This window comes from Flagellimonas oceani (genome assembly GCF_011068285.1).
GTDB lineage: Bacteria > Bacteroidota > Bacteroidia > Flavobacteriales > Flavobacteriaceae > Flagellimonas > Flagellimonas oceani.
In genome coordinates this window covers 230,686-288,356 of record NZ_CP049616.1, presented here as the reverse complement: position 1 = coordinate 288,356, position 57,671 = coordinate 230,686, and the positions used below count along the sequence as shown (strand labels likewise).

General features: G+C 43.5%; 58 protein-coding genes (2 of these 58 only partly in view). 31 read left to right on the top strand and 27 right to left on the bottom strand.

The annotated features are described in order from the left end of the window. Together GVT53_RS20905 and GVT53_RS20900 are read left to right on the top strand one after the other, a co-directional pair. Window positions 1-75: the 3' portion of a DASH family cryptochrome gene (locus tag GVT53_RS20905; RefSeq protein WP_205791842.1), read on the top strand. Its footprint begins 1,224 nt before the window's first position; only the last 75 of its 1,299 coding nucleotides appear in the window; its start codon lies off the left edge, out of view; the stop codon is at window positions 73-75. A 3-nt stretch (window positions 76-78) separates the two neighbouring features. Continuing rightward, window positions 79-1,611 carry a cryptochrome/photolyase family protein gene (locus tag GVT53_RS20900; RefSeq protein ID WP_205791834.1) on the top strand — a complete coding sequence of 511 codons (1,533 nt, stop codon included), beginning with the start codon at window positions 79-81 and terminating at the stop codon, window positions 1,609-1,611. Window positions 1,612-1,750: 139 nt separating this feature from the next. On the opposite strand, the gene GVT53_RS01310 is transcribed toward GVT53_RS20900, so the two are convergent. The 4 genes from GVT53_RS01310 to GVT53_RS01295 form a co-directional block, all read right to left on the bottom strand. Beyond that, a complete protein-coding gene (locus GVT53_RS01310) occupies window positions 1,751-2,299 on the bottom strand; it encodes a ClpP family protease (RefSeq protein WP_166247066.1) in 549 nt (182 codons plus the stop codon). Window positions 2,300-2,375: 76 nt separating this feature from the next. Then, window positions 2,376-3,203, bottom strand: a complete 828-nt coding sequence (locus tag GVT53_RS01305) for a mechanosensitive ion channel family protein (protein ID WP_166247065.1) — start codon at window positions 3,201-3,203, stop codon at window positions 2,376-2,378. 35 nt (window positions 3,204-3,238) lie between these two features. Continuing rightward, complete coding sequence (locus GVT53_RS01300) at window positions 3,239-3,427, bottom strand: hypothetical protein (protein ID WP_166247064.1); 189 nt, start codon at window positions 3,425-3,427, stop codon at window positions 3,239-3,241. After that, window positions 3,428-4,057: an RNA polymerase sigma factor gene (locus GVT53_RS01295; RefSeq protein WP_166247063.1), complete on the bottom strand. Its 630-nt coding sequence runs from the start codon at window positions 4,055-4,057 to the stop codon at window positions 3,428-3,430. It lies immediately after the preceding gene. 87 nt (window positions 4,058-4,144) lie between these two features. Here GVT53_RS01295 and GVT53_RS01290 point away from each other — a divergent pair, with 87 nt between their 5' ends. Both GVT53_RS01290 and GVT53_RS01285 read left to right on the top strand, forming a co-directional pair. Then, window positions 4,145-4,834 (top strand): hypothetical protein, encoded by a 690-nt coding sequence (locus tag GVT53_RS01290; protein WP_166247062.1) that lies wholly within the window; start codon window positions 4,145-4,147, stop codon window positions 4,832-4,834. Window positions 4,835-4,969: 135 nt separating this feature from the next. After that, the gene (locus GVT53_RS01285) at window positions 4,970-6,478 is read left to right on the top strand and encodes a S41 family peptidase (protein ID WP_166247061.1); all 1,509 of its coding nucleotides are present in this window, start codon (window positions 4,970-4,972) and stop codon (window positions 6,476-6,478) included. A 131-nt stretch (window positions 6,479-6,609) separates the two neighbouring features. On the opposite strand, the gene GVT53_RS01280 is transcribed toward GVT53_RS01285, so the two are convergent. From GVT53_RS01280 to GVT53_RS01270, 3 genes are read right to left on the bottom strand one after another with little or no spacing between them, the layout of a single operon-like run. Next, window positions 6,610-7,758: an MFS transporter gene (locus tag GVT53_RS01280; protein ID WP_166247060.1), complete on the bottom strand. Its 1,149-nt coding sequence runs from the start codon at window positions 7,756-7,758 to the stop codon at window positions 6,610-6,612. A 41-nt stretch (window positions 7,759-7,799) separates the two neighbouring features. After that, window positions 7,800-9,068: a kynureninase gene (gene kynU, locus GVT53_RS01275; protein WP_166250386.1), complete on the bottom strand. Its 1,269-nt coding sequence runs from the start codon at window positions 9,066-9,068 to the stop codon at window positions 7,800-7,802. 57 nt (window positions 9,069-9,125) lie between these two features. Then, window positions 9,126-9,590, bottom strand: a complete 465-nt coding sequence (locus GVT53_RS01270) for a GNAT family N-acetyltransferase (protein WP_166247059.1) — start codon at window positions 9,588-9,590, stop codon at window positions 9,126-9,128. 66 nt (window positions 9,591-9,656) lie between these two features. On the opposite strand from GVT53_RS01270, the gene GVT53_RS01265 reads away from it, so the two are divergent. After that, on the top strand, window positions 9,657-10,298 hold the full coding sequence (locus GVT53_RS01265; protein ID WP_166247058.1) for an O-methyltransferase: 642 nt from the start codon (window positions 9,657-9,659) through the stop codon (window positions 10,296-10,298). Here GVT53_RS01265 and GVT53_RS01260 read toward each other — a convergent pair. The 6 genes from GVT53_RS01260 to GVT53_RS01235 all read right to left on the bottom strand — a co-directional run bounded on the left by GVT53_RS01260 (window position 10,264) and on the right by GVT53_RS01235 (window position 15,780). After that, complete coding sequence (locus tag GVT53_RS01260; protein WP_166247057.1) at window positions 10,264-10,836, bottom strand: phosphatase PAP2 family protein; 573 nt, start codon at window positions 10,834-10,836, stop codon at window positions 10,264-10,266. The two genes, GVT53_RS01265 and GVT53_RS01260, sit on opposite strands and share 35 nt — an antisense overlap. A gap of 6 nt (window positions 10,837-10,842) precedes the next feature. Continuing rightward, window positions 10,843-11,121 carry a Sec-independent protein translocase subunit TatA/TatB gene (locus tag GVT53_RS01255; RefSeq protein WP_166247056.1) on the bottom strand — a complete coding sequence of 93 codons (279 nt, stop codon included), beginning with the start codon at window positions 11,119-11,121 and terminating at the stop codon, window positions 10,843-10,845. Window positions 11,122-11,200: 79 nt separating this feature from the next. Next, complete coding sequence (locus GVT53_RS01250) at window positions 11,201-13,519, bottom strand: M1 family metallopeptidase (protein ID WP_166247055.1); 2,319 nt, start codon at window positions 13,517-13,519, stop codon at window positions 11,201-11,203. Window positions 13,520-13,580: 61 nt separating this feature from the next. After that, the gene (locus tag GVT53_RS01245) at window positions 13,581-14,099 is read right to left on the bottom strand and encodes a DUF6702 family protein (protein WP_166247054.1); all 519 of its coding nucleotides are present in this window, start codon (window positions 14,097-14,099) and stop codon (window positions 13,581-13,583) included. Between the two features lie 149 nt (window positions 14,100-14,248). Next, complete coding sequence (locus GVT53_RS01240; protein ID WP_166247053.1) at window positions 14,249-15,043, bottom strand: carboxypeptidase-like regulatory domain-containing protein; 795 nt, start codon at window positions 15,041-15,043, stop codon at window positions 14,249-14,251. Next, window positions 15,040-15,780, bottom strand: coding sequence for a carboxypeptidase-like regulatory domain-containing protein (locus GVT53_RS01235; RefSeq protein WP_166247052.1), 741 nt, complete (start codon window positions 15,778-15,780; stop codon window positions 15,040-15,042). Before GVT53_RS01235 ends, GVT53_RS01240 begins: the two co-directional genes overlap by 4 nt. A gap of 216 nt (window positions 15,781-15,996) precedes the next feature. On the opposite strand from GVT53_RS01235, the gene GVT53_RS01230 reads away from it, so the two are divergent. From GVT53_RS01230 to GVT53_RS01210, 5 genes are all read left to right on the top strand, one after another. Then, the gene (locus GVT53_RS01230; protein ID WP_166247051.1) at window positions 15,997-18,402 is read left to right on the top strand and encodes a beta strand repeat-containing protein; all 2,406 of its coding nucleotides are present in this window, start codon (window positions 15,997-15,999) and stop codon (window positions 18,400-18,402) included. A 3-nt stretch (window positions 18,403-18,405) separates the two neighbouring features. Next, complete coding sequence (locus tag GVT53_RS01225; RefSeq protein ID WP_166247050.1) at window positions 18,406-19,572, top strand: gliding motility-associated C-terminal domain-containing protein; 1,167 nt, start codon at window positions 18,406-18,408, stop codon at window positions 19,570-19,572. A 75-nt stretch (window positions 19,573-19,647) separates the two neighbouring features. Further along, window positions 19,648-20,382, top strand: a complete 735-nt coding sequence (locus tag GVT53_RS01220; RefSeq protein ID WP_166247049.1) for a M15 family metallopeptidase — start codon at window positions 19,648-19,650, stop codon at window positions 20,380-20,382. Window positions 20,383-20,421: 39 nt separating this feature from the next. Then, window positions 20,422-21,186, top strand: a complete 765-nt coding sequence (locus GVT53_RS01215) for a M48 family metalloprotease (RefSeq protein WP_166247048.1) — start codon at window positions 20,422-20,424, stop codon at window positions 21,184-21,186. A gap of 113 nt (window positions 21,187-21,299) precedes the next feature. Further along, window positions 21,300-21,467: a DUF6747 family protein gene (locus GVT53_RS01210; protein ID WP_166247047.1), complete on the top strand. Its 168-nt coding sequence runs from the start codon at window positions 21,300-21,302 to the stop codon at window positions 21,465-21,467. Window positions 21,468-21,570: 103 nt separating this feature from the next. Here GVT53_RS01210 and GVT53_RS01205 read toward each other — a convergent pair whose 3' ends face one another. Further along, window positions 21,571-21,963 (bottom strand): ankyrin repeat domain-containing protein, encoded by a 393-nt coding sequence (locus tag GVT53_RS01205; protein ID WP_166247046.1) that lies wholly within the window; start codon window positions 21,961-21,963, stop codon window positions 21,571-21,573. Between the two features lie 207 nt (window positions 21,964-22,170). Between GVT53_RS01205 and gpmI the strand changes: the two genes are divergently transcribed. The 3 genes from gpmI to GVT53_RS01190 all read left to right on the top strand — a co-directional run bounded on the left by gpmI (window position 22,171) and on the right by GVT53_RS01190 (window position 25,529). Then, complete coding sequence (gene gpmI / locus GVT53_RS01200) at window positions 22,171-23,688, top strand: 2,3-bisphosphoglycerate-independent phosphoglycerate mutase (protein ID WP_166247045.1); 1,518 nt, start codon at window positions 22,171-22,173, stop codon at window positions 23,686-23,688. 45 nt (window positions 23,689-23,733) lie between these two features. Then, window positions 23,734-24,552 (top strand): type I methionyl aminopeptidase, encoded by an 819-nt coding sequence (gene map / locus GVT53_RS01195; protein ID WP_166247044.1) that lies wholly within the window; start codon window positions 23,734-23,736, stop codon window positions 24,550-24,552. Window positions 24,553-24,761: 209 nt separating this feature from the next. Next, window positions 24,762-25,529: a class I SAM-dependent methyltransferase gene (locus GVT53_RS01190; RefSeq protein ID WP_166247043.1), complete on the top strand. Its 768-nt coding sequence runs from the start codon at window positions 24,762-24,764 to the stop codon at window positions 25,527-25,529. On the opposite strand, the gene GVT53_RS01185 is transcribed toward GVT53_RS01190, so the two are convergent. Continuing rightward, complete coding sequence (locus tag GVT53_RS01185) at window positions 25,526-26,932, bottom strand: hypothetical protein (RefSeq protein WP_166247042.1); 1,407 nt, start codon at window positions 26,930-26,932, stop codon at window positions 25,526-25,528. The two genes, GVT53_RS01190 and GVT53_RS01185, sit on opposite strands and share 4 nt — an antisense overlap. 52 nt (window positions 26,933-26,984) lie before the next feature. On the opposite strand from GVT53_RS01185, the gene GVT53_RS01180 reads away from it, so the two are divergent. Further along, window positions 26,985-28,241 (top strand): hypothetical protein, encoded by a 1,257-nt coding sequence (locus GVT53_RS01180; RefSeq protein ID WP_166247041.1) that lies wholly within the window; start codon window positions 26,985-26,987, stop codon window positions 28,239-28,241. Window positions 28,242-28,256: 15 nt separating this feature from the next. Here the strand turns inward: GVT53_RS01180 and GVT53_RS01175 are convergent, their stop codons facing one another. The 8 genes from GVT53_RS01175 to GVT53_RS01140 all read right to left on the bottom strand — a co-directional run bounded on the left by GVT53_RS01175 (window position 28,257) and on the right by GVT53_RS01140 (window position 35,783). Then, window positions 28,257-29,264, bottom strand: a complete 1,008-nt coding sequence (locus GVT53_RS01175) for an FAD:protein FMN transferase (RefSeq protein WP_166247040.1) — start codon at window positions 29,262-29,264, stop codon at window positions 28,257-28,259. Then, entirely contained in the window at window positions 29,265-29,624 is a 360-nt protein-coding gene (locus tag GVT53_RS01170; protein WP_166247039.1) for a Na(+)-translocating NADH-quinone reductase subunit F, read from the bottom strand. A gap of 90 nt (window positions 29,625-29,714) precedes the next feature. Continuing rightward, window positions 29,715-31,022 (bottom strand): NADH:ubiquinone reductase (Na(+)-transporting) subunit F, encoded by a 1,308-nt coding sequence (gene nqrF / locus GVT53_RS01165; protein ID WP_166247038.1) that lies wholly within the window; start codon window positions 31,020-31,022, stop codon window positions 29,715-29,717. Between the two features lie 3 nt (window positions 31,023-31,025). Beyond that, a complete protein-coding gene (nqrE, locus tag GVT53_RS01160) occupies window positions 31,026-31,766 on the bottom strand; it encodes an NADH:ubiquinone reductase (Na(+)-transporting) subunit E (protein ID WP_166247037.1) in 741 nt (246 codons plus the stop codon). Window positions 31,767-31,777: 11 nt separating this feature from the next. Beyond that, window positions 31,778-32,425, bottom strand: a complete 648-nt coding sequence (locus tag GVT53_RS01155) for an NADH:ubiquinone reductase (Na(+)-transporting) subunit D (RefSeq protein WP_166247036.1) — start codon at window positions 32,423-32,425, stop codon at window positions 31,778-31,780. Window position 32,426: 1 nt separating this feature from the next. Next, window positions 32,427-33,176 (bottom strand): Na(+)-translocating NADH-quinone reductase subunit C, encoded by a 750-nt coding sequence (locus tag GVT53_RS01150; RefSeq protein ID WP_166247035.1) that lies wholly within the window; start codon window positions 33,174-33,176, stop codon window positions 32,427-32,429. Between the two features lie 2 nt (window positions 33,177-33,178). Next, complete coding sequence (locus GVT53_RS01145; protein WP_166247034.1) at window positions 33,179-34,429, bottom strand: NADH:ubiquinone reductase (Na(+)-transporting) subunit B; 1,251 nt, start codon at window positions 34,427-34,429, stop codon at window positions 33,179-33,181. Window position 34,430: 1 nt separating this feature from the next. Then, window positions 34,431-35,783, bottom strand: a complete 1,353-nt coding sequence (locus tag GVT53_RS01140) for a Na(+)-translocating NADH-quinone reductase subunit A (protein WP_166247033.1) — start codon at window positions 35,781-35,783, stop codon at window positions 34,431-34,433. A gap of 150 nt (window positions 35,784-35,933) precedes the next feature. Here GVT53_RS01140 and GVT53_RS01135 point away from each other — a divergent pair, with 150 nt between their 5' ends. The 8 genes from GVT53_RS01135 to GVT53_RS21120 all read left to right on the top strand — a co-directional run bounded on the left by GVT53_RS01135 (window position 35,934) and on the right by GVT53_RS21120 (window position 43,764). Next, the gene (locus GVT53_RS01135) at window positions 35,934-37,178 is read left to right on the top strand and encodes a type IX secretion system plug protein (RefSeq protein WP_240905213.1); all 1,245 of its coding nucleotides are present in this window, start codon (window positions 35,934-35,936) and stop codon (window positions 37,176-37,178) included. Between the two features lie 32 nt (window positions 37,179-37,210). Next, on the top strand, window positions 37,211-38,464 hold the full coding sequence (locus tag GVT53_RS01130) for a DUF3667 domain-containing protein (protein WP_166247031.1): 1,254 nt from the start codon (window positions 37,211-37,213) through the stop codon (window positions 38,462-38,464). A gap of 5 nt (window positions 38,465-38,469) precedes the next feature. Continuing rightward, complete coding sequence (gene apaG, locus GVT53_RS01125; RefSeq protein ID WP_166247030.1) at window positions 38,470-38,856, top strand: Co2+/Mg2+ efflux protein ApaG; 387 nt, start codon at window positions 38,470-38,472, stop codon at window positions 38,854-38,856. A 75-nt stretch (window positions 38,857-38,931) separates the two neighbouring features. Continuing rightward, entirely contained in the window at window positions 38,932-40,560 is a 1,629-nt protein-coding gene (gene pruA / locus GVT53_RS01120; RefSeq protein WP_166247029.1) for an L-glutamate gamma-semialdehyde dehydrogenase, read from the top strand. 75 nt (window positions 40,561-40,635) lie between these two features. Next, window positions 40,636-41,406 (top strand): creatininase family protein, encoded by a 771-nt coding sequence (locus tag GVT53_RS01115; protein ID WP_166247028.1) that lies wholly within the window; start codon window positions 40,636-40,638, stop codon window positions 41,404-41,406. Then, window positions 41,403-42,347 (top strand): GlxA family transcriptional regulator, encoded by a 945-nt coding sequence (locus tag GVT53_RS01110; protein WP_166247027.1) that lies wholly within the window; start codon window positions 41,403-41,405, stop codon window positions 42,345-42,347. Before GVT53_RS01115 ends, GVT53_RS01110 begins: the two co-directional genes overlap by 4 nt. A gap of 102 nt (window positions 42,348-42,449) precedes the next feature. After that, a complete protein-coding gene (locus GVT53_RS01105) occupies window positions 42,450-43,487 on the top strand; it encodes a DJ-1/PfpI family protein (RefSeq protein ID WP_205791832.1) in 1,038 nt (345 codons plus the stop codon). Window positions 43,488-43,641: 154 nt separating this feature from the next. Further along, complete coding sequence (locus GVT53_RS21120) at window positions 43,642-43,764, top strand: hypothetical protein (RefSeq protein WP_258537771.1); 123 nt, start codon at window positions 43,642-43,644, stop codon at window positions 43,762-43,764. Window position 43,765: 1 nt separating this feature from the next. Here the strand turns inward: GVT53_RS21120 and rsmG are convergent, their stop codons facing one another. Beyond that, the gene (rsmG, locus tag GVT53_RS01100) at window positions 43,766-44,401 is read right to left on the bottom strand and encodes a 16S rRNA (guanine(527)-N(7))-methyltransferase RsmG (protein ID WP_166247026.1); all 636 of its coding nucleotides are present in this window, start codon (window positions 44,399-44,401) and stop codon (window positions 43,766-43,768) included. Between the two features lie 114 nt (window positions 44,402-44,515). Here rsmG and GVT53_RS01095 point away from each other — a divergent pair, with 114 nt between their 5' ends. Together GVT53_RS01095 and GVT53_RS01090 are read left to right on the top strand one after the other, a co-directional pair. After that, the gene (locus tag GVT53_RS01095; RefSeq protein WP_166247025.1) at window positions 44,516-45,619 is read left to right on the top strand and encodes a fatty acid desaturase family protein; all 1,104 of its coding nucleotides are present in this window, start codon (window positions 44,516-44,518) and stop codon (window positions 45,617-45,619) included. Between the two features lie 14 nt (window positions 45,620-45,633). After that, window positions 45,634-46,821 carry a pyridoxal phosphate-dependent aminotransferase gene (locus GVT53_RS01090; RefSeq protein ID WP_166247024.1) on the top strand — a complete coding sequence of 396 codons (1,188 nt, stop codon included), beginning with the start codon at window positions 45,634-45,636 and terminating at the stop codon, window positions 46,819-46,821. An 85-nt stretch (window positions 46,822-46,906) separates the two neighbouring features. Here GVT53_RS01090 and GVT53_RS01085 read toward each other — a convergent pair whose 3' ends face one another. After that, window positions 46,907-48,397, bottom strand: a complete 1,491-nt coding sequence (locus GVT53_RS01085) for a TrkH family potassium uptake protein (RefSeq protein ID WP_166247023.1) — start codon at window positions 48,395-48,397, stop codon at window positions 46,907-46,909. After that, window positions 48,397-49,746: a Trk system potassium transporter TrkA gene (trkA, locus tag GVT53_RS01080; protein ID WP_166247022.1), complete on the bottom strand. Its 1,350-nt coding sequence runs from the start codon at window positions 49,744-49,746 to the stop codon at window positions 48,397-48,399. The genes GVT53_RS01085 and trkA overlap by 1 nt, the downstream gene beginning before the upstream one ends. 194 nt (window positions 49,747-49,940) lie before the next feature. On the opposite strand from trkA, the gene ubiE reads away from it, so the two are divergent. Then, entirely contained in the window at window positions 49,941-50,669 is a 729-nt protein-coding gene (ubiE, locus tag GVT53_RS01075; RefSeq protein WP_166247021.1) for a bifunctional demethylmenaquinone methyltransferase/2-methoxy-6-polyprenyl-1,4-benzoquinol methylase UbiE, read from the top strand. A 4-nt stretch (window positions 50,670-50,673) separates the two neighbouring features. Continuing rightward, entirely contained in the window at window positions 50,674-51,372 is a 699-nt protein-coding gene (gene porT, locus GVT53_RS01070; protein WP_166247020.1) for a type IX secretion/gliding motility protein PorT/SprT, read from the top strand. Here porT and GVT53_RS01065 read toward each other — a convergent pair whose 3' ends face one another. Continuing rightward, window positions 51,373-52,092 (bottom strand): TrmH family RNA methyltransferase, encoded by a 720-nt coding sequence (locus GVT53_RS01065; RefSeq protein ID WP_166247019.1) that lies wholly within the window; start codon window positions 52,090-52,092, stop codon window positions 51,373-51,375. A gap of 24 nt (window positions 52,093-52,116) precedes the next feature. On the opposite strand from GVT53_RS01065, the gene tamL reads away from it, so the two are divergent. The 5 genes from tamL to GVT53_RS01040 all read left to right on the top strand — a co-directional run. Beyond that, entirely contained in the window at window positions 52,117-54,705 is a 2,589-nt protein-coding gene (gene tamL, locus GVT53_RS01060) for a translocation and assembly module lipoprotein TamL (RefSeq protein ID WP_166247018.1), read from the top strand. A gap of 52 nt (window positions 54,706-54,757) precedes the next feature. Beyond that, on the top strand, window positions 54,758-55,825 hold the full coding sequence (gene fbaA / locus GVT53_RS01055; RefSeq protein ID WP_166247017.1) for a class II fructose-bisphosphate aldolase: 1,068 nt from the start codon (window positions 54,758-54,760) through the stop codon (window positions 55,823-55,825). A 27-nt stretch (window positions 55,826-55,852) separates the two neighbouring features. Then, complete coding sequence (gene accD, locus GVT53_RS01050; protein ID WP_166247016.1) at window positions 55,853-56,713, top strand: acetyl-CoA carboxylase, carboxyltransferase subunit beta; 861 nt, start codon at window positions 55,853-55,855, stop codon at window positions 56,711-56,713. Window positions 56,714-56,879: 166 nt separating this feature from the next. Then, on the top strand, window positions 56,880-57,149 hold the full coding sequence (gene rpsO, locus GVT53_RS01045) for a 30S ribosomal protein S15 (protein WP_163625172.1): 270 nt from the start codon (window positions 56,880-56,882) through the stop codon (window positions 57,147-57,149). A 214-nt stretch (window positions 57,150-57,363) separates the two neighbouring features. Further along, a protein-coding gene (locus GVT53_RS01040; protein WP_166247015.1) for a polyribonucleotide nucleotidyltransferase crosses the window boundary here: on the top strand, window positions 57,364-57,671 show its 5' portion. 1,927 nt of this gene lie beyond the right edge of the window; the window shows 308 of its 2,235 coding nt (coding positions 1-308); its start codon is at window positions 57,364-57,366; its stop codon lies beyond the right edge, outside the window.

Sequence of the window (57,671 nt, the reverse complement as noted above, 5' to 3'; positions counted from 1 at the left end):
ACCAAAAGGCAGGCGGAGATGTACGACCCGAACAAAAAGTTCCAACGCCTTTGGCTGCAACCGACTTTATTTTGATTCATGAAAACACTTAGACTTATCCTTGGCGATCAGCTCAATCTTTCCCATAGCTGGTTAGATCAAGTGAATGACGACCATTTATACCTTATGGCCGAAATGCGGCAGGAAACGGATTATGTAAAACATCACATTCAAAAAGTAGTGGGGTTTTTCCAAGCCATGCGGAATTTTGCGAGTGAACTCGAAGACGAGGGGCATTATATAATCTACTTCAAAATTGGAGATAAAAACAATCCCCAGAAGTTACCCGAGCTTATAAAACAGACCATATCCGAGCACAAGATCAAAAAGTTTGAATACCAATTGCCGGACGAATACCGATTGGACCAACAGCTCCAAGAAATCTGCAGATCCATAGCCATTCCTTCCGAAGCTTTTGACACGGAACACTTTTACACCAGCAGGGATGAGCTGAAAAATCACTTTAAGGGCAAGAAACAACTATTGATGGAAAGTTTCTATAGGATGATGCGGAAGAAACACCATATTTTGATGGCAAACGACCAGCCCGAAGGCGGAAAATGGAACTTTGACCAGAGTAATCGAAAAAAATGGGACGGTTCTCCAAAAATTCCAAAGGAACTTTCCTTTAATAAAGATGTCAGTGACCTTTTGGAAGAAATCAAAAATGCGAAGGTGGTCACTTTTGGCAACATTGATGCAAACAATTTTCCCTGGCCCACAACATACGAAGAGTGCAAAGAGTTGTTGGACTTTTTCTGCTCCGATTTATTGAAACATTTTGGAGATTACCAAGATGCCTTGCATACCCGGGAAAAATACCTGTTCCATTCCCGATTGTCCTTCGGAATGAACAGTAAAATGCTTTCGCCCAAAGAAGTTATTGATACGGTGGTAGATTATTACCACGCCCATAAAGATGAAATAGACATTTCTCAGGTCGAGGGCTTTGTTCGTCAAATTCTGGGTTGGCGCGAATACATGCGCGGAGTGTATTGGAAAGAAATGCCCGGCTATGCCAAATTGAACAAATTGGACAACCACAACCCTCTCCCCGATTTCTTTTGGACGGGAAAAACAAAAATGAACTGTCTGCACAAAGCCATTACGCAAAGCTTGGACAATGCCTATGCCCATCACATCCAGCGATTAATGGTGATCGGTAATTATGCCCTGCTCTCCCAAATCGACCCCGACGAGGTGGATGCCTGGTATTTGGGCGTGTACATTGATGCCCTTGAATGGGTAGAGATTACCAACACCCGTGGTATGAGCCAATTTGCGGATGGGGGACTCGTAGCCACCAAACCCTATGTGAGCAGCGCGAATTACATCAATAAAATGGGCAATTATTGTAAGGAATGTGTTTATAGCCATACTGTGAAGTCAGGAGAGAACTCCTGTCCGTTCAATTCGCTGTACTGGAACTTTTTAGAAGCGAAGAAAGCGCATTTTAAGAACAACCAGCGCATGTCGATGATGTTGAGCTTGCTGGAAAAGAAAAACAAAGGGGAGCTGACCGAGTTGCAGGAAAGGGCAGAAAAAATCATACAAAATCCCGATGATTTTTGATTTTAACAATCCTTTAATATCCAGCGAAATCTTCGCCACCGTATATATCTTAAAATATCCCGCTTCGGCGTCTATATATAAAAAGTCCTTCACAATACGTTGCGAAGGACTTTTCACTTTTTAAAATGTTCTTGTTGCTCTATTTGAGGATCTCATCAACAATACCGTATTCCACCGATTCTTCGGCACTCATCCAGTAATCACGATCAAAATCTTTCATGACCTTATCATAGGACTGTCCGCAATTTTCCGATAGAATTTTAGCTCCCAGTTCCTTGGTCTTGATAATTTCCCTTGCCTGTATCTCAATGTTTGAAGCCTGTCCCCTTGCTCCGCCACTTGGTTGGTGGATCATGACACGGGCGTGAGGCTGGATAAACCTCCTACCTTTTTCCCCTACGGATAAAAGTATGGAACCCATAGAGGCCGCCAGACCGGAGCATACCGTGCTCACAGGGCTTTTTATCTGTTTAATGGTATCGTAAATGGCAAAACCGGAGGTTACGTAGCCTCCCGGGCTATTGATGATCAATTGAATCTCTTTGTTGTTCAACATATCCAAATACAGCAATCTGTCGATTACGTGCTTTGCAGAATCATCATCTACTTGGCCCCAAAGGAAGACTTTACGGTCTTCTAACAGTTTTTCTTGGATCAATTCCTGAACTTTTCCTTTTTTTGAACTCATTTTTTACGTGTTGTAAGACTTCAAAAATAATCAAATTCCAAGGAAGTTTCCCCACTTGTTCACCACAATGCCAAGATTACGATTTAATCTCCACTTTTTGCGACATTACATCTTTGATAGGAATCACATACTTACCGGTCCTTGTCTCCAACGTTAAACTATTGTTTTCTATGGATTTAATGGTTCCCTCATCACCGCCAATTACGATCCTATCCCCCACTACATAGGTTTTCCGGATATAAAATGCCCGAAGAATATCGGCCACTATCTCGCGAGAGCCCAGTCCAACACCCAAGGCAAAGGCCAAAAGAAAGGAGCCGAAAATCAAAGTAATATTATTGGTTATGATGGTGGTATCCACCCCTGCCTGGTTCAATGCGGTAATGGACATGAAAATGACTATTACATAAAAAAACAGGTTGCTCACAAGGTTGGACCCACCGAATTCGAACGAATCGAACAATCGTTTAATGGTTCTCTTCACAAAATTGCCAATGTAAAAACCAAGCATCAATAGGGCCAATGCACTAAAGAATCGAGGTAAATAGTGCAACAGATTGCCTATTTCCTGAGAAATGATCTTCCAATCCAGGATATCGGCGGCCACAATCAAAAAGACCAATATCAAAAACCACCGGACAAAGCCCAATATAATTTTTATAACATCCACTTCAAGATCACCCTTACCGGTCACATCCATGCCATTTATCTTATCGTTGAGCATATCCACCTTGGCCAATTTTAGGATTTTTCTCAAAAGAAATAGCAATATTTTTATGGTAATCCAACCTAATAATAAAATTACGATGGCCCCAAATATTTTGGGAAATGCCAATGCCATTTCTCTACCCATGCCCGAGAGTGAGTCAAGGGTCACGTTTTTCCATTCATTAATAGTCTCCATAGTTGTTGTTTTATTTATTGTGTTCAGTTTGTTGATTAGTTATCCCCAAGGGTTCGGAAAAGTTTACGCAAAGCATCTCCCAAATTGATAGAGAACAAAGAAGCCATGTCCATGATCAACTTTGCCGCGGCAATGTCGTTCATCACTTTTTGTTTCATTTCGGGCGGGGCCTCGTGCAAGGAGGCTTCCAGCTCTTTAAATGGGTTTTTGTGTTTCTTTGCCATCTATTCGAGGGTATTATAGATTTCCAATAGTCTTTCCTTGGCTCTTTTAAGCCGCATTTTGACCGCGCTCTCCCCTATATCCATTAAGTTCACAAGATCTTTGATACTGGCCCCATCTTGATATTTGAGCAACAAAATGGACCTGTCTTCTGCCGAGATGATCTCCAAACATTTTTTGAGCTTGTCGGCTTTCATCTCGAACAAGCTCTCATCGGGCACCTCTTCGGTAAGCTTATGTTCGGTTTTTTCAACTTGTACGGACTTGTCCCGTATTTTCAGTTGCTTGTTCCGATTGACATAATTGACACAAAAATTATAGGTAAAAGAATACAGCCAAGTAGAAAACTTCGATTTACCCTTAAAGGTCCGAAGTTTGATAAAAAGCTGGAGGAACACGTCCTGTGTTAGATCCTCCGCTTCGTCCGCAGATTTTGCGAATCCGTAACATTTGTTGTAGACCATTTTAACATAGCGGTCGTACAACAACCCAAACAACATGGGGTCGTTGTCCGCCACAATCTGCTTCACCAGTTCCTCATCAGAAAGATGTACGTGTAAGTCTTCCTTTTCCAAAAACGCTTTGTCGGGGTTACTTACAAGTATTAGAAACAGTTTTTTTAAAAAAGTCACTCCAGAAACAGATTTTTTTTGGTCAGGCTTTTTAAAATGGGGCGCAAATTAACAGATTTTCCTAGTATATTTGGTTAAAAACCAGATATGAAGACCAATTACCTCGTTGCACTGTTCGTTTTTATATTTTTTGTTGCCTGCAAAACAGAACCAAAAAAAACTGGAGAAACCGCTGAAACCACGGAACCCGAAAAAACGGTCCCCGAACTCATAGCCGAGGCGCATGGTTACGACAACTGGGCAGATGTAAAGGAAATCACTTTTACCTTTAACGTGGACAGGGATTCCATGCATTTTGAACGCAAATGGGCCTGGGAACCAAAAACAAATATGGTTACCGCTATTTCTGGAGCTGATACCCTAACTTATAATCGGGCGGATATGGACAGTATTGCCCTAAAGACCAATGGTGGATTCATCAACGACAGGTACTGGTTAATGGCCCCCTTTAATTTGATGTGGGACGCCAACAACTACACTTACGAACAGACGGCAGAGGCCACAGCACCCATCAGTAAGGAGCCCATGCAAAAGTTGACCATCGTATATGCCAATGAAGGCGGCTATACCCCAGGTGATGCATATGATTTCTATTTTAAGGATGATTTTATCGTTCGGGAGTGGGCGTACCGCAAATCCAATCAGGAAGAGCCCAACTTGGTGTCCACTTGGGAAGATTATGTTGATGTGGAAGGCCTGCAACTGGCCAAACAGCACAACCGTCCCGAAGGCGGTATGAGCCTCTATTTTACCGGGCTTTCCGTGAGTAAGGAATAATAGGCATATTTGATTTTGCGAGCATAGTTTGCTCACAAAAAATATTTTCAAAGTTCTCCCTAACGCTAAAAATGATGTTTTCCATCATTTAATTCCCTATTTCAGGTAAAGAACCTTTTGAAACAAAAGCTATAAATGAAACTGAAAAACCTAACCACCATCCCATTATTCTGTCTGGTAATCGTACATGTACAAGCACAGGATAATTGGCTCACCAAAAAACAAGTAACAGAAGATGTTGAATTTTTGACCAAAACATTAAATGAAAAGTCTTCCTATGCTTATCTGAACGGTTTTGATTTCAACAAGGACTTTGAAACCTATCTTACATCGTTAAAAGATTCCACACGACTTGAAAATTTTGGTTTGTTTATCACCAACACCTTGGCCAAAATCGGGGATAGACATTCAGCTTTAAATGGCATTAGAGGCTATAGTCTAAACGAGTCATTATTTTTACCGTTTGTTTACGCACCTGTAAACGATAAAGTTGTTGTCTTGAGTTATGATGAGGATAAAACATTGAAAATCCTAGACCCAAACTTCCCGTACCTTAAAAAAATTGATGGTCTCGAGTTAGATGAATTCTTGCAACAAACGAGGCCAGGAGACATTGAGGCTCCCAAAGAGACCTATTATACGCTGGCAGTCCGTGACATTAGGGATATTCAAAAAAATTACATCTTGCTGAACAAACCTCTGCCGAAAGAAGTCAAATTAACGCTTTCAAACGATTTATTCCAAAATGACACAACTTTAATCGTTCCTGTAATAGACAAATCAGAACGACAACGACCATGGGACGAAAAATTTGAAATAGACTATCTTTTTATTGAAGATGAGGACTTTAACCAACCAGAAATTATTGATGGGCTATTTAGTTTAGACGACAACATTGCATACATTAAACTACCGGAAATGGTAAGCAAAGATGAAGCCCCACTACTTTTTGAGAAAGTCAATTCATTTATGAAATCCATTCAAAACAATAGCGAAGCCCTTATTATCGATGTAAGGGCGAATAGTGGCGGAACACGGGATTTGCTCTATGAGTTTGCTAAATATTTGATACACCCCGACTCTATTCATATTGTAAACATAGTTAAACAAAGGGGTCCATTGCCATTGCCTAAAGATTATCAAGAAAGCCTGCACAGCCGATTTTTACACTCCTTTTCGGAATTGGACGACAGGGAACAGAAAAAGGTAACTGGGTTTCTGAAAAACTTCAAACCTATCTATGAATTGGATGAAACAAAGTACAGCGAATACTATTTTGGCATACTGAACGGAGAAAAATTGTCAGCAACTCAATTTTACTATAATAGGCCCGTCTACATTTTAGCCAACGAAAAAACATTTAGTGCGGCGTCTGTTTTTGTTTCCGCTTTTAAAGGAATTCCGAATATGAAAATTGTTGGGATTACAACGGATGGTTCTAGTGGGAATAGTGACTGGGTCGACCTCCCTAATTCAAAATTGTTCGGAAAAATCAGCACAATGGTCTCCTTTCAAAAAAATGGAAAGGTTTTGGACGGCTACGGAACAACACCAGATATAAAAATAGAAAGGGATATGAGCCAAGTGCTTTGGCGATCGGACACACAGCTTGAAGAATTAAAAGTCCTGATAAAGGAAAAATAACCGTTTTCTTTGTATGAAGTTGATATAGCCAAAAACTGATTATAAATCCAGATATTAAGCTGATCGCTTAGAAAAGCATTTGACAATTCGCGGAATATCAATCCATCCTGATATGGCAAATATAATTGATTTTACTTCCTCCTCCTTCGCAGGAAAAACGTAATCCCAAAAACCAAGAGGGCCATACACAGGAGCAAGATAAAACTATAATTAAGGGAGGCACTTTCGGCAATAAATCCTAGAATAACAGGCCCAAGCAAAAACCCTATATACCCGAACCCAGCTATAAAAGCAACGCCTTGGGAAGAATCCACTCCCTTAACATTGCCCCCGATACGGAACAGTTCGGGCACAATGACCGAAAAACCAAGCCCGTTGAATGCAAAGCCAATAATGGACCATGTGGTGTTTTGGGTTAAGACCAACACAAAACCTACCGCAGCAATAAGCGCACCCAATCCTACGATTCGTATGGGCCCGATTTTGGCACTAATGCCATCCCCTAGAAAGCGACCCAGTGTCATTGTGGTGGAAAATGCCAAAAATCCCGCGCCGATAAGTAGTTCCGGGGCCATGGTCATTTCCTTGAGGTAAAGCGCACTCCAATCAATAATGGCGCCTTCGCTACCAAAGGATACAAACCCGATTATGCCCAACAACAGCAATGGCTTGAACAATTTTAGGCTAAAAGGCTCCTTCTCCACAGGTGCGGCCACAACATAGATGTAATGTTTCTTCAGAAAAAAATTGATGAGAAAAACCAAAACTACGGTAATGCCCATGTGCAATACAGGGCTTCCGATCACCGGAATCAAAAAACTTCCCAAACCAACTATGATCCCGCCCAAACTAAAAAAGCCATGGGCCGCGGACATAAAATTTTGTTTGTCCTCCTTTTCAATTTCCGTGACCAAGGTATTGATGGCAATATCTATAAATCCATTACTGGCCCCAAAAAGGAAGAGCGCTGCCATCAGCAGATAATAATTCGGAGCCATCAGCGGCAACATCGCTGTTAGGGAGGCAAATATTACCCCGTACCATGACGACCGACCTACCCCTATTTTATTTATGATTTTTGAAGCCACTGGGAAAATGGCAAAAACCCCCACCGACAAACAAAATAGTGCAATGCCCAAATCGGCCTTGTTGATATCCAGTTTGTCCTTTACGGTCGGGATATAAATGGCCCAGGTACCAAACCAAATATTGATACTGGTAAAGACCCATGCCGCTCCAAAATACCTTGGATTGGACAGAATAAGCCAAAGGGATTTCATTTTTTGGTCGTGTTTAGTCGGTTAATTTAGTGCATTGGTTCTTACTTGCCCTGTATACCCGCTTTTAAGATTTGTCCAAAACGGTACATATCCTCGAACGAGCAGTACAATGGAGCCGGTGCCAATCGGATAACATTCGGTTCCCTCCAATCGGTGATTACACCTTTTTTCATTAAATAGTCAAAGATGGCCTTGCCCTCGCCGTGCAAAAACACGGAAAGTTGACATCCTCTAGCTTTGGGAGTTATTATTTCGAAAGTACTGTCCACTTCTTCATCAATTTCATGCAGTACAAACTCCAAGTAGGCCACAATGGTCTTTTGTTTTTTGATAAGGGCATCCATGCCCACTTCATCAAATAGTTCCAGAGAGGCCAAATAGGGTGCTATGGATAAAATAGGGGGATTGCTCAGTTGCCATGCATCGGCGGTTTCGATAGGGTCGAACTCCGGCTTCATTAAAAAACGTGTCTCTTTTTTGGTTCCCCACCAGCCTTCAAAACGGGGGATGTCCTCTTTGCCCAAGTGTTTTTCGTGCACAAAGATTCCGGATGCGTTACCTGGCCCACTGTTCATATATTTATAACTGCACCAAGCGGCGAAATCGGCATCCCAATCATGGAGGTTCAATTTGATGTTTCCTACGCCATGGGCCAAATCCCAACCTACATAAGCTCCGACACCCTTACCTGCTCTGGTAATGGTCTCCATATCCAGCACTTGGCCGTTATAGTAATTAACGCCGCCCATCAACACTAGGGCAAGCTCATCCCCTACCTCATTTATTTTTTGGATGATGTCCTCCGTGCGCCACGCATGCTCACCATCACGTTTTTTTACTTCTACGATGGTATCCTCAGGGTTCAATCCGTGATAACGCACCTGACTTTGTAGCATATATTGGTCGGATGGAAATGCTTTTTCCTCGCAAATGATCTTGAATCTCTTTTCGGTGGGTCGGTAAAAGGACACCATCAACAAATGAAGGTTTACGGTAAGCGTGTTCATCACCGAAATTTCCTTTGGATTGGCACCGACCACTTTGCCCAGACCTTCGGCCAATCTTTCGTGGTAGTCCCACCAAGGCTTATCGGCATAAAAATGACCTTCCACGGCAAGTTCTCGCCAATCCTTCATTACCTCATCAACGAATTTTTGGGTCCGTTTGGGTTGGAGGCCAAGCGAATTCCCCGTAAAATAGATCACGTCTTTTCCGTTGACCTGTGGATAGTGGAATTCATTTCTGTAGGAAGCCAATGCATCGGACGCATCTAACTTTTTGGCAAATTCAAGCGTATTCTCGAACGTCATTTTCATTTGGTTTTCATCAAAAATACGATTTGTGGAAGTAATGTGATGAAAAGAAAATTATGTCAACCGCATTTCGATGATATGCTTTTTAAAACCTACTTTTTCATAGGCCTTGATGGCAGGTAGATTGTCGTTGTACACCGTTAATTTAATTTCCTTAAAACCTTCTTGTTGAGACCAATTTTTAAGTTCTTCGACAATTTGTGCATTGATGCCCATCCCACGAAAATCCTCGTCGGTGTACATAAAACCCAAGTATGCATAAAACTCATGGTCCAAATAATGCCTGGCTTTCTTGATAATGGCGTAACCCGAAGCCACTATGTTATCATCAACTTCGGCGACCACTACATGGGCTTTTGGGTCTTTAATCATCGCAGCGATGTCGTAATAGCTGATGGGGCCATCTTTTATGGTAACATCAAAAGGGCGTTCCGCCTTTATGATTTCCTGTTCAAAATTGAGCAGCAAGGGCAAGTCGTCCAAAGTGGCAGTCCGTATGTTTACCTTTGGTAGCGTCATGAGGTTGTTTTGTTTTATGAAGCCTTCAATGTAGTTCTTTTCTATATTTTTGCGAAAAATATATCCATGCATTTCCTATCGCCCATTTTGGAGAGTTACATTGCCAACAGTTCTCAGGACGAGCCCAAATTACTCCAGGAACTCACCCGTGAAACACACTTAAAAGTGGTGCAGCCCCGAATGATCACCGGGCATTTTCAGGGCAGGGTGTTGGGCATGTTGTCCAAAATCATCAGCCCCAAGTACATTTTGGAAATTGGCACGTATACGGGCTATTCTGCCTTGTGTTTGGCGGAAGGGCTTCAAAAAGATGGGGAACTCCACACTATTGAGGTAAATGAGGAACTACACGATATGCAGCGAAGGTATTTTGACAAAAGTGGGTTTGGACCGCAAATCAAACAACATATAGGTGATGCTCTAACTATTGTGCCCAAACTGGAACAAACCTTCGACCTGGTTTTTATTGATGCGCAAAAAGTAAACTATGATGCCTATTTTGAGGCGGTGATTCAAAAAACCAGACCGGGCGGCGTAATTCTTTCGGACAATGTGCTTTGGTCGGGAAAAGTAGTGGAACCTTTAGAGCGTTCCGACAAGGCCACTGCTGCGTTGCTGGAATACAATCATAAATTAAAAGCAGACCCAAGGGTAGAAACGGTATTGTTGCCCATTAGGGACGGACTGACGTTGAGTAGGGTACTATAAAACGTTGATAGAGCCAATAGAAAAGTAATCCCGATAATATTCCGACCACTGTTCCCACTATAATATCCACAGGAAAATGTACGCCCACATAAATGCGGCTCATGGCAAAAAGGATGGGCCATATAAAAAAGAGCACTGCCCATTTTACCTTATGCCGTAAAAAAAGGAATACCAAAGTGGTAATGGAAAAGGAGCTGGAGGCATGGCCCGAAAAAAAGCTATAGTCCGTTGGGCTTTTTAGAATACGGATCAGCGTATTGATCTCTTCTGTATTGTTCGGGCGTAACCTTGCCACCGAAATTTTGGTGATATGGGTAATGGCCGTGATAAAAACCACCAATCCCAAAACTGTCAAAAACTTATATAGTGCCTCTGTTCTTGAAAATTTAAGGTAAAAAAGAGCCAGAAAAAGGATAAACAGGGGTATCCAAGTGGTAATATTGGTAACGGTGGACCAAAAAACATCGTAATCCTCTATGCCCAGACCATTGAGATAAACAAAAGTGTCCCTATCCCATTTGAGCAATTTTTCCAACATAAGGATCTATTTCTTATTGAGGTCTCTTTTGATGGAACCGGATACTTCGTTCACATTCTTCTTTACATCGTCGATTTCCTTGCGGATGTTCTTTGTGAAATCAGTATCCACATCATCCGTACTTTTTTGTATTTCCCGTTTAATATCGTCCGTGGCGTCCTTAAGTTGGCGCATTCCTTTGCCGAGCCCCCGGGCTATACCGGGAATCTTGTCCGCACCAAACACCATCACCACTATAAATAGGATGAAAAAAATCTCGGCTCCACTAATAAATAGAAATTGCATGGCACAAATATAATCAGAACTTCATTCCAAAATAAAAAAAGCCCCGTGAAATCACGGGGCCCTTAACAATGTTTTTTATCTACTCGTCTCCCTTGATATTTTCCTTGAACTTATCAAAGTCGGACTTCTCATCTTTCTTGGGCCAAGCGTTGTTGGTGGTGTCGATATCCGCGGTTTCCAATTTTGGGTCTACCACGATTCCCACCAATTCTTTTTGGGTGGCCATTACTCTTTTTACCTCGGCATCGTTCTTTCTCCAAATTTCCGGAGGATAGGTAATGTTTTCGGTAGTACCATCGGCATAGGTGTACTCTACGATCAATGGCATTGGAATACCTCCCGGCTTATCAAAAGTGATCTCGTAGAAATACTTTGGCTCTTTTACCTGTGCTCTTTCGGCTTCGGACATGTTGTCCATCATAAACTCCTTAAGGTTTTTCGAGGTCTCGGTCGGGGACTTTCCTTTAAGTTCAGGTAAAAAATCTTCGCTTTCTTCGTCTGCCAAATATACCAATGGTGGAAGGTCCGCCTCGGTAAGGTTCCTATCGGCCATATACTTTTCCATTTCCTTGGTAGGCTTGTTGGACACATAGTATTTTTTAACACTTGACACCCCTATATCCACATAATCGGTGGTGTAGAACCAGCTTCTCCAGAACCAATCCAAATCCACTGCGGACGCATCCTCCATGGTACGGAAGAAATCTTCCGGGGTCGGGTGTTTGAACATCCAACGCTGTGCATAGGTCTGGAACGCATGATCGAACAATTCTTCTCCCATTACGGTCTCCCTTAAAATGTTAAGTGCCGTTGCCGGTTTACCATAGGCGTTCGGGCCCAATTGGTACACATTCTCCGGGTTGGACATGATCGGGGAAATGTAACTTTGGTCTCCTGCCATGTAGGGTACAATGTCCGCTGCCTTTCCTCTTCGTGAGGGATACGCTGTATTTGGAGCTATTATCTCAGGGTAATTTTCACCAAATTCCTGCTCTGCCAAATACTGGGCAAAGGTGTTGATTCCTTCGTCCATCCATCCCCACTGACGTTCATCTGAATTGACGATCATAGGGAAGTAGTTGTGTCCCACTTCGTGGATGATCACACTGATCATACCGTATTTAACCCTGTCGGAATAGGTACCGTCCTCATTGGGACGCCCATAGTTCCAGCAAATCATCGGATACTCCATTCCCTGGTTCTTTGCATGCACGGAAATGGCCTTATGGTAAGGATAATCAAAGGTATGCTTGGAATAGGTCTGCAAAGTCTGCACCACAGCTTTGGTAGACATTTCTTCCCAAAGTGGATTACCTTCTTTTGGGTAAAGCGATACCGCCATTACATCCTTGTTTCCGATTTTGACGGCCTGCATGTCCCAAACAAATTTTCTGGACGATGCAAATGCGTAATCCCTAACGTTGGTTGCTTTAAATTTCCATGTTTTGGTATCGGTTGAAAATCCTTTTTCCGCTGCTTCGGCCTCTTCTTGGGTTACAATGATCACAGGCTTGTCATACGACTTCTTGGCCTGCTTGTAACGCTTCATCATTTCTTTGGAAAATACTTCCTCTCGGTTTTGAAGCTCCCCCGTTGCATCCAATATGTGGTCTGCCGGTACGGTTATGCTTACCTCATAATTACCAAATGGCAAAGCGAACTCTCCGCTTCCCCAGAACTGATGGTTCTGCCATCCTTCCACATCACTATAAACGGCCATTCTTGGGAAGAACTGTGCGATTACATAGGCACGGTTCCCGTCTTTTGGAAAATACTCGTACCCGGAACGTGCCCTATTTACGGTATGGTCCGGAATATTGTACCACCATTTGATGGAAAACGAAATCTTCTCACCGCTTTTTAACGGCTGTGGTATGTTTACGCGCATCATGGTCTGGTTGATGGTGTAGGACAATGGCTTCCCACTGGCATCGGTGACCGATTGTATATTGAAACCACCATCGAACGGCTCGGTGATGTACGTTTGGGCAAAATTATCGGCTGTATAGGCAATATTTACACCGTTTCCATCACGCAAAGGCGACTTTGAATCTTTGGCCCGTACATTTTGATCTAACTGTACCCAAAGAAACTCCAGATCGTCCGGTGAATTGTTATGGTAGGTTATGGTCTCCTCTCCACTGATCTTTGCATTCTTGTCATCCAACTGGATATCCATAACATAATCGGCCTGCTGTTGGTAGTAATCGGGGCCAGGGGCTCCGGATGCGGAACGATAGGTGTTGGGAGTGGAAAACTCCTCGTACAATTGTTTGAATCTACTTTGGTTGTAATGACCGGGCTCCCGCTTTTCTTTGGCATCTCCCTCTTCTTGTGCCATGACAACGGCTCCAAAAAGGAACAAGATGGAAGCTAAGGAATACTTGAATCTGTTCATTTTTTTATCTGATTTTATAGCGCTGAAAAATAACATATTTTAACCAATTGTTAAGAATACATCATAAGTTTAACATTCCTTTATTGTTCTGACGGATCAGCATAAAACTTTTTTTGTTTCCATCCCATTTTACGTGTACCACATTCTGCTGATCATCAAAGAGATCCATGAGCACCTCATTCTGGACGGACATGCTTTTTGTTTCCGATAATTTTACATTGGGAATCTCCAGATAGCAGATGACCACATCGGTATCGTACCTTTTTCCCAAAAAATTGAACTGTACGCGCTTGCCGTCCAATTCAACAGCAAATTTTGCCCTAAAATATTTTTCGATGTACTCATCGGCCAACTCGGATTCTTTTGGCGTGGCCAGTTTGGCCTCGATACCGTAACGTTCCTTCAACAATCTATCAAGGTCGTCTATAAAAACGCGGCTGGTAACCTGAAAAGCCTTATCGTCTTCCGAGTAGGCAATATTGGTTACGCTTACATAATATTTATGGGCGGATGAAAACGACAGCAACAATAGCATTACCAAAGGTAAGATTGCCATCCGTGCTTTTTTTGATGTCATCATGTGGTGTTGGACTTTAATTATGCAACAATGTTACTGTTTTAGATAACTTTCTGCAATTTACCTGCCAAACTTTTATCAGACATCAGACATCAGACATCAGACATCAGACATCAGACATCAGACATCAGACATCAGACATCTAAAAGAAATCAATCCAGATTGTTGTTTTCCCGGTACGCCCTGCTCTTTTGTATCATCACATTTAAAATTTGCAGTTTATCCTCGGATTTTATGGCTGCCTGAAAAGTTTCGTCCACTTCACAGAAATACATGAAATCATCTATTTTCTCCATGGGAATCTTCAAGGTGGACACAAAAAGTGAGTCCGTATAAAACCCTTGCACTTGCTGTGTCTGGGCATAGGTCTTATCCACTTTTACCCTATTTTTCAGCATTTTTGTACGACCTGTTATGGCATTGATCAAAGGGTCTAAGGGAGGGCTCAACAACATTCCTACATTAAATTTTCCAGCCGTGGCCTGTTGCAACCTCCTTTCGCTCTGGGTGGGTATGCGCCCGTGGGCATTGGGCAAGTTCAGCGCCTCGGCGCTTACATCCTTTCCCAATGTTACACGGTCTATGTCCTTGCTAAGGTCTCCTGTAAGATTATAGGGCGTTACCACGACCTCCCTAAGCTCGTTCACAAATTCCTGCATGGGAACCTCCACAAATTTGGAGCTGTACAAAGCCTCTGTTACCGGGAGGGATTTTCTTAAAAAATGTACCGCGGAGAACAGCAGGGTATCGTTTACCCGCACCCGAATGGAAAAATTGCCGTCCAGATCGGTGATCACGGCATCTTGGGTGGTTACATTTTGAACCACAACACCGACCACATCCTTATCGGCACTAATAACTTTACCTTGCAATATTTTCACATCACCTTCTTGGGCAAAGACCCCTTGGGCGGCAAAAATCAATAGTGCAAGCAGGCATTTTTTCATTCCTCGCCCAAAGTTTTCCTAAACTCCTTGCTTTGGGTCACCAGAAAATCGATAAGTTCAAATTCATTTTCCTTTTTCAGCAGGGTCTGGGAAGGTATTTTGTCATCGCAATACAATAGAAAAGCATCTATTTTGTCCTGAGGCAGTCTTAGGTCCACCACAAAGAACTCATCATCGTACACATGTCGCAGCACTTCGCTCACTTTTAGCGGAATTCGCTCCTGTCCATTGGCATCTTGAGACTTAAATAAAGCCTTAAAGATGTTCACAAAGTTGAGCCCATCCTTCATACCACGTGTAATCTGGGAATTGGCTATGTTCTCCACCTCGGTGCTACGATCTATTTCGTAATCGAACTGTTTAAAATCCTCGTTTTTCACCTCAAGAAAGCGTTCCTGGTTCTCCGGGCTCACCACCACTTCGTCCAATTCCTGTACCTTTTCGTCAACCTCCACCACCAAACGGTTGTTGGCCAATATCCCGGGAGTAATCTCCACCACTTCCAATTGGTAGTTGATGGCGGTGAACACAAGTTGGTCGCCCTCCTTTACCTCGATCATAAACTCCCCGTTATCATCGGTAATGGTGGCATGCCCGCTGGTTGAATTGATAACGTTCTCGTTGGGCACATTGGAACTTCTGTAAAGCACCTTGCCCCGCAGCATTTGGCGGGAATCCTGTGCCATGGACAAGCCAGATATCAGTAAGGAGAACAATATCAAAAATGTGTGTTTCATCGGAAAATATTTAGTACAAGATAAAGAAAACCCTTGGAGGGCATATAAAAAATTACGGGGTTCTAAACTTTTGTTAATTATGATTCCTACAAATATAACCAAAGGCAATTCCATTCACCCTTGAATTTAGTGTTTGGACGGTATTTATTATAAAAATTCGGGTATAAGTTTAGTTTTGTCCTTTACGTTTGGAGAATCCTCAAATAAGCAAACACTGTGAAAACTTCAATAATCTACACCATTATAGGCCTATTGGCGATCAACTCGCTGTGTGCCCAGGTAAAAATAGGTGATGACCCACAAAATTTGGACCCCACTTCCATTTTGGAACTGCAAAGCGCCAACCGAGTACTGGTGATCACCCGCGTAACGGATGCGCAAATGAACGCCATAAGCCCGCTAAATGGGGCAATGGTTTACAATACGGACGATGAATGCCTTAACTATTACAATGGAGCAGAATGGATCAATATCTGTGAGGCGCTGGACGATTCGTTTACCGTGAGCACCCGGGACGATTATTTGAGCCAATTGTATTCCAACACCTTGGATAGTACAGTGGTGGTTTCCGTGACGGATAACGGCGACGGAACCATGAACTATAATTTTGAAGTCGGGGAAATAAACGGACGTAACATACAGGACTTTTCCATTGAAGGAAGGGACATTGCCAACCGCACCATTGGCGGGGAAAAAATTGGAAGCCGATCCGTTGACCCTTTACGGATATTTAACAACGGGGACGACCTTGCCAGACAACTTATTTTATGGAACGGCAATGCAGGACCCGATGGGGAATGGCAGCGAATCCCTGAAACCGACCTACAGCTTTCTGAAGTGGATGGGATTGTGGGGAATGAAGTAGTAGGCCCTTTTGATACCACCTTAAAACTTGAAGGTACCGGAGATGAGATTGACCCATATACTCTGGACGTTTCCGAAGGTGGGATTACTGACTTCGAAATTGCAACTGGAGCCGTAACTTCTGATGAAATATTGAATGGTACTATACTTGAAGAGGATATAGCGAATGATGCTGTGACATCCCTAAAAATACTAGATGGGGAAATAGCCGATGCCGATATTTCCACAACTGCTGCCATTCTTGGAACAAAGATCGATCCAAACTTCGGAGCCCAAAATGTCGCAACAACCGGGACCCTTGGAGCCGGGAACACGACAATAACAGGAAACCTCTCTACAACTGGAGCCGCAACCATTGGAGCAAATACAATAACAAATGTGGACGGAACAAACGGACAGGTACTGACTACGGATGGAGCAGGAAATACAACTTGGCAAGATCCTAGCCCCACGGCAGTTCAAACGACAGCGGCAATCGACGGTAACGGACTTACGGGCAATCCACTTGATCTGGCCGATGATGCCGTAACAACCGATAAAATACTTGACGGGGAAATAGCCGATGCCGACATTTCCACAACTGCTGCCATTCTTGGAACAAAAATCGATCCAAACTTCGGAGCCCAAAATGTCGCAACAACCGGGACCCTTGGAGCCGGGAACACGACAATAACAGGAAACCTCTCTACAACTGGAGCCGCGACCATTGGAGCAAATACAATAACAAATGTGGACGGAACAAACGGACAGGTACTGACTACGGATGGAGCAGGAAATACAACTTGGCAAGATCCTAGCCCCACGGCAGTTCAAACGACAACGGCAATCGACGGGAACGGACTTACGGGCAATCCACTTGATCTGGCCGATGATGCCGTAACAACCGATAAAATACTTGACGGGGAAATAGCCGATGCCGATATTTCCACAACTGCTGCCATTCTTGGAACAAAGATCGATCCAAACTTCGGAGCCCAAAATGTCGCAACAACCGGGACCCTTGGAGCCGGGAACACGACAATAACAGGAAACCTCTCTACAACTGGAGCCGCGACCATTGGAGCAAATACAATAACAAATGTGGACGGAACAAACGGACAGGTACTGACTACGGATGGAGCAGGAAATACAACTTGGCAAGATCCTAGCCCCACGGCAGTTGAAACGACAACGGCAATCGACGGGAACGGACTCACGGGCGACCCACTTGACCTGGCCGATGATGCCGTAACAACCGATAAAATACTTGACGGGACTATTCTGGAAGAAGATATAGCAAACGGAGAAGTGACACCTGTCAAGATAGCTGCTTCTGCAACAGACGGCGATGTTCTTACCACAACAGGAGGCACTGTTAGTTGGCAACCTCCTGCAGTCGTAGCAATGGGCAAAGTAAATGGGGATGGTAGCCCTGCCAAAATGAATGGAGCAACGGCGACAAGAAACAGTCTAGGAAATTATACGGTAACTTTTGCCACTGCAAGACCTGATGCGGATTACATTATTCAGCTAACACTATACGGAGCACCAGCGGGATCAACCATTCAAGTAGAAAATCAATCCAATATAGGTTTTACTGTATCAATAACATCAACTCAACCAAGCTTCATTGCGGTAAGCCCACCTTTCACTACTGATTTAGGAGGTTCAACTCCACAACATACTCATACGGGATTTGTAGACCCATTTCCAATAGTGGATAATTTAGCTTTTTCACCTATAGATGCTATTTGGTATTTCACAATTACAGATTTCTAACCCTTGAAACCCTTCCTCCACATAGCGTTTTTGTTATCGGTCAGCTTTGCTGTGGCCCAAAGCGGGCTGTACAATAGCGGTAACTTTACCGTGCACAACGATGCCCAGATAGGACTGTATGCCGATTTGATCAACGATGCCAACTTTGACCAGAGCAATGGCCTTATTGGTTTTTACGGCAACCGCCCCATCATTGTTTCCGGGAGCATACCGCCCACGCTGTGGGACACCGAGATTATGATGGACAGCGATGTGTTTTTGCAAACCCCGCTCATGGTCAGGAACAACGTCAATTTTATTTTGGGCAATTTTTTAACGCCCACCAACATACCCGCCGTCAAGCTCAATTTTATGGAAGATGGGTTCTTTACCGGGGAAAGTGACGTATCCAAGGTTACCGGATTTGCCGAGGTGAACAACCGTAGTGTGTTTTCGTTCCCCGTCGGTGATGAGCAGCAGCTCCGTCCATTAACCATGAATGCCCAAGGTGCGGCCCCCTCGGCCATTTGCGCCTATTTTTTTGAGAATCCCTCCGCCCCATCCTCTATTTTGGAAAGTTTTGATACGGAAGAAAAAGTAAACAACATTGGCGAGGTATCCGAAAGGGAATTTTGGATCCTTCAAAGTAGTGCCCCCACACAGGTCACCATTTCGTGGAACACCCGAAGCAACTTGATCGGTATTCCAAATGCCACGGCCGAGTCCTTGATCGTGGTAGGCTGGAGCAAGGCATCCAACCAATGGGTCATTATCGGCAATGCTGCGTTCAGCGGCGATATCACCAACGGGTTTGTGACCTCCGAAACCTTTGTGCCCAACGATTACGCGGCCATTACCTTTGGTACCGTTCCACTACCTACCGATACCTTTGCCGTGAACAATCCCACTCTGGGCGATTACTTTTTGAGCCCGAACGGCGACGGCACCAACGATTTTTTGGTGATCGATGGCATGGAGGAGTCACCGAACAACAGTTTGCGCATCTTTAATCGCTACGGACAAAAGGTTTTTGAAAAAATAAATTACACCAACGAGTTCCGCGGTGTTGCCAATACAGGCTCCATGGTTCCAAGTCCAGCCAACGGACTGCCGGAAGGCGTCTATTTTTATCTGGTTACCTTGGACGACCTTGGACTGGAGTACACGGGCTTCCTTTTCTTGGACAAGTAAAAGCAAATATTTGCCCTGCAATTTTTCAAAAGCTGGAATTAAAAATACTTCTTAACTTGGGGCAAAATTTGTTTCATGAAAAGAAGGACTTTCATAAAAAATACCGCAGCATCTGGCATGGCCTGTGCCCTGCCCCCTATCTTTCCTAACTTTTACGGCCCCGATTACACCACCGAAGAGCTTATGGGAAAAGCAGAGATCGAGCTTTTTGGAGAGGGCATCAATTTAAGGGAAGAAGCCTACACCTCCTTTTTGGAAATGAAGAAAGCTGCCTATTCCGACGGTTTTGACATTAAAATGGTGTCCAGTTTTCGTGATTATTACCATCAACAACGTATTTGGGAACGCAAATACCTAAAATACACGCAAGAATCCGGCATGTCGCCGTTCGATGCCATTGAAAAAATCATAGAATATTCCACGATTCCCGGAACCAGCAGGCACCACTGGGGCACGGACATCGATATTATAGACGGATTCCCACAAGCATCGGGAGATGTACTGGTCCCGGAAAAATTTGGGGCGGGCGGCCCTTACGAAGGACTTAAGCTTTGGTTGGACGAAAACTCGACCAAATATGGGTTCTATCTGGTCTATACGGACAATCCCAGAAGAAGAGGGTTCAAATACGAACCTTGGCACTATAGTTATGCCCCTATCTCCATTCCCATGCTAACGGCCTATCGAAAACTCAATGTACTAAAACTGTTACAGGAAGAGCGTTTTTTGGGTATCGAACACTTTACTGCGGGATTTATAAAGACCTATGTCCAGGATAATATTTTGGACATCAACCCTGTATTGCTGTAGCCGATTTTTTGTATCTTCAACTAACTAGAACACTACACCATGAGAAGAGGAAGTTGGAGGATACGTATCCTTATCGGTTTGGCGATCGTTGCCTTTGCTTTCATCCGCCGATGCAGCAACCAAGAAGAAAACCCGTACACCGGACGAACCCAGAACATAGACATGACGGCAGAGCAAGAGATTGCCATCGGACTCCAAAGTGCTCCTGAAATGGCGCAGCAGCACGGTGGGCTTTATCCTGATGAACGCCTTCAAAATTTAGTGGACAAGGTGGGCAACAAACTCGTCCAGAACAGTGTGGCCCGGGAAACCCCGTACCGATACGAATTCCATTTGTTGGCGGACGACCGCACCATTAATGCATTTGCCTTGCCGGGCGGGCAAATATTCATCACCTATGCCCTGTTCTCCCAGCTCAACGAAGCACAACTGGCCGGTGTTCTCGGGCACGAGATAGGCCATGTGATCGGCAGACATTCCGCTGAACGTATCGCCGAGAGCAGTTTTTGGCAGACCTTGGCCACTGGTGCATCGGTAGGTGGCGACATGGGGAGTGTGGTCGCAGGTATTGGACAGAACACCCTTTTGACCAACGGTAGGGGCGACGAACTGGAAAGCGATGATCTTGGCGTTTTGTTTATGATCGAATCGGGTTACGACCCCAACGAAATGATCGAGGTAATGAAGATCCTAAAATCCGCTGCCGGACCAAACAGGGTCCCTGAATTTCAGAGTACCCACCCCGACCCCGAGAACAGGATCGAAAAAATAAAGGAGGCCATCGACAAATATTCAGGTCGATAGAATCGGCGGTTCGTCGATAAAAAAAGTGCTTTGTCTTTATTTCCGTATCTTTGGGTAAACCCGAATCTTACATACGTTCTCTTGATCTTTTATGCTGTAAAAAGAGAGAACATATGGGAACACTATTACACTTTAAAGATCTCTATTTAGAGGCATTTGACGATTGCAAACCAAGCTATGTCGTATTCTTTTTAAAAGGATACTCCATATTTTGCGCGGTCATGTTGTTCATGGCCTTTTACGCATTTTTGTACAGAGCTTTTACAGGCTTTGAATTCTAAGCCGCGAGACACACTCTTTTGCAAGGACACTAAATATGTAAAATGAGCAAAGGCCTCACCCTTTCGGGTGAGGCCTTTTTAGTTCGACGAATAAACTCCTTTTCTATTTTTTCATAGCAGCTTCCAAAACGGCCTGCGCCTCGGTAGCATTGGACAATTTTGCGTATTTGATGGCCGTCATACCACCATCGCAACGTTTTTTAAGGTCAGCACCATTGGCAATGAGTACTTTTAAAACTTCGGCCTTGTTGTAACGGGCCGCATAATGGATAGGAGCTTTCCCCAAGGATTTTTGGTTGACATCCTCCCCTAATTCAATCAATTTTTTAACGGTGTCCACATCGCCCTGCATTACGGCCTTGCAAAAACTGCTTAGCTCATCCGGGCTGATCAGTTCAATGGAGGTTCCAAAATCGCTTGTTCTGAGTTCGTTGGCAGATACGCCGCTTAGTGCCAGCATGGAAAATGCAGCCACTGTGAAAATTGTTTTTTTCATGATGATTGTTTTTGATTAATGAATTTACTTGCTATAAAAATAGACTTCTCAAAACATAGGATGTTACACGATTAACAGTTAAATAACTTATTTTTAACAACTCCTCAATTTTATCATAAAATAATTAACAAGTTCATAATTAGAATTTTAACAAAAAACTAGGGCATCCAAGGAGAACATTTTATTTTTGCAGTACAATATTTTACTATGCACAAAAAGGTTATTCTTATGATTTTGGACGGCTGGGGAAAATCTCCAGACCCAAAAGTTTCGGCTATCGAAAAGGCCAATACACCATTCATCGATTCACTCTACACCAAATACCCCAATGCCGACCTGCATACCGACGGAATGAACGTTGGTCTGCCCGAAGGACAGATGGGAAACAGCGAGGTAGGACACATGAACCTTGGTGCGGGAAGAATCGTATACCAAGATTTGGCCAAAATCAACAAAGCCGTAAAAGAAGACACCTTAAAGAACGAGAAAGTACTAAAAGAAGCCTTTGACTACGCCAAGGCCAACAACAAACCGGTACATTTTTTGGGCTTGGTGAGCGATGGTGGTGTACACAGCCATATCGACCACCTAAAAGCACTGATAAAGGCGGCCGACGAAAGTGGGGTGGAAAACTCCTTTGTCCATGCATTTACCGATGGCCGTGATGTGGACCCCAAAAGCGGAAAAGGATTTTTGGTTGATTTGGACAACTATTGTGCCGATAAAAAGACCAAGTTGGCCACTGTTATCGGCCGGTACTATGCCATGGACCGTGACAAACGTTGGGAGCGCGTTAAAATGGCCTACGATGTACTTGTAAACTCTGATGGCGAAAAAACGCAGCATATCGGCGAGGCCATGCAAAAAAGTTATGACGAGGGCGTAACCGATGAGTTCATCAAACCTTTGGTATTGACAGATGCTGCCAATGTACCGGTTGCAAAAATCCAAGATGGTGACGTTATCGTCTTCTTCAATTTTAGGACCGACCGTGGCCGTGAGCTTACCCAAGCGTTGAGCCAGCAGGATTTTCATGAGCAGAACATGCACAAACTGGATCTGTACTACGTGACCATGACGAATTATGATGAATCCTTCAAGGGAACCAAGATCATATTCAACAAAGAAAACATCAAGGAAACCCTTGGTGAGACCCTTGCCAAAAACGGCAAAAAACAGATACGTATCGCCGAAACAGAAAAATATCCGCACGTAACCTTCTTCTTTAATGGAGGACGCGAGGAACCGTTTGATGGCGAAGAGCGAATCCTTTGTCCATCACCAAAGGTGGCCACTTACGACCTTCAACCGGAAATGAGCGCATACGATATCCGTGATGCCATAATTCCCGAACTAAAAAAGGGAGATGCCGATTTTGTCTGCCTCAACTTTGCCAATCCCGATATGGTAGGCCACACAGGTGTCATGGAAGCCGCTGTTAAAGCATGTGAAACCGTTGACCAATGCGCCAAGGACGTGATTACGGCCGGTTTGGAGAACGGCTATTCCACTATCGTAATCGCCGATCACGGAAACTGCGACACCATGATCAATCCAGATGGCAGCCCCAATACGGCGCACACCACCAACCCGGTGCCACTTATTATGGTGGACAATGACATCAAGGAGGTCAAGAGCGGTGTTTTGGGAGATATTGCACCGACCATTTTAAAAATGATCGGCGTTCCACAACCCGAATTGATGACACAAAAACCATTGGTTTAGGCAAACATTCCTCAAAATCCCCAGAATCAATTTATCTTTGCGGCTATGATTCAAGTAAAAACAGCAGAGGAAATTGAGTTGATGCGCGAGAGCGCTTTAGTGGTATCCAGAACTTTGGGCATGTTGGCCAAGGAAATCAAGCCTGGGGCCAATCCGTTGAAATTGGATAAAATGGCGGAAGAATTTATCCGTGAGCAAGGTGCCGTACCCGGTTTTTTGGGCATGTACGACTTTCCGAACACCCTTAACTGGAGCCCGAACGCGCAGGTGGTACATGGAATACCCGGTAACGAAGCCCTGAAAGATGGCGATATTGTTTCTGTGGATTGCGGAGCAATTAAAAATGGCTTTCATGGCGACCATGCCTATACTTTTGAAGTGGGCGAGGTAGCGGAGGAAACCAAAAAATTGCTCAAGGTCACCAAAGAATCGCTTTACTTGGGAATCAGAGAATTTAAACTGGGCAACCGTGTGGGCGATGTGGCCTATGCCATTCAAAAATATACCGAGGACCATGGCTATGGCGTTGTACGCGAATTGGTAGGACATGGTTTGGGAAGGGAGCTTCACGAGGACCCTCAAATGCCAAACTACGGGAAGAGGGGTCGTGGCAAAAAATTTGTCAATGGAACCGTTGTGGCCATCGAGCCGATGATCAATATGGGCACAAGGCGAATAAAACAACTTAAAGACGGTTGGACCATACTAACAGCAGATGGCAAGCCAAGCGCCCACTTTGAACACGATGTGGCCCTTGTGGACGGGAAACCAGAACTATTGTCCACGTTTCAATATATTTACGATGCCTTGGGCATTACCAGCGACGAAGAGGATGAGTTCCGAAGCAAAAAGTTGGTGCTTTAAGTGAGTTTCTGATAAAAATTTGTCAATTCGAGTGATTTTTAGGAGTGAAACGGAGAAAAATTGTATCGAGAATTGAAGTATCACAAGAAAACCTCCAGTCCTCGACCTGCCGGCAGGCAGGTATTTTTTACTTCAGGAAAAAAATTCAAACTGACATTTTGTTTGACATCTGTAGTCAAAATTTACCATAGGCAATAATCATTTAATCCGTGTCAAAAATTTTTAAATACTTCCTAAATCTGATTCCTAGGCCCTTACTGATCAGGTTAAGTTATTGGGTGAGACCAATAATCGCGTTATCACTCAAAGGGAACAGATTCACAGACCCGATTGACGGTAAATCATTTAAGAAATTTTTGCCCTACGGTTATGAGAACCCTAGAGAGAATGTACTTTCCCCCTCTACCCTTTCCTTGGAACGTCATCGGTTATTATGGCTGTACCTAAAGAACGAAACGGATTTTTTCAACAAGCCTATAAAATTGCTGCACTTCGCCCCGGAACAGGCATTTTACAAACGCTTTAAAAAGTTGGATAATCTGGAATACACAACAACGGACCTCAATTCGCCACTGGCGGATGTAAAGGCGGATATCTGCAACTTACCCTTTCAAGATGCTTCTTTTGATGTGATTCTGTGCAACCACGTATTGGAACACATTCCCGATGACACCAAGGCGATGCAGGAGCTTTACCGTGTACTAAAACCGGGAGGATGGGGCATCTTTCAAATTCCGCAAGACTTGAAAAGGGAAAAAACGTTCGAAGACGATACCATTACCGATAAAAAGGAGCGCGCCCGTATTTTTGGCCAATATGATCATGTCCGCATCTACGGAAGGGATTATTTTGATAAGCTCCGCAACATAGGTTTCACTGTGGAAGAAGTGGATTACACTAACATGCTTCCAAAACAAAATGTTGAAAAATACCGCTTGGCGAAAGGTGAGATCATCCCTATTGTTCGCAAAGGTTAATCCATTTGTATTCCTTTCAATTTGTCTAGTTTAGCAATTATACCCCAGTTTTGTTGATATTGTTCATCTCCTGTCAGTATCATTAACAAGTTATTTTTCCCTTGCAATAAATTAAGGTTCAGGCTTTCATTATCCACAAACACCCTTCCTTCTTCTTTTTCCATATCCATTTCCTTATTGAAAATAACCTCATTGTTCAATAGCACTATTAAATGCTTCGCAAAACCAATATGCATCCCAACATCTTGTTTGCTTTCTGAATGAATGGTCGTTTTCAATGCAACACTACCTTTCATTTGGCCAATAAACCTACTGACATTGAGCAATCCATCAACATCAGTTTCCACAGATTTCCATGTAGCATCATTTTCTTGAATAGAATCCAACTGGGAAAGGGTTCCATTTTCATTCTTAATAAATTTTGGGGAAATCTGCCATTTCTTAATGTAATTATCAGAAAGCACGTCTTCTCTATTGTTCTTAATCGACAAAGTACCATCTCCCAAATCCTTTATTGAAACATTGGTGAAAAAAGCATCAAAAAATTGATTTCTCAGGCTAATATCTCCTGCTTTCACATCTCGTTTCAATTTCACGGTCATTTTTGGCACCTCCATATCTAGGACATAAACAGAAGCTCGGTCTCCAACAACTATAATTTTGATATGTGACCATACATTTGGATTCCACAATTCCCAATTCGTAGCTGTTTTCCTTAAAAAACTTCCTTTAAACTGCTCTGCATCGCCAATACCCCAAGTTTTTTCATTTACCAATTGCACTTGGGCATTTGGGGAATACCCCACTCCTTTTTCTTTTAGTTTTAAGCGCAGACTATCGCTTATTACCCCCATTTTCAAATAGTTTTCAATGGATAATGGGAAGGATGCTATCTTCTCTTCCATAAAAGTGGCACTTGCCTCATATTTGGGATAGTTGTACAATTGCCACGGTAAACTCCCATTAAAAATGGGTATGTATTGAAGTGCATCTTTCTTATTACTTGAATTTTCCCTGAAATAGATCAGTTCATAATTTTCTTTGTCCTGGCCTCGGAATCCCAATCCCGGCATAACAAATCCAATTACATCAAATTCAATTTCAAAATCCTTAAACGTTTTATTTTTGAGGTAAGCAATATGTCCCTTAGGTAAGTGAAGCGCTATTTTATCATTATACTCTACCGTATCAATGAATTGTTCGTTACCCTCTTTATCCACAACGTTCCATTGGAACTGCGTAAATGGCAGTTCTTGCATTTGGTTGTCGTTTTTGCGCTTTTGTGTACATGAAAATTGGAAGAATAAAGTGCAACAAAGCAATAACATATAGATTTTCGTTCTCATTATATGATCTTTTTTAATTACTATTGATTGATAATTTTCAAATGTATTATTGAACAATACTCTAAAGGCACACAGACTTGTTCATTTTTGTTCAAGTTGATTCATCATTATGAACACTCCTGAATCGGAAGATTACAAGAAACATATCGCGCATTGCTTTTTACTGGTTTCCAAAAAGTTATCTCGAGGCCCCATAGCATTATGGGGCACCCGTGACTTTCAGGTTCTGAGTGAATCCATACAGGAAGAAACGGGCATTTTATTGAGTATTTCCACACTAAAGCGTTTGAGCGGGCGCGTACGTTATAAATCAAGACCTAACAGTAGCACTTTGGATACTTTGGCAAAGTACATTGGATATGATGATTGGAGGGTTTTTTCAAATAGCCTTGAACCTGACAAATCAATGGTTGTAAAAGAAAAGAAAAGAATTGGCACAACCACATTCTTTATATACACTACAGCAACCATATTCCTGATTTTGGTTGTTTCTTCCTATTTACTTTTACAGAACCGTGCCAAATATTACAGTCCAAATGATTTTGCATTTTCTATTAAATCCGTCACTACAGGATTACCAAACTCGGTAGTCTTCAAATACAATGCTTCCATAGCAGATGAAAAGGACAAAATTGAAATTCAACAGGACTGGGACAAAAGAAAAAGAGTGGCTGTCAACAAAAATGACAGCATTCTGACCAGTATCTATTATAGACCGGGTTTTTTTAAATCAAAACTTGTGGTCAATGATTCCATTGTTAAAGAAAAAGATGTTTTCATCCCATCCAACGGTTGGTTGGCCACTATCGAAACAGATTCCATACCGGTGTATTTAAATCTTGAAAATGAACTTTCCATAGACCTTGATATGTTAAAAGTCCATGGAATAGACCCCCGTACCAGCAAAACCATTGTGGGGCTTTATCAAGTAAGGGATTTTGGCGAACTATACACTGATGAATTTGAACTGACGACCTCTTTTCAAAACAACTTTCAATCGGGGAATACTCCTTGCCAAGTAGCGCAACTGACAATTATCCATGAAGATGGGCCAATTGTAATCCCTGTTTGCAACAAGGGTTGTATTTCAGAAATTTCCTTGTTTGCTTTTGATAAACAGATAAGCGGAAAGAAAAATGATCTTTCGAATTTCGGTGTGGAACCTACTGACCTGGTTCAATTAAAATGCCTATCAAAAGATCAAAAAATGATTATTGCAATCAATGGAAATCATGCGTATACTTTTGATGTCACCGAAAAAAGAAGTAAAATACTAGGTATTGGTTTTTTCTTTGAAGGAACAGGTTTAGTTAAAAATGTAAGAATCAAAAAAAACAATAAAATTTTATACGACTCCAACAACTAAATCATAAATACACCATTACCTCTTTACCAAAGCTTCGAAACCCGGCGTAAAAAACTCCTTTGTCTCCCCTTTTTCATCCAAATAAATGATGTAGGCTTCCAACTCATCGTGATTTTCCAGCACCTGTTTGGAATCATTTAAATCCATCGCCATAAACGAAGTGGCATACGCATCAGCAACCGCACAGGTTTTCGCCACCACGCTTGTGGCCAGCACATTGGAATTCTTGGTATATCCTGTTTTGGGATTGATGGTGTGCACGTACTTCTCGCCCGTTTCTGGATCCACCCTAAACTTGCGATAATTGCCCGATGAGGCCATGGCAACATCTTCCAAGGAAACGATCTGTTTTAATTGACGGCCAGTTTCCACTTGAGGGTCATCGATTCCAACGGACCATTGTTTTCCAGAGTCGATATTGGTGCCTTTGGCCAACACTTCACCCCCAACTTCCACTAAATAATTTTGAATACCCTTAGCATCCAACATAGCGCCCAATCGGTCTATGGCATACCCTTTGGCAACGGCATTAAAATCAAAACGGATTGATGGATGTTTCTTCGATATGGTATTATCAGGATTCAATTTCACCTTCTCCCATCCCACATAACCCAATAAGCTGTCCACACGAAGGCTGTCGAGCTCCATTTGCTCGCCCGGCCCAAATCCCCATGCATTGGCCAAAACACCGATAGTGGGGTCAAAATAGCCGTTGGAAGCCTTGTGCACCTCACTTGAAACATCAAAAACCTCTTTGAACATATCATCCACGATAATAGTGGAATCACCCTCATTGATCTTGGAGATGTCGGAAGAAGGGATATAGGTGGACATGGACTGGTTGAGCACCTGAAAAACGGAGTCTATTTCCTGCTGATAATCCAACTCCTTATCGGCAATATAAATAATGGAGTAAGTGGTGCCCAAGGCATTTCCCCAAGCTTGGTTCTTGAACTGTTCTTTCTTCTGATTACAGCCAACAAACAATACGACCAATCCAAATAACTGTATGATCTTTCTCATCTAAATCTCTATTAATCCTTGATAGTCCACTACATATTCTTCATCCAAATACAATGGTTCCGTCCTGTCCGATGCATTGGAGAGTCCAACCCCTGCAAAATAGGTGCGTGCCTCGAACTTTTCGGCGTGATCTTTGACCGTGCGCATCAATTCTTCATCATATTCCCTTGGATTCAGTGGAAATTCCACATTGCGCACTACAATAAAATGCAGCACCTTTTCCTTAAGACACACATACTGTGGATTCTTTTTAAGCTTACTGTTGATGGCCATAAATTCAAAACCATCCGCCTCTAGCTCCCGTCCCACAATATTCATGGCCAAGTTGTGCAGTTCCTGCTCTGTTAGTTCTCTTCCCATAGTCAACAAAAAGACCGATGCTCAAGAGCATCGGTCTGGTTTTATTTATACCTCTCGGCAATGCTCGAGGTGTGATTGTATATTTTGGAATTATCCTCCAAAGTCATCGAATCTGATATTCTCATCCGGAATACCAAAATCCTCACCCATTTTCTGAACAGCTTTGTTCATCAACGGTGGCCCACAAAAATATAGTTCAATATCCTCTGGGGTCTCATGATGGTTCAAGTAGTTATCGATAACACAATTGTGTATGAAACCAACAAAACCATCACCGTCATCATCAATGCTTTCCTTCACTTTCCAATTGTCTTCTTCCAATGGCTCGGAAAGTGCCATGTAAAACTTGAAGTTCGGGAATTCATTTTCCAGTTGTTTAAAATGGTCGATGTAGAACAATTCACGTTTGGAACGACCACCATACCAGTAGGTCACTTTCCTATCGGTCTTCAATGTTTTGAACAAGTGGTACAAGTGGGAACGCATCGGCGCCATACCGGCTCCACCACCCACGTAAAGCATTTCTGCTTCGGACTCATTAATAAAGAATTCACCGAACGGTCCAGAAATGGTTACTGGATCACCTTCCTTCAAACTAAAGATATAGGAAGAGGCAATACCTGGATTCACATCCATCCATCCGTTTTTGTTACGATCCCAAGGCGGGGTCGCAATACGCACGTTCAACATAATTTCCCTTCCTTCGGCCGGGTAAGAGGCCATGGAGTACGCCCTTTCAACAGTCTCGGGATTCTTCATCACCAATGGCCACAAGTTGAACTTATCCCACTCAGCTTGAAACTTGTCCGGTGTCTCATGTTCTTCTGGGTGGGCGGTAATGTCAATATCTGAATATTTTACTTCGCAAGGTGGAATCTCAATTTGGATATATCCACCTGCCTTATAGTTCATGTCTTCTGGAATCTCCACCACAAACTCCTTGATAAAAGAGGCCACGTTGTAGTTACGGACCACTTTGGCATCCCATTTTTTGATACCGAACACCTCTTCCGGGATAGTGATGTTCATGTCTTGCTTTACCTTAACCTGACAGGCCAAACGTGCGCCTTCGCTCAATTCCTTTTTAGAGAAATGCGGTGTTTCTGTGGGCAGGGCCTCTCCTCCACCGGAAAGTACATGACATTCGCACTGGATACAGGTTCCACCTCCACCACATGCGGATGGCAAGAATATTTTTTGGTTACCCAAGGTCGATAGCAAAGACCCTCCCGAACCGACTTCCAATTCCTTTTCACCATTGATGGTGATGGTTACTGGACCTGATGGGGATAGCTTTTCTTTGGTGAACAGCAAAAGTGCCACCAAAATCAACAACAAAACAAGAAACGCTACTACGGTAATTAGAATAGTACCTCCGGTACTTGCGGCTAATATCATCTTCTATTTGTTTATGGCTTCGTTATAAGAGATTGCTTTTTCTTTGTCCTCAATCTCTTTTTTGATTTCTTTCTCTTCCTTGGTTTCCGCGGTTGTGGTCTGGGTTTCCTCTGGCGGCTCGTTGTCTCCTGTGAGCATACCTCCAAAGCTCTGGAACCCGATTCCCATTAAACCGGTGATTATAAACGTGATTCCCAGACCGCGCAATGGTGCGGGCACATTGGAATATCTAATTTTCTCACGAATGGCGGCAATGGCCAAAATAGCCAGGAACCATCCGATACCGGAGCTGACCCCATAGTTCAAGGCCAGACCTATATTTGGAATATCCCTGGTCTGCATAAAGAGCGAACCGCCCAAAATGGCACAGTTTACCGCAATCAACGGCAAAAAGATACCCAATGAGTTATACAATGAGGGAGAAAATTTTTCCACTACGATCTCTACCAATTGTACCATAGTTGCAATGGTGGCAATAAATAGGATGAACGATAGAAAACTAAGGTCGTAATCCGCATACTCCGGGCCCAACCAAACCAATGCCCCATCTTGAAGCAAGTATTTGTCCAACAACCAGTTCAATGGAACGGTAACACCCAACACGAATATTACGGCAGCTCCCAATCCTACTGCGGTAGAAACTTTTTTGGATACGGCCAAATAGGAACACATTCCCAAAAAGACCGCAAACACCATATTGTCTACGAAGATTGATCTAAAAAATAGTTCTAAATGCTCTAACATGCTTCCTTGGTTTATGCTTCTTCAATTAATGCTCTATTTCTGGAACGTTGCACCCAAATTATGATTCCCACAACGATCAATGCGGCCGGGGGGATGATCATAAAACCATTGTTCTCATAGCCGATGGAATACAATCCTGTTTTGGCGATGGGATCACCCAACACTTTCATTCCAAAAAGGGTTCCCGAACCCAAGAGCTCCCTAAAGAATCCTACGATCACCAAAATGACACCATATCCCAGTGCATTTCCAATTCCGTCAAGGAATGCCCTACGGGGACCGTTGCCAAGGGCAAATGCCTCAAAACGTCCCATAATGATACAGTTGGTGATAATAAGTCCGATAAATACCGACAAGGTCTTACTTAGGTCGTAGGCAAAAGCCTTTAGTACTTGATCCACGATAATCACCAGGGCGGCAACCACGACCAACTGTACAATAATTCTAATTTTTGAAGGTATTATATTTCTTATCAGCGAAATTACCACGTTACCGACCCCCATTACAAACAATACGGATATTGCCATTACCACAGAAGCCTTAAGCTCCGCAGTAATTGCCAGGGCAGAACATATTCCCAATACCTGGATGGTAATCGGGTTATTGTCCGCCAACGGGTCCTTTATCAGGTTTGCGTCTTTTTTTGATAGTAGCGCCATATTAATTGGTTCTAATAGTTTGTAAATAAGGTTTGTATAGCTTTAGGCTCTCCTTGATCATTGCGGTAACACCATTACCTGTAATGGTGGCTCCGGCCAAAGCATCTACTTGATTATCTTCTTTTTCGTTGTTCAAAGGATCATTGTTTCCCTTGGCAACTTCCACCCCTACATAGGTATTGCCATCAACAACCAGCTCTCCTTCAAAATCATCCATAAAAAATCTTTGCTTGATGTTGGCCCCAAGTCCGGGAGTCTCTCCACGGTGATCAAAATATACACCTTTTATCTCCATGTTCTCATCTACGGACATGTACCCCCAAATGGCATCCCAAAGTCCTTTTCCGAACATGGGGATGATGTAGAATTTCTCTCCGTCCTTTTCGCCGATCAATAAAGGAAGTTCTGCCTTTTGGCCACTTTTTGCCTTGGCCAGAGCTTTTTCAACATTGATCAAGTAGGCATCCTGCTTTTCTACGGCCTCGCTGCCTTCCAATACCAATTGTTGGGTGATATATTTTGAAAATGCGTCTTCCACTTCAGAGGTAGGAATAAAGGAAACATCGCCATCGCCTTCATTTTCGTTGACCCCCATGGCATAAAGGATGTTCTGTTGCTTTTCAAAGCGCTCGTTCTCATCGATCATTGGCTTTAGGCCAGATGCAACGAATGCCAATAGCGAACCCACTACAATAACCATTAAGACTGCAAAGACTACAGTGTAGCTATTTTTTTCTGTATTGACTGCCATAATTAAGCTGTTTCCGTTTTTAGTGTATCAACCTCATCCGAAGGTTTTGGATATATGGTTGCTGTCTTAAATCGTTTTAATCTCTTCTTAATGTTGCCTTTTACCACGTAGTGATCAATGGTCGGTGCAAATACGTTCATCAACAAGATGGCCAAGAACACCCCTTCCGGATATCCTGGGTTGAACACCCGGATCATTACCGAAAGTAACCCGATAAAGAACCCGTAGTACCATTTGCCTTTATTGGTCTGCGATCCTGTTACGGGATCGGTGGCCATAAATACGATACCAAAGGCCAATCCGCCGACCAACAAGTGCTGCCAGTAGGGGAAGCTCATCAATGTATAGAATTTACTGTATTCGGGCAACCATCCGGCATCCACGATACCGTTGAAGATAAGTCCCATGGCCAATGCGCCTATTACGGCACTTACCATAATTCTCCACGAAGCTATTTTTGTGAATATCAAGAATAGTGCTCCCAACAAAATCAATAAGGTTGATGTTTCACCAACGGAACCAGGAATAAATCCATAGAACATATCCGATAGTGAGTACGAATATTCGGCACCTTGCGCCAAGGAACCCAGAACGGTTTCACCGGATATGGCATCCGCGGTCCCGGCTCTTTGAACACCTTCGTGCACCCAAACTTTGTCACCGCTCATCCAAGTTGGATAGGCGAAGAACAAGAAGGCACGAATAGTCAGGGCAGGGTTCAAAATGTTCATTCCGGTACCACCGAAAACTTCTTTTCCGATAACAACCCCGAATGCTATGGCAATGGCCAGCATCCAAAGTGGCGTATCCACGGGTATGATCAACGGAACCAACATCCCGGTCACCAAATAGCCCTCTTCCACTTCGTGACCCTTGATCACAGCGAACAAGAATTCGATGGCCAGACCCACTCCGTAGGACACAATAACCAATGGCAAAACGGTAGTAACGCCCACCCAAAAGTTATCCCATGTCAAAAAGTGATCAAAAAGTGAAAAATTCTCCGGAAAACCGTTTATGGCGGAATAATGCTGGTAACCTGCGTTGAACATTCCGAACAGCAAACAGGGCACCAAAGCCAAGATTACCGTGTTCATTGTACGCTTTAAATCATCCGCAGCCCGAACATGCGCCCCCGAATGGGTGGTTTCGTTCGGCGTATAAAGAAAAGTATGCAGCGCATTGAAGGCCGGGGCCATTTTTTTGCCCTGATACTTTAGTTTTAACTGATGTAATTTTTCTTTCATGCCCATATTATCCAAGTTCTTTTTGCAACAAATCCAATCCTTCCCTGATTATTTGTTGGTGTGGTTGTTTTGATATGCATATGAATTCCGTCAACGAGAAATCCTCGGGTGCCACTTCATAAAGCCCCAATTGTTCCATTTCATCCAAATCCTTCACCATACAGGCTTTCAACAACTGAAGCGGGTAAATGTCCAAAGGAAAAACCTCCTCATACCTTCCCGTTACCACAAAAGCCCTGTGCTCTCCATTGGTGTTGGTATCGAGGTCATATTTCTTTTTGGGCTGCAACCACGAAAAGGTCAATGCCCTTGTAGATGAAATTTTGTTGAACACGGGCTTGTTCCAACCGAAAAACTCGTAATCATCCCCTTCCGGGATAGCGGTTACCGTATTGTTGTAAAACCCTAAATGTCCTTCGGTATGCGTTTTGGCACCGGTAAGCACGTCTCCATTGATCAACCTGAACCTATCCTCATTGACGCCGCTTGCGTAAAGGAAAGTCGAGATTTCAGCGCCGATCTTGGTCTTGTAATATTTCGGTTGCTTTACCACCGATCCGGCCAAGGCCACGATTCGTTCGGCATTGAACTTACCGGTCATGACGAGCTCGCCCAACATTACCATGTCCTGTGGCGACAACGTCCAGACAACCTCCCCTTTGTTCACGGGGTCGATTTTGTTGATCTGCGTTCCTACCAATCCTGCTGGATGGGGCCCGGAAATCCGATGGAGCTCCACCCCTTTAATATTGACGAACGGCGACCTATTGGATTTTCCGATGGTCACGTGTATTTTTCCGGGTGTCATCTTGCTCAGCGCAGTCACTGCCGCCTGGATCTCCTGTTCCTTGTTCTCAAGCACAAAATCAGGGTCCGCTGCCAATGGCGCGGTAGCATATCCAGAAACAAAAATCGCTTTTGGAGTTACATCGGGGTCAGCGATCACATCGTAAGGTCTTTGTTTGATGAACGGCCACCCCCCACACTGCAATAGGTAGGATTTAATGGCTTCCCCATCGGCCGTATCCAAATCCGGCACCTTGTTGATCATGTAATCTTGTTCTTTATCGGCAAGAATTTTCAGGGTTAAAATCCTTCTTCTTGCTCCCCTTACAATTTCCACAAGTTCTCCACTCACTGGGGAAACGAAATGCATTTCTTCGTTGTTCTTGTTATAAAAGAGGGGTTCGCCCGCTTTTATCTCTTCCCCTTGTTTTATCAACATTTTTGGAGTGATTCCGTGGAAATCATCTAGGTTCAGGGCGTAAACGTTACTTGTAACGGCTTTGGAAATAGTCTGCTCTGCCGCCCCGACGAGGTTGATGTTCAACCCCTTTTTAATCCGGATGTCTTTAGACATATTATTGTAGACCTTTTGTTATCAAAATCGAACGCAAAAATAGTACTAAAAGGATTGTTTTCATAATAATTAACCATAAAATTGGGATTATAACGAGCTTGACTCCCCAGATAACTTTTTGTTTACCTTTACCTAAAATTTATGCCCTTGATACGTTTTACCAAAATTCTGTTTCTCTTTGGTTTGATGACCTCTTCTGCTTTTGGACAGGCCCTAGAGGAAAAAAACCCTCCCCCGAATATAAAATCGGTGGTTTTTAAAGGTCCTACGGAGGACCAGTTTCCCGTGATAAAACTGGGCGAACCGATAACTTTGGAGTTTGACGACCTTACTGCGAACGAACAAGATTACTATTACAAAATTGTGCACTGCGATTACGATTGGACTCCATCGCAATTGCTTAAATCCCAATACCTCTCGGGAGCGGACAACCAACGAATCATCGATTACGAGAACAGTTATACCACGCTTCAGCCGTACTCGAACTATCGGCTCACCATACCTAACGAAAATGTTAAATTGACCGTTACGGGAAATTTTGTGCTCGAAATCTACAATAGCTACGGCGATTTGCAATTCTCCAGAAGGTTTGTGGTATTTCGCGATGCGGTGTCCGTTGCCGCCACCGTAAAAAGATCAAGGGACTTTAATTATCTCAATACAAAGCAGGTGGTGCAGTTCAACATCAATACTGCGGGCTTTAATGTGGTAAACCCCAAAAACGAGATCAAGGTCGCCATCATTCAAAACCATCAATGGCCCACGGCACTTTATAATATCAAACCGCAATTTACCATAGGAACGGAGCTGGTATATAAATATAACGAGGAAACGAGCTTTTTCGGTGGCAACGAATATCTCAACTTCGACACAAAGGACCTGCGCTCCCCGACCTTTGCCATTTCAAACATAGAAATGAGGGATGTGTACCACCATTACCTGTTCACCAATGAATACCGGTTTGATCAAGAATACACCTATTTCCCAGACATTAACGGGGATTTTGCGGTTCGTACGCTACAGGGCGACGATGTCTCTCGCGAAGCGGAATATTCCATGGTCCATTTTAGCCTGCCCTACTCCAATATGATCGGGCTGGACAATGTGTACGTTATCGGAAAGTTCAACAATTATGCCCTCGAAGAAGAGAATAAAATGATATTCAACGAAGAAACGGGAAAGTTTGAAGCTACCTTGCCCATAAAGCAGGGATTCTACAACTACAAATATGTGGTGCAGCGCGAAGATGGGTCCATTGAACCCAATTTGGTAAGCGGAAATTTTCATTTTACAGAGAACAACTACCTTATTCTGGTTTATTATCGGGATTTCGGAGATATGTACGACAGTATTATAGGTATAGGCTCAACAAACTCCCAAAATATCAGTAATTAATTATCTTTAGACCCAAATCCTCAAAAAAAGGCATGGGCAAAAAAGATAGTTTGATCACCAAAGGTCGCTATGAGTTAAAATTTAGGGGCGTAGAATGTCTCAACTGTGGACATCCACTGGACATGAGCGACAAGTACTGCCCCAATTGCTCACAGGCCAACAGCACCAAAAAACTTACACTAAAGGATTTTATCAACGAGTTTTTTTCGGGGTTGATCAATTACGATTCCAAACTTTTAAGAACACTTTCCGCATTGCTTTTGAGGCCCGGCCGAATCACAAAAGACTACGTTAATGGCAAACGGGTAACCTACACCAATCCGTTCCGTTTTCTGTTGAGCTTGGCCTTCCTTTACTTTTTAATGTTTGCCTACAATAGCAAATTCGATGATTGGGACCAAGCTGCCAAAAAATTCGACGGCACCATTTATAATGGTTCACCGTTCAAATTCAATACCGAATCGGGAGGCATAGAAGTGGATAGTACCATCTATGAAAAACAGAGCGGATCGACCCAAATGACCCTGGATTCCTTAAAAAAGTTAAACCCGAACATTTCCGTGGGCCTTCAACATCTTGACTCCGTCAAAAACGGGGACCCAAAACTTTCCGCAAAACTGGGCAGTTTGGACTCTCTCGGAGTTTTTATGAATGAAATAAAGAAGAGTGAAAAGAAGAAGGATTCCTTTATGAACGCAAACCCATCAGCATATTTTAAGAGCCTTGGCACCAAATCGGGCACCGAGCCTTTTTTTAGTAAAATCGAGTTTTTTGGGCACGCCATTAAAAAGGACACCCTTTACAATTTTGAGCAGGCCCAAACCCTTTACAATATCGAGGAAACAACGGGCAACAAAATGGCCTTTAATACCGCCAACAGTATTTTAAGGGCCATAAGCGAACCTGGCAGCTGGGTCAACAGCACCATTTCCAAATTGCCTTTTATCATATTTTTCTTTATGCCCGTGTTCACGGTCTTCATTTGGTTGGTGTACATCAGAAAAAATTATACCTACACCGATCATCTTATTTTTAGTTTCCACAATCAGTCGCTCTTGTTTATCTTGCTCATCCTTAGCCTAGCATTGGATACCATATTCAATATTAGCAGTTCGGGGATTTTTCTGTTGATTTTTGCCTTTTACCTTTATAAGGCAATGCGAAAGTTCTACGGACAAGGAAGATTTAAAACTATTGTAAAATACATCTTTTTGAATACGGTATTTATGATCTTGGCCTTTTTTACGATCATAGTCACGTTTGCAGGAAGCGGTTTAACCTATTGATAGTTATGTTTACACAGGTAACCAAAGGAATAAAAGTATCGGTACGCACCTCGTTTGAAGGCACATTTTTTAAGAATTACAAAGTGCACTATGCCTTTGGCTATACCATAACCATCGAGAACTTGAGCAAGGACACGGTACAGCTAACCGCAAGGCATTGGGATGTATTCGATGCCCTTAAGGATATGGAAACCGTTGATGGGGAGGGGGTTATCGGAAGAAAGCCCGTAATAAAGCCCGGCAGTTCCCACACCTATAGCTCCGGTTGCCTCTTGGCATCGCCTGTCGGGGCCATGCGCGGACATTACCACATGGTAAACTTTACCAATGCCGAAGAGTTCGAAGTGGAAATACCGACTTTTAAGTTTGCCGCACCCTTTGCAATAAACTAACCCGCACCATTTTATATTCGCTGGCGGTTTCATTACCTTTGATAGAATTGTAAATCATTAAAAAAAAACATTTCTATGGGAAAAGGATTTTTTCAAGTTCCAACAGCATACAATGAACCTGTACTGAGCTATGCTCCGGGTTCGCCCGAACGAGAAGAAGTACTAAAACAATACAAGGCGTTTTATGACAGTGAAGTGGATGTTCCACTTTATATCGGAAGCGAAGAGATAAGAACGGGCAATACCAAGCCCATGTCCCCACCGCACGAACACAAGCACATTTTGGGACACTACCACTTGGCAGAAAAGAAACATGTGGAACAGGCCATCTCCAATTGTTTGGAAGCCAGGGAAGCCTGGGCAAACCTTACATGGGAACAGCGCGCCGCGGTTTTCCTGAAGGCCGCCGAGCTCATCGCAGGTCCTTACCGCCAAAAAATGAACGCCGCCACCATGCTGGCCCAATCCAAGAACATTTATCAGGCCGAGATAGATTCCGCCTGCGAGATCGTGGACTTTTTGCGTTTCAACGTGGAGTACATGTCCCAGATCTATGGCGAACAGCCGGAATCCTCGGAAGGGGTCTGGAACCGTGTGGAATACCGTCCATTGGAAGGTTTCGTATATGCCATCACTCCGTTCAACTTTACCGCCATTGCAGGTAACCTTCCTGCCAGTGCCGCCATGATGGGGAATGTGGCCGTCTGGAAACCGAGCGACAGCCAGATCTATTCCGCCAAGGTGATCATGGACGTGTTCAAAGAGGCCGGATTGCCCGATGGGGTGATCAACATGATCTATGGCGACCCCGTTATGATCTCCGATACCATTTTGGCAAGTCCAGATTTCTCAGGCATACACTTTACCGGCTCAACCACCGTGTTCAAAAATCTTTGGAAACAGATCGGGAACAACATCCATAACTACAAGACATACCCACGTATCGTAGGTGAAACGGGCGGAAAGGATTTTATCATTGCACACCCAACGGCCAAACCGCAACAGGTGGCCACCGCCATCAGCCGAGGTGCTTTTGAGTTTCAAGGTCAAAAATGCAGTGCCGCATCAAGAGTTTATCTGCCAAAATCCACAGCCGATGAAATTTTGGAACTCGTCAAAAAAGATATCGCTTCCTTTAACAAGCCGGGTTCCCCAGAGGACATGAGCAATTTTATCACGGCAGTGATCCACGAAGGTGCTTTTGACAAATTGGCCAAATACATCGATCAAGCAAAAGCAGACGATGATGCAGAAATAATCGCGGGTGGAAATTATGATAAATCCGTAGGATATTTTATAGAGCCTACCGTAATATTGACCACTAATCCAAAGTACGAGACCATGTACACCGAACTCTTTGGTCCAGTGGTGACCGTTTATGTGTACGAGGACAAGGATTGGAGCGAAACCTTGAAGCTGGTGGACGGAACCTCTGAATATGGTTTGACTGGGGCCGTTCTTTCGGGAGACCGATACTCCATCGACGAGGCCACCAAGGCCTTGCAGAACGCAGCAGGGAACTTCTACATCAACGACAAGCCCACAGGGGCCGTTGTGGGACAACAGCCGTTCGGAGGCGCTAGGGCCTCTGGTACCAACGACAAGGCAGGTTCCATGCAAAACTTGTTGAGATGGGTATCTCCAAGGCTCATCAAGGAAACTTTTGTGACCCCCGAGGATTACAGGTATCCTTTTTTGGGATAAGACCAAAAAACAACTAATTTCAAGGCCGTCATACGAATATGACGGCCTTTTTTGTTAACCTAACCCTTTTTTGACATGCCCAGACCCTATATTTTGGCAGAAACCAATTGGAAACACCTAAAGGATGAATCTTTTGACCTTGCTATTCTACCTTGGGGCGCCACTGAAGCCCACAATTACCACTTACCCTATGCCACCGATGTGATTGAAGGAACTTCTATAGCAGAGGAATCGGCGAGAATTGCATGGGAACAAGGGAGCAAAGTAATTGTATTGCCAAACATACCCTTTGGAGTGAACACGGGACAATCGGACATTTACTTGGACATGAACCTGAATCCCAGCACGCAATTTGCCATCTTGAAGGATTTGATTACTGTATTGGATCGACAGGGCATAAAAAAGTTTATGATATTGAACAGCCATGGAGGCAATAATTGGAAGGCCATCATCAGGGAACTCGGGCTTCTTTTCCCTGAAATGTTCCTTTGTGTTACCAACTGGTTCAAACTTGGCAATGATTCGGGCGTATTTGAAAAACCGGGCGACCATGCCGATGAAATGGAGACCAGCCTTATCCTGCATTTAACGCCCAACCTGGTACTTCCAAAAGAAGATTGGGGAGAAGGCAAAGAACTCAAAAACAAAATCAACGCCTTTTCCGAAGGCTGGGCATGGACCGAACGGCCTTGGTCCAAAGTGACCCAAGATACAGGGGTTGGCGACCCCAGCAAGGCGACCAAAGAAAAAGGTGAAACATTCTTCAATTTGGTGTGTGCCAAAATGGGAAAGCTACTTGTTGATATCTCCATCACCGACATCGATGACCTTTATCAAAAAAAATGAACTACAAAACCAAGTTCCGAGTCTTCTTTTTGATTCCCCCAGAGGTACAACTTTTGGATTTTGCCGGTCCTGCTCAACTGTTTTATGAAGCGAAAGAATATGGAGCCGACATCGATGTCCATTATTTGAGTTTGGACAAAAATTTACAACAATCATCCAGCGCAGGTATATCCATGGGCAATTTAGAATTCTTTGAGCGCTACCGATTAAACAAAGAAGATCTTTTGTTTATTCCGGGTTTGGAATCCCATTTATTGTTGTCCGAACAATTCAAACAGAAGCACTCCCTGTTCTTTGAATGGCTCAAAACCCAAAATAAAACCGGCGTCAAAATCTGTTCGGTCTGCACAGGGGCTTACCTTATGGGAATGGCTGGTGTTTTAGATGAAAAAGAATGCACTACGCATTGGAAGTACATTGAAGATTTTAAGAATAGATTCCCAAGGACCAAAGTCCTAAGCGATCGATTGATCGTAAAAGATGGAAACATCTACTCGAGTGCCGGCGTCTCATCCGGTATAGATTTGGCCCTTTATATAATAGAAGAACTCTTGGGACCCGTTTTTGCCTCTAAAATTGCAAAAGAAGTAGTGATTTATTCGCGACGCACCCCAAAAGATCCACAGTTAAGCATTTACCTGCGTTACAGGAATCATTTGGACAATAGAATCCACATGGTCCAGGATTTGCTGTCACAGCATCTCGAAGAAAAAGTCAAGGTAGAAACCCTCGCCGAAACGGTTCATATGAGCCGCAGGAACCTTACCCGCCTGTTTAAAAACACTACTGGAATTACAATTGGAGATTATTTGGACCAATTGCGTACGGAGCGTGCAACACAGCTACTTTCCAATGGCTCCAAGATAAGCGCCGCAGCACAGGCCTGCGGACTTAAAAGCAGCAACCAATTAAGGGCGTTATTAAAAAAGCACCAGAGGTAAGTTCCAAAAATTAGGTGCGTAGGTGTCTCAAAACTGAGCATAATTGTCCTTTCAGGTCGATAGCGAACTTTCTAATTTTGAAGAAATCATCAGTCTAAAAAAATGAAACAGTTAGCACGTTTAGTAATTTGCTTTATCTCCGTAACGACCATGGCCCAAAGCACCAAAGAATCCAACACCGAATACATATGTCCGCCCTGCAACAGTGAATGTGACAACGTTACCCATGATGCTCCCGGGGTCTGCGAGCATTGCAATATGCCGCTGATACAGAAAGGAACATCCAAAACCATTGCCTTCTACCTTCAAGATGGGGTGGAAGTATTGGACTTTGCAGGACCTATGGAAGTATTCAGTTATGCCGGATATCGGGTTTTTACCGTATCGGCCACCAAAGACCCCATTAAATCGCAAGGCATTTTAACCGTGGTTCCCGACTATAGTATAAAGGATGCTCCAAAAGCGGATATATTGGCCTTTTTTGGAGGGAATTCGCAGGCCGCTTCCCAAAACGAAGAGGTAATTGCATGGGTAAAAAAACAAGAGGATATTGAGTACCATTTCTCGGTCTGTACCGGTGCATTTGTATTGGCCGAAGCGGGCATACTTAATGGAAAAGTAGCCACAACATTCCACAACGCTCTTTCCGATCTGGAAACGAACTACCCCGAAGTGGATGTACGTAAAAATGTTAGATATGTGGACAACGGTGAGGTAATCACCACGGCAGGGATTTCGGCCGGAATCGACGGTGCCCTGCATATCGTTGCCAAATTACAGGGCATAAACGCAGCCAAAAGAACCGCTTATTATATGGAATATGACAACTGGAACATGGGCAACGGGCTCCTCTTATCGGAATCGAATCCATATGCCAATACAAAACAGGAAGGATTTTTTCAGGATTTTGAGGGCGTTTATCAATACAAAAATGATACAACATTCAAATTAAGATACAACAAGCACCAAGGGAATCTAGAAGTTGAAATCGACCATCTGTTTTATCCCATTTACCATGAAAACGACGATGTTTTCTCGGATGTAGACAGTGAATATGTGTATTTCTTAAGGAATGCATCGGGAGCGATAACAGGTTATCGGTTAGAGCAAAATGGCAAAACATTCGATAAATTGGATTAGACCGAACTTTACAAAAACCCTCTTTAACATCCTTTTTTCAAATGACTAACAATAAAATAATCTATCAAAGCATAATTTAAATGTAAATTTAACGTTAACTAATTGTAAACTAAACGTAATATATTTATCTTTGTTTACCTTAAATCAATTAGTTATGACAGTTAGAAGTAATGGATGGGGGAAATTGATGATCAAAAAATATCAGCAATTATGGCTATACGCCAAGGATTATGCCCGAAAATGTAGGTTGGTATATAAAAGGATGTACAGCATTTAAGCTATCCTTTATACTTCTGAGGTAAGTACACCACTTTTTTGGTATCAAAGAAATCCTCCTCAAAATATTCGTTTAAATCGAAGGTCTGAACGGTTTCGTAACCCTTCAGCTCTTCCGTAAGGTCTCCGCCCTTCAGGTAAAGTATGCCATTTTTTCGCTGATGGGCGGATTCTTTTTTAACCTTCCCCTTGGTCCAATGTACAAATGTTGGCATTGCTGCCACGGCCCTACTGACAATAAAATCAAATTGTCCGGGAATTTCCTCGACCCTTGAATGATGGGTCTCAATATTTTCCAAACCCAGTCCCTCTATCACTTCGTTGACCACCTTTATTTTTTTTCCGATGGCATCCACAAGGGTAAATTTCACGTTTGGGAACATGATGGCCAACGGAATACCCGGAAAGCCGCCTCCGGTTCCGACATCCAAAATTTCCGACCCCTCGTTAAAGGATTGAACCCTGGCAATCCCCAACGAATGCAACACATGTCGAAGGTACAGCTCATCAATATCCTTTCTGGAAACCACATTTATCTTTTGGTTCCAGTCCTGGTACAACCCTTCCAATTTGGCAAACTGTTCTTTCTGTTCTTGGTTGAGCGTCGTAAAATATTTAAAGATGAGCTCCGCTTTCATAGGATAGAAGTTAATTTTGACAAAATTAATACTTTTATAGACCTTAACACCGTTCTAACAAAAGGTTGTAACTCTAAAAAAGCTTTTTAGTTACCTTTGTAAAAATATTTTTTTATGGATAAGAATACCGTCCGGTTTTCAAGAAGAGATTCAGCACAGTTTTTCAGAACACTGAACAAGAGAGTAAACGAATACTTCAAAGAAAACGACCTTAAGAAAACCGGGAACTGGAAACTTCACTTGAAAACCATTGTGATGTTTGCCATTTTTTTGACCCCCTACTTTTTAATGTTGACCCTTGACCTCCCTTTTTGGGGCTACTTGCTACTTTCCATAACAATGGGCGTAGGAATGGCCGGAGTTGGAATGAACGTTATGCACGATGGAAACCACGGCGCATATTCCAACAAAAAATGGGTGAACAAGTTGATGGGGAGCAGCATCTACATTTTGGCCGGTAATGTTTACAACTGGCAAGTACAGCACAATGTACTGCACCATACCTATACCAACATCCACGAACATGACGAGGATATGGAAGCCGGACGCGTTTTAAGATTCTCCAAACATGCCGAGTGGAGAAAGCACCATAAATTTCAGCACTACTACTCTATTTTCCTTTATGGATTGTTGACCTTTAACTGGGCCATTACCACGGATTTCCAGCAGATGTACCGTTACATGAAGAGGAAGTTGAGCTACGGAAAACTTCCCAACCCGGTAATCAACTGGAGTACTTTGGTGATCACAAAAGTGATTTATTTGACCATCTGGATTGTACTCCCAATGGTTTTTGTCGATATCGCATGGTGGCAAGTATTGCTTGGATTCTTTATTATGCACTACGTTGCCGGTGTGATTCTAAGTGTAGTATTCCAGTTGGCCCACATTGTGGACCACGCGGAAACCCCTCTTCCGGATGAAGCTGGAAACATGAAAAACACATGGGCCATTCACCAGTTGTTCACCACGGTAAATTTTGGCACCAAAAACAGAATAGTAAACTGGTTTACCGGCGGATTGAACCATCAGGTGGAGCACCATATCTTCCCGAACATCAGTCACATCCATTACACAAATATTTCCAAAATTGTGAAACAGACCGCTCAGGAGTTCAATTTACCGTACCACGAATATAAAACTACAAGAAAAGCCATAATTTCGCACTTCAAACACTTAAAGGAACTGGGCAAAAAGCCAGCACTCCAATATCAGTAAAAAACGAAGCATCAATGAGCAACCATCTATCTGACAGGATCAAGAACATGTCCACGTCAGCAACTTTGGCCATGGCAGCCAAAGCACGGGAATTACGAAATGAAGGAAAGGATATCATCGGTCTGAGCTTGGGGGAACCCGACTTCAATATTCCAGATTTTATCAAGGATGCCGCTAAGCAGGCAATTGACGAAAATTATAGCAGCTACACCCCTGTTGATGGTTACGCTGAGCTAAAGACGGCAATTTCCAATAAATTCAAAAGGGATAACAACCTGGATTACGGTGCAAACCAAATTGTGGTTTCCACAGGGGCAAAGCAATCGCTCTTTAATGTGGCCATGGTGGTCCTAAACCCAGGGGACGAAGTTATATTGCCAGCGCCCTATTGGGTAAGCTATAGCGACATTGTAAAATTGGCCGAGGGTGTTCCCGTAGAGGTGCTTACCCAAATCGACACCGATTTTAAAATGACGCCAGAACAGCTGGAAGCCGCCATTACTCCAAAAACAAGAATGCTTTGGTTCAGTTCTCCCTGTAATCCCAGTGGCTCCGTTTACAGTAAGGAAGAGTTGGAAGGTTTGGCAGAGGTATTGAAAAAACATCCTGACATCTATATTGTTTCCGACGAAATCTATGAGCACATCAACTTTACAGAAGGCGGCCATACAAGTATCGCAGGTATTGATGGTATGTACGAAAGAACAGTAACCGTGAACGGTGTATCCAAGGCATTTGCCATGACCGGATGGCGTATCGGTTACATTGGCGCCCCGGAATGGATTGCCAAGGGATGCACTAAATTGCAAGGTCAGGTAACCAGTGGCGCCAACGCCATTGCCCAACGTGCCGTTATCACGGCATTGGACGCCCCCGTGAGCAAAATCCAATTTATGATCGACAAGTTCCACGAAAGAAGGGACCTTGTTCTAGATCTTTTGGGTGAAATAGAAGGATTTAACCTCAACGTTCCCGAGGGTGCGTTTTATGTATTCCCCGATATATCAGCTTTCTTTGGAAAGACCTTAAAGGGCGTCACCATCAACAATGCATCGGATTTTTCACTGTACCTATTGGAACATGCGAATGTGGCCACAGTGACCGGTGAAGCATTCGGAAACCCGAACTGCATCCGTATTTCTTACGCTGCATCAGAAAAAGAACTAAAAGAAGCCATTTCAAGAATAAAGGCTGTACTTTAATATAAAAACAGGATATGCTGAAGCAAGTTCAGCTATTCATAATAAATTAGAAACCTCTTGAAGTCTACTTTGAGAGGTTTTTTTATTAGGTCTTTTTCCAGAAGTATGGGGTAAGCACAATCAAAACGGTGAACAGTTCCAAACGCCCTAAAAGCATTAAAAAGGCACACCACCATTTTCCTGCCGCTGGAAGACTATTATAATTGCTAACCGGGTTCAAACTGCCCAAAGCGGGCCCAACGTTCCCCAGCGATGAAGCTGAACCACCTACCGCGGAAACAAAATCCAACCCTAGAAAACCAAGCACCAAAGAGCCGATAATAAACAGCAACATGTAGAGGACAAAGAACGCCACCACATTGTATACGATGTGCTCCGTAACGGTTTTTTGATTGTAGCGAACAGGAATCACCGCATTGGGGTGCAGTGTACGTTTAAATTCCAGGATACCGTTCTTGATAATCAATAAATGCCGCATCACCTTGATTCCACCTGCCGTTGAACCTGCGGAACCTCCTAGAAACATCAAACCGAAAAAGAAAACGGTCAAGAAATGGGTCCACGAAGTAAAGTCGGCCGAAACAAAGCCCGTTGTGGTGATCACAGCTATCACTTGGAACAAGGTATGCCTAAAGGCACTTTCCGCCTTGCCCCAAACCATAGGATGGAAATCCGATACAGGGACATCCGCTTTAAAATAAACGCCCAGCGTTGCCAAAATGGTAAAGATGGCCACAAACCCAAAATAGTATTTGAATTCTTCATCTTGAAAAACACGCTTCACTCTGCCGGTCAGTGCAAAATAACTGAGTACAAAGTTGCTTCCCGCCAAAAACATAAAAACAATGATGATGTATTGGATTATTGGAGAATCGTTCCAATAGGCCAAACTGGCATTTTTAGTGGAGAACCCTCCAGTGGACATCGTGGCCAAGGCATGGTTTATGGCATCAAAAAAGGACATCCCCGCAAATTTTAGCAGCAGGGTTTCCAAGACCGTGTACCCAAAATAAATGAGCCAAAGCCTCTTTGCCGTATCCGTAATCCTAGGGTGGAGCTTGTCCCCGCCGGGGCCTGGCGCTTCGGCACTGAACAACTGCATGCCCCCAATACCTAAAAGTGGTAAAATGGCAATGGCCAAAACAATGATTCCCATTCCCCCGATCCAATGGGTAAGGCTTCGCCATAGCAAAATACCTTCGGGAAGCGCTTCTATATCGTCCAATATGGATGCTCCTGTTGTGGTGTAACCGGACATGGTTTCAAAAAAAGCATCTGTAATGGATGGAATGGAACCTGAAAAAAGATAGGGCAACATTCCTGAAATGGACATCACTATCCAGCCGAAGGTCACCACGATATATCCTTCCTTCTTTTTGACCTCCTTTTTATGCCCCCTTGTATAGAACATGGCCATCATCCCAAAAAGCATGGTTACAATGGCGGACAACATGATGTCCATGGTGGCGCCATCTTTATAAATGCCGCTGGCCAATGCCGCCAAGAGCATAAAGGAACCATTGCAAAGCAACAAAAGCCCCATGATATGGATGATGATACGTGTATTGAGCTTCATTAGAGGAACAGCTTTTCTATCCGTGGTATGGCTTTGGGCAGACAACAGACCACCACTTTATCGCCTTCGGCAATCCTAAAATCACCCAACGCAATGATTCCTTCTCCATTGCGGATAACACCGCCTATGCTCGCTTCCCTAGGAAAATTGAGCTCTCGGATAATCTCACCGTTCACCAACGACGACGCCTTCACCTCGAACTCCAAGATCTCGGCATTTAAATTGTTCAGACGGGTGAGTGCGAGCACCTCCCCTTTTCGGATATATCGGAATATGCTGTTAGCCGCAAGCAGTTTTTTATTGATGAGCGTATCCACACCAATGGAATGTGACAACTGGAAATAATCCATGTTCTCCACCAAGGCAATCGTCTTTTTGATTTTCTTGTTCTTGGCCACCAAACACGACATAATGTTGGTCTCGGAATTGCCCGTTACCGCGATAAACGCATCCATGGACTCCAGACTCTCCTCTTCCAACAGCTCTACATTTCGCCCATCCCCATTGATGACAAGTGCATGTGGCAATTCGTCGGCGATATCAAAGGCCTTTTCCTTATTTTTCTCGATAAGCTTTACGTTGAATTTTTTGTTGCAAAGGTCACGGGCCGTTTTGTACCCGACCTTGCTTCCTCCGAGAATCATCACATTTTTAATCTCCTGCTTTTGCATTCCCGAGAGCTTGTAGAGTTCTTCAACTCCTTTATCCGATGTAATAAAATACACTTGGTCACCTTCTTTAAAAACAGTATCACCCCTAGGAATCAAGGTAAACTGGGTGCCTTTTCGTTGCAATGCAATGGGCATAAAGTTGAGTTCGGGAAAAATCCGTGCTGCTTCCTTCACCATCTTGCCCACAAAAGGTGCGGTTTTGGGAAGTATGACACCGAACATGGTCAACAATCCTTCTTCAAACTGATAGGTGTCGTTAAAGGCGGACTGGTTCAGCATTAACTGTATTTCGGTGGCGGCAAGCCGCTCGGGGGAAATCAGTTCATCGATTCCCAACTGTTCAAACTTGATCAGTTCCCTGTTGTCCATGAACTCCGTGTTCGAAATCCGGGCCATGGTACGCTTGCACCCCAATTGTTTTGCCAGCACACAAAGGGTTAGATTGGTGGTCTCCGAAGCGGTAACCCCTATCACCAGGTCGGAGCCGTCGACATCGGCATCCTGTAGCACTTGTATCGATGTGGCATCCCCTCGCAGCACGCGTATATCCAAATGGGTATCCGCATAGGACAGTCGTTCCTTATCGGTATCGATCAACGTGATTTCCTGTGCTTCGTAGGACAATAGTTTTGCCAAATGAAACCCGACTTCACCAGCACCTGCAATAATTATTCTCATTGAATAGAATAGGATGTGTTCTTAAAAAATTTCGGTTTGCACGCTGCAACCGATACTAAGAATGGTATGCTATACGTAAACTCCATACTTTTAACCAAATACGGAAAATAAATCCCTTTGGAGGGCAAAATTACACAAATATTTTTGTCCGCATCCCCTAACCTAAGTTGTATATTTGCCAGCAAATAAAAGCTATGTCGGAAAAGGTAAAACCTTACAAAGAATCTGAGCTCGGCAAAAAGGAGCAAGTAAAGCAAATGTTCGATAACATTTCGGGAAACTACGATGGGCTCAACCGTGTTATTTCCTTTGGAACAGATATTAAATGGCGCAAGAAAATAGTGGCTTTTTTAAAGGAGAAATCCCCCGATTCCATTCTCGATATAGCTACCGGCACCGGAGATCTCGCCATCGCCATGGCAAACACAGGGGCAAAAAACATTGTTGGCCTCGACCTTTCTCCCGGAATGTTGGAAGTCGGAAAGAAGAAAGTGGCCCACAAGAATTTACAGAACACTATCGAAATGGTCGTTGGCGATAGCGAAAATCTTCCTTTTGAGGATAATTCTTTCGATGCTATCACGGTTGCCTTTGGTGTACGTAATTTTGAAAATCTGGAAAAAGGACTGGAAGAAATCTACAGGGTCCTGAAGCCCGAAGGTCATTTTGTTGTTTTAGAAACCTCGGTCCCCACAAAGACACCGTTTAAACAAGGTTATCAAATCTACACCAAATATGTACTGCCCTCGATTGGCAATTTATTTTCAAAAGATAGGTCCGCTTACAAATATTTGAGCGAATCGGCCTCAGTTTTTCCTCATGGAGAGGCTTTCAACAATATTTTGAAGAAAATTGGGTTTATAGGAATAGAGAACAAACCACAGACAATGGGTGTAGCATCCATTTATGTTGCTTCAAAATAGATTGATGAAAAATCTCCTGATCCTATTTGGACTTATCATAGTATCGAACCAATCGGCCGTTGCCCAATTTGGAAGTGACCCCATCCTCAACCTTCAGAACGAGGACAAGAAATTTTTGAACTGGGGATATTACCTTGGGTTCAACCAATATGATTTTCAATTTGAGTACAAGGATGATATTGGTCAGGATATATTGGTCGATAAAAGCCTTGGGTTCAACGTTGGCCTGATAGGAGAGCTTAGAATAAACGAATTTTTGGACGCCCGTTTTGAGCCAGGTCTGCTCTATACGGCAAGGACTTTGGGCTTCCCTGGGTTCACCACCGAGAACGACGCGCTTCGCGAGGTCCGCTCCACCTACATTCGATTCCCCTTACTGCTCAAGGCAAGCACCCGAAGAATCGGAAACTGGAGACCATTTATAGTTGGCGGTGTGTATACCTCCATCAATTTAGGGAGCAACGAAGATAGTCTGGACGACAATAGTAGTGGGCAATTTAGGATGAAACAAAATGTGTACGGGTACGAAGTTGGTTTTGGGATTGATTTCTACACCGAATATTTTAAGTTCACTCCGTCCATCAGAGGCGTTTTTGCCCTTACGGACGAGTTGGTGCCCGACGCCGACCCCAACAGCCCTTGGACGGGAAATATCGCTGCCATGCGAACGCGCGGAATCTTCATCAATTTTACTTTTGAATAACTACCTTCTACGAATTTCGTTCAGAAGGATTGCGGTGGCCGTGGCCACATTCAAGCTTTCCGCCGTAGTGGCACCAAATTGGGGAATGGTAATTTTATGCGTGATGAATTTCCCCACCTCGGAAGAAACGCCATTGGCCTCGTTGCCCATTACCAAAATCCCTTTTTCAGGTAGGTTGGAACCATAGACCGGTTCGCCGTCCATGTAAGCACCGTACACCGGTACATCTGTTTCACTCAAGAAAGACTCCAAATCAGTATATACAATACCCACCCTTGCAATGGAGCCCATAGTGGCCTGTAACACTTTAGGGTTATAACAGTCCACGGTATCTTTAGAGCACACCAATCGTTCTATCCCGAACCAATCACAAAGCCGGATGATGGTTCCCAGATTGCCCGGGTCCCTAACGGCATCCAATACCAAGGTCCAATCCGCAGTATGCCCCTCTTCGGGAGCCATCATATTAAAAACAGCGAGTACGCCACTAGGATGTGTCAAGCTGCTCATTTGCTTAAGCGTTTTGGCGGCAACCAGCTCGGCCTGGTCGAATTCTTCGAGCAAATTGGTATCTGACACAAAAATTTGATAGGGCCTCAATCCTGCTCCAAGCAATTCATTGACCAACTTTTCACCCTCTACAACAAATAGCCGATGTTGAGATCGGTACTTTTTTTGCTTTAGGCTAACAACTAGTTTGATTTGGTTTTTTGTAACCATCTAAATCGTGTATTTTTGGCTTCTATGAGTGGTTATTTTGGTGTAAGGGGCAACTGGGCAAAAATAGGATTATTGTTGCTTTTGCTCGGTATTTTTGGCTGCAATACCTTAAAAAAGGTCGGGGAGGATGAATTATTGCTCACCAAGAACACCATTTTGGTAGATGGGGAGAAAGTCGCAAGCAGTGAAATCAAAGGCCTGATCAGCCAAAAACCCAATAGCAGCGTACTTGGCTATCCCTTAAAATTGAATCTTTACAATCTGGCCAAGGAAAATCCCGATTCCTCTTTTCAAGACTGGTTAAACCGAAAGGAGAAAAGGGAAAAACGACTGAACAATCTGCTATCCGAAAAACAGGTGAACAGATTACGGGAATCTTTTTTGGTGAAAGGTTACAGCGAATTCCTAAAAAGAATCGGAGAGCCTCCTGCCATAATTGATACGGCAAAAACCAATAAATCCATAGACAGGCTCCGTTCCTACTACAATACCAAGGGATACTTTAACAATACCGGGGAGTATGAGATTGTCCAGGGCAAAAAAGCAAAAAAGGCGGAAATAGAGTACCGCGTAACCTTGAACAAGCCCTACATTGTAGATACGATACAAAAAAACATCACCTCTCCGGAACTGGATTCCATTTATAATCAATCGGTAAGATGGAGTTTCGTAAGGCAAGGGCAACAATTCGATTTGAGCAATTTTACCTTGGAACGGGAGCGCCTCACCGCCCTTTTTAGGAATTCGGGCGTATATAACTTTCAGGAAAGCTCGATCAACTACAGTATTCTCAGGGATACCACACTTGCTTCGGACGATCAGTTGATGGATGTTGAACTGAACATCAAAAAATTTCGAAGCACAAATGACAGTACCGATACCAACATGCCCTATAAAGTGGCACGGCACAAGGAAATCAACATTTATGCGGATTACGATATCAATGGAAACACAGATTCCCTAAAAAGTCTGCAGCACGAGAACTACAATATCTACTACAGCGGAAAGCTCAGGTACAGGCCAAAGGCGCTCACCGATGCCATTTTCTTTGAAAAGGACAGTGTTTACCGCGATTTGGACCGAATACGCAGCTACAGGCAGATTACCAACCTTAATACGTTCAAGTATCCCAACATAGAGTTTTTGCCTGATTCCACCCAAACACAACTGGAAACAAACATTTATTTGGCGGCCAAGCCGAAATATTCCCTTAATCTGAATTTTGACATTACCCACTCAAACATTCAACAAGTGGGAACGGCCTTTAGCGCTTCGGTGATCACAAGGAACGTTTTTGGAGGCGCAGAGACCTTGAACGTCTCGGCAAGGGGGTCCGTTGGTTTGTTGAGCGACGCTTCGTTGTCCAACGAAACGTTTACTTCAGAGTTGGGCGGGGATGTAAATATTATTTTCCCGCGGATTTGGCTCCCGTTCAATACAGAAAATATAATCCCATATTACATGTTGCCGCAGACCAGGCTTTCCGCAGGTACCAACTTTCAGAAAAACATAGGTTTGGACAAACAATCCTTAAACTCCATGCTATCCTTTAACTGGTCACCTTCGGAACGGTTAAAAAATAACATTGAGCTGCTCAACGTGGAATTTGTAAGAAACGTAAATCCGGATAACTTTTACAACGTTTATAGAAATACGTTTTCCAACCTGAACAGGGTTGCCGACAATTTTCAGGACGACCCCCAATATGCGCAATACTTTAGACCATTGGAAAATGAGGATGACGAGCCGGTATTGGACATTCCGACCGGGGCAAATGATTTTGTTCGCAATATATTGAACGATTCCATTCCTGTAAGCCCAGACGACAAGGAGTTGGTGAACAGCATCGAGGAAAGGCGCAGAAGGTTAACGGAGAACAACCTTATCTTCGCAACCAATTTCACCCACACCAAAAACAGTAAATCGGGCATAAACGACCTCGATTTTTATCAGTACCGTATAAAAGTAGAAAGTGCAGGGGCCATGCTTTCGCTTCTTACCAACATAATACCCTTCAATAAAAACCCCAACGGTCAACATCTGGTGTTCAGCGTTCCCTATTCCCAATATGTAAAAACCGAGTTCGATTATATTAGGCACTGGGAAATTGGAGGTTCGCAAGTAATCGCCTTTAGGAGTTTCTCCGGTCTGGCCGTCCCATATGGCAATTCGGACAACATACCCTTTGTTCGCAGTTATTTTGCAGGGGGCTCCAACGATAACCGTGCATGGAACGCATACGAGCTTGGACCGGGAAGCACGGACAACATCAACGACTTTAACGAAGCCAACCTAAAACTCGCCATGAACCTAGAATACAGGTTTCCGATCGCAGGTGATGTAAAAGGAGCATTATTTGCGGACGCCGGCAATATTTGGAATGTTTTTGACAGTGAAACCAATCCCGATGCAGTCTTTACAGGGCTCTCCTCCTTGGGCGACATTGCGCTGGGCACCGGGGTAGGCCTACGATACGATTTTACCTATTTTGTTTTTAGGTTGGATGTGGGGTTCAAGGCCTATAATCCTGCCAAAGTTGGTTCCGACAGATGGTTCGACGGCTACAACTTCAAACAGGCCGTCTTCAACATCGGGATCAATTATCCTTTCTAGAGCAAATAATTTATTACTTTTGTTCCCTATTTAATTCGAAACCAATATAACTATGTCCCACAATATCAAGCCCGGTGTCGCTACCGGTGATGAAGTACAGGCAATTTTCAACCACGCAAAAGAAAACGGATACGCACTCCCTGCGGTAAATGTGATCGGTTCCGATAGCATCAACGCCGTTATGGAAACCGCTGCCACATTGAACTCTCCCGTTATCATCCAATTCTCTAACGGAGGTGCCCAGTTCAACGCAGGTAAAGGATTATCCAACGAAGACCAAAAAGCCGCAATTCTGGGAGGAGTAGCCGGAGCAAAACACGTACATCAATTGGCCGAAGCTTACGGTGCCACCGTAATCCTTCACACCGACCACTGCGCCAAAAAATTATTGCCTTGGATCGATGGGCTTTTGGACGCCAGCGAAAAACATTATAAAGAAACTGGCAAATCATTGTTCAGTTCGCACATGATCGACCTTTCCGAAGAGCCGATCGAAGAAAACATTGAAACCTGCAAGAAATATCTTGAGCGCATGAGCAAAATGGATATGACCTTGGAAATAGAGTTGGGAATTACCGGAGGTGAAGAAGACGGTGTGGACAATACCGATGTGGACGATTCCAAATTGTACACCCAACCAGAAGAAGTGGCCTACGCTTACGAAGAACTTTCCAAAGTAAGCCCAAGATTCACCATTGCCGCCGCATTCGGTAACGTACACGGTGTTTACAAGCCAGGAAACGTAAAACTGACTCCAAAAATCCTAAAGAACTCCCAAGAGTTCATCACCGAAAAATACGGAGTGGAGCACAACCATATCGATTTTGTATTTCACGGAGGTTCCGGTTCCACTGTGGAAGAGATCAGGGAAGCCATCGGTTACGGCGTAATCAAAATGAACATCGATACCGATTTGCAATACGCATTCTTGGAAGGTGTTCGCGATTATATCCAAGGAAAGAGGGATTACCTTCAAGCGCAGATCGGTAATCCTGATGGTGATGACCAACCCAACAAAAAACACTACGATCCACGTGTATGGCTTCGAGAAGGGGAAAAAACCTTTATTGCCCGTCTTAAAAAGGCATTCGAGGACCTGAACAACGTAAACACTTTGTAAGCCTTTGTCTAACTAAATATTGATTGCATGTCGTCTTGGTTTAAAAGAAAGGAAAAAGGAATACAGACCGCCACGGAGGAAAAAAAGGACACCCCCAAGGGACTTTGGTACAAATCCCCTACCGGTAAGATTGTCGAGGCCGAAGATCTGGCCAAAAACTTTTATGTAAGTCCAGAAGATGATTATCACGTACGAATAGGAAGCAAAGAATATTTTGAGATTCTTTTTGATGACAACAAGTTCCGTGAGCTTGACACAAAAATGACCGCCAAGGACCCTTTGAAGTTCGAGGATACCAAAAAATATTCCGATCGTTTAAAAGCAGCCCAGCAAAAAACAGGATTAAAAGACGCTGTTCGAACAGCCGTGGGAAAATCCGAGGGCAAGGATATTGTTGTGGCCTGTATGGATTTTGCTTTTATCGGAGGATCGATGGGAAGTGTGGTAGGTGAAAAAATTTCACGCGCGATAGATGTTGCCAAAAGAAAGAAGATTCCATTTGTGATGATCTCCAAATCCGGGGGAGCCCGTATGATGGAAGCCGCACTATCTTTGATGCAGTTGGCGAAAACATCAGCCAAGCTGGCCCAATTGGCCGATGCAAAAATACCTTACATTTCATTGTGTACCGACCCAACTACCGGAGGAACAACAGCCTCTTATGCCATGTTGGGAGACATCAACATTGCGGAACCAGGAGCACTTATCGGTTTTGCAGGACCAAGGGTTGTAAAGGATACTACAGGAAAAGACCTTCCGGATGGTTTCCAAACTTCCGAGTTCTTGAAAGAACATGGGTTTTTGGATTTCATTACCCACCGCAGGGATTTGAAAAAGAAAATCAATCTGTATATCGATTTGATTACCAATCAACCTGTAAGAAATTAAAAAAAGCCCCGGATTCGGGGCTTTTTTGCTTTACCGTAGAAAATTAATCAGGATAACCGCATCCAAAGTTTATTTTCAATAAGTCTTTTGATTTCAAATAAAAGCATATCTTTGCACGCTGATTGAGGGTCAATCAATACATAAAAATCATTTAAATAATATTGGAATGTATTTAACAAAAGAAGTAAAGGCCGAGATTTTCAAGAAACACGGCGGCTCTGAGAGCAACACCGGTTCTACGGAAGGACAAATCGCTTTGTTCACGCACCGTATCAACCATTTGACAGAACACCTTAAGAGAAACCACAAAGATTACAACACCGAGCGTTCTTTGGTAGCGTTGGTAGGTAAAAGACGTAGTCTTTTGGATTATCTAAAGAAAAAAGATATTGCAAAATACCGTACCTTGATCAAGGAATTAGGTATTAGAAAATAAAAACACAAGGGGAGGCTACGGCTTCCCCTTTGTTTTAGTTGAATTTGTTTCAACAAAAAGTCCCGGGCAACCGGGCAAACACAAAAAGCTACAAAATAGTTTTTCATTGGTCAAGTGCCCAAGGCACACACAACAACAACACAACCCGACCGCCCGGATGGCGGTAGACCAAAGTTTAACAGCCTGACCCTAGGGGTTAGGTAAGATTAATTTTATGATTCCAAAGACATTCAAAGAGGTCATAGACCTCGGTGACGGTAGAGAGATTTCTATCGAAACCGGAAAACTGGCAAAGCAGGCCCATGGCTCTGTTGTTGTCCAATCTGGCAAGTGTATGCTATTGTGTACGGTTGTCTCCAATTACAAAGCTTCGGACGTGGACTTTTTGCCACTTACCGTAGATTACCGCGAAAAATTTGCTGCTGCAGGACGTTACCCTGGAGGTTTCTTTAAAAGAGAGGCCAGACCCAGTGATGGCGAAGTATTGACCATGCGTTTGGTGGATAGGGTACTTCGCCCATT

Bases quoted from the DNA above. Each gene is read 5' to 3' on its own strand.
- GVT53_RS01130 (WP_166247031.1), top strand. From the start codon at position 37,211: ATGGGCAAAAAAGATAGTTTGATCACCAAAGGTCGCTATGAGTTAAAA.
- GVT53_RS01150 (WP_166247035.1), bottom strand. From the start codon at position 33,176: ATGGCAGTCAATACAGAAAAAAATAGCTACACTGTAGTCTTTGCAGTC.
- GVT53_RS01170 (WP_166247039.1), bottom strand. From the start codon at position 29,624: ATGGGAAGAGAACTAACAGAGCAGGAACTGCACAACTTGGCCATGAAT.
- GVT53_RS01210 (WP_166247047.1), top strand. From the start codon at position 21,300: ATGGGAACACTATTACACTTTAAAGATCTCTATTTAGAGGCATTTGAC.
- porT (WP_166247020.1), top strand. From the start codon at position 50,674: ATGAAAAATCTCCTGATCCTATTTGGACTTATCATAGTATCGAACCAA.
- GVT53_RS01235 (WP_166247052.1), bottom strand. From the start codon at position 15,780: ATGAAACACACATTTTTGATATTGTTCTCCTTACTGATATCTGGCTTG.
- GVT53_RS01305 (WP_166247065.1), bottom strand. From the start codon at position 3,203: ATGGAGACTATTAATGAATGGAAAAACGTGACCCTTGACTCACTCTCG.
- GVT53_RS01285 (WP_166247061.1), top strand. From the start codon at position 4,970: ATGAAACTGAAAAACCTAACCACCATCCCATTATTCTGTCTGGTAATC.
- GVT53_RS01105 (WP_205791832.1), top strand. From the start codon at position 42,450: ATGAAACAGTTAGCACGTTTAGTAATTTGCTTTATCTCCGTAACGACC.
- GVT53_RS01260 (WP_166247057.1), bottom strand. From the start codon at position 10,836: ATGTTGGAAAAATTGCTCAAATGGGATAGGGACACTTTTGTTTATCTC.
- GVT53_RS01115 (WP_166247028.1), top strand. From the start codon at position 40,636: ATGCCCAGACCCTATATTTTGGCAGAAACCAATTGGAAACACCTAAAG.
- GVT53_RS01155 (WP_166247036.1), bottom strand. From the start codon at position 32,425: ATGGCGCTACTATCAAAAAAAGACGCAAACCTGATAAAGGACCCGTTG.
- GVT53_RS01085 (WP_166247023.1), bottom strand. From the start codon at position 48,397: ATGAAGCTCAATACACGTATCATCATCCATATCATGGGGCTTTTGTTG.
- GVT53_RS01090 (WP_166247024.1), top strand. From the start codon at position 45,634: ATGAGCAACCATCTATCTGACAGGATCAAGAACATGTCCACGTCAGCA.
- GVT53_RS20900 (WP_205791834.1), top strand. From the start codon at position 79: ATGAAAACACTTAGACTTATCCTTGGCGATCAGCTCAATCTTTCCCAT.
- GVT53_RS01255 (WP_166247056.1), bottom strand. From the start codon at position 11,121: ATGCAATTTCTATTTATTAGTGGAGCCGAGATTTTTTTCATCCTATTT.
- GVT53_RS01180 (WP_166247041.1), top strand. From the start codon at position 26,985: ATGAACACTCCTGAATCGGAAGATTACAAGAAACATATCGCGCATTGC.
- nqrE (WP_166247037.1), bottom strand. From the start codon at position 31,766: ATGTTAGAGCATTTAGAACTATTTTTTAGATCAATCTTCGTAGACAAT.
- GVT53_RS21120 (WP_258537771.1), top strand. From the start codon at position 43,642: ATGACAGTTAGAAGTAATGGATGGGGGAAATTGATGATCAAAAAATAT.
- fbaA (WP_166247017.1), top strand. From the start codon at position 54,758: ATGTCCCACAATATCAAGCCCGGTGTCGCTACCGGTGATGAAGTACAG.
- accD (WP_166247016.1), top strand. From the start codon at position 55,853: ATGTCGTCTTGGTTTAAAAGAAAGGAAAAAGGAATACAGACCGCCACG.
- GVT53_RS01215 (WP_166247048.1), top strand. From the start codon at position 20,422: ATGAGAAGAGGAAGTTGGAGGATACGTATCCTTATCGGTTTGGCGATC.
- GVT53_RS01110 (WP_166247027.1), top strand. From the start codon at position 41,403: ATGAACTACAAAACCAAGTTCCGAGTCTTCTTTTTGATTCCCCCAGAG.
- GVT53_RS01250 (WP_166247055.1), bottom strand. From the start codon at position 13,519: ATGAACAGATTCAAGTATTCCTTAGCTTCCATCTTGTTCCTTTTTGGA.
- rsmG (WP_166247026.1), bottom strand. From the start codon at position 44,401: ATGAAAGCGGAGCTCATCTTTAAATATTTTACGACGCTCAACCAAGAA.
- pruA (WP_166247029.1), top strand. From the start codon at position 38,932: ATGGGAAAAGGATTTTTTCAAGTTCCAACAGCATACAATGAACCTGTA.
- GVT53_RS01205 (WP_166247046.1), bottom strand. From the start codon at position 21,963: ATGAAAAAAACAATTTTCACAGTGGCTGCATTTTCCATGCTGGCACTA.
- GVT53_RS01065 (WP_166247019.1), bottom strand. From the start codon at position 52,092: ATGGTTACAAAAAACCAAATCAAACTAGTTGTTAGCCTAAAGCAAAAA.
- ubiE (WP_166247021.1), top strand. From the start codon at position 49,941: ATGTCGGAAAAGGTAAAACCTTACAAAGAATCTGAGCTCGGCAAAAAG.
- GVT53_RS01175 (WP_166247040.1), bottom strand. From the start codon at position 29,264: ATGAGAAAGATCATACAGTTATTTGGATTGGTCGTATTGTTTGTTGGC.
- kynU (WP_166250386.1), bottom strand. From the start codon at position 9,068: ATGACGTTCGAGAATACGCTTGAATTTGCCAAAAAGTTAGATGCGTCC.
- GVT53_RS01240 (WP_166247053.1), bottom strand. From the start codon at position 15,043: ATGAAAAAATGCCTGCTTGCACTATTGATTTTTGCCGCCCAAGGGGTC.
- trkA (WP_166247022.1), bottom strand. From the start codon at position 49,746: ATGAGAATAATTATTGCAGGTGCTGGTGAAGTCGGGTTTCATTTGGCA.
- nqrF (WP_166247038.1), bottom strand. From the start codon at position 31,022: ATGATATTAGCCGCAAGTACCGGAGGTACTATTCTAATTACCGTAGTA.
- map (WP_166247044.1), top strand. From the start codon at position 23,734: ATGATTCAAGTAAAAACAGCAGAGGAAATTGAGTTGATGCGCGAGAGC.
- GVT53_RS01245 (WP_166247054.1), bottom strand. From the start codon at position 14,099: ATGATGACATCAAAAAAAGCACGGATGGCAATCTTACCTTTGGTAATG.
- GVT53_RS01265 (WP_166247058.1), top strand. From the start codon at position 9,657: ATGCATTTCCTATCGCCCATTTTGGAGAGTTACATTGCCAACAGTTCT.
- GVT53_RS01310 (WP_166247066.1), bottom strand. From the start codon at position 2,299: ATGAGTTCAAAAAAAGGAAAAGTTCAGGAATTGATCCAAGAAAAACTG.
- GVT53_RS01300 (WP_166247064.1), bottom strand. From the start codon at position 3,427: ATGGCAAAGAAACACAAAAACCCATTTAAAGAGCTGGAAGCCTCCTTG.
- gpmI (WP_166247045.1), top strand. From the start codon at position 22,171: ATGCACAAAAAGGTTATTCTTATGATTTTGGACGGCTGGGGAAAATCT.
- GVT53_RS01270 (WP_166247059.1), bottom strand. From the start codon at position 9,590: ATGACGCTACCAAAGGTAAACATACGGACTGCCACTTTGGACGACTTG.
- GVT53_RS01145 (WP_166247034.1), bottom strand. From the start codon at position 34,429: ATGGGCATGAAAGAAAAATTACATCAGTTAAAACTAAAGTATCAGGGC.
- apaG (WP_166247030.1), top strand. From the start codon at position 38,470: ATGTTTACACAGGTAACCAAAGGAATAAAAGTATCGGTACGCACCTCG.
- GVT53_RS01290 (WP_166247062.1), top strand. From the start codon at position 4,145: ATGAAGACCAATTACCTCGTTGCACTGTTCGTTTTTATATTTTTTGTT.
- GVT53_RS01140 (WP_166247033.1), bottom strand. From the start codon at position 35,783: ATGTCTAAAGACATCCGGATTAAAAAGGGGTTGAACATCAACCTCGTC.
- GVT53_RS01220 (WP_166247049.1), top strand. From the start codon at position 19,648: ATGAAAAGAAGGACTTTCATAAAAAATACCGCAGCATCTGGCATGGCC.
- tamL (WP_166247018.1), top strand. From the start codon at position 52,117: ATGAGTGGTTATTTTGGTGTAAGGGGCAACTGGGCAAAAATAGGATTA.
- GVT53_RS01095 (WP_166247025.1), top strand. From the start codon at position 44,516: ATGGATAAGAATACCGTCCGGTTTTCAAGAAGAGATTCAGCACAGTTT.
- GVT53_RS01280 (WP_166247060.1), bottom strand. From the start codon at position 7,758: ATGAAATCCCTTTGGCTTATTCTGTCCAATCCAAGGTATTTTGGAGCG.
- rpsO (WP_163625172.1), top strand. From the start codon at position 56,880: ATGTATTTAACAAAAGAAGTAAAGGCCGAGATTTTCAAGAAACACGGC.